The organism is Ruegeria sp. AM7 (genome assembly GCF_056535965.1).
In genome coordinates this window covers 3,165,348-3,221,665 of the sequence record NZ_JBQFJE010000003.1, presented here as the reverse complement: position 1 = coordinate 3,221,665, position 56,318 = coordinate 3,165,348, and the positions used below count along the sequence as shown (strand labels likewise).

Sequence of the window (56,318 nt, the reverse complement as noted above, 5' to 3'; positions counted from 1 at the left end):
CCGGAATCTGCACGTGGATACCCGCGCCGTCGCCGGTTTTGCCATCGGCATCCACAGCGCCCCGGTGCCAGATCGCCTTGAGCGCATCAATCCCGGCATCTACCACCTTGCGCGACGGCTTGCCGTCAACAGACACAACAAGGCCCACACCGCAGGAAGAATGCTCTTCTTCCTCGGAATAGAGACCGTTTTCGGCCATCCACTGACGTTTGGCTTCTTCGGCGCGCACCCAATCGGCATCGTATTTGGTCATTGGCTGTCTCCTTCTTCCGAGGAGGCATACATGGCCTCAACCTCGGCTTTGGTCATTTGCTTGCGTTCACCTGCGAACGCGTATCCTTCGGGCTTTTTGTCGAAGTAAAGTTCAAGTTTCAGCGTGTGGCCTGTATCCTGAAACAGGCCTGCCGCGATTTGCGTGTGTCCGTGCATTTCACCTGGAAGCGTGATCCGGTACCACAGCGCCGAGCCGCAGTCAGCGCAGAAGGCGCGCTCGGCCCAATCGGACGAGGTGAAGGTTTTCACGGGGCCTAACGCGGCATAGCCCTCTTCGGCCTCAAACGTCACAAGCATTGAGCTGGTCCAGCGGCGGCACTGGTCGCAATGGCACGCGCCCAGCGCATCGCGCGCGGGCGTTGCGGTCACGGTGACCGCGCCACACATGCATTGGCCTTGCAACTCGGGCATTCCGACGCTCCTGATTGCTGGGTTATTCGGCTGCGACCGCAGCCTTGGCGTTGAAACGGTCGATGATCGCATCGGCACAATCGCGCCCGTCGCGGATCGCCCAAACGACCAGAGAGGCCCCGCGCACGATGTCACCGATGGCGTAGACACCGTCCATCTCGGTTTCGCCGGTCTGGAAGGCGGCCTTGACGGTGCCCCAACGTGTCACGGGAAGGTCGGGCTGGCCGAACAGAGTGGGCAGGTCTTCGGGCTCAAACCCCAGCGCCTTGATCACCAGATCGGCGTCTTCGACATAATCCGCGCCTTCAATCACCTCAGGTGCCTGACGGCCTGTCGCGTCGGGCTGGCCCAAACGCATCTTCTGCACCATCACACCCTGCACCTTGTCGTCGCCGGTGAAGCCCTTGGGCGCGCTGAGCCATTCAAACACCACGCCTTCTTCTTCGGCGTTCTGAGTCTCGCGCTGCGAGCCGGGCATATTCGCGCGGTCGCGACGGTACAGGCATTTGACCGAGGTCGCACCCTGACGGATCGAGGTGCGCACGCAATCCATCGCAGTATCCCCGCCACCGATCACGACGACCTTTTTACCAGAGGCGTTCAAGCGGCCATTGTCAAAGTCTTCGACCGCATCGCCAAAGCTTTTGCGGTTCGAGGCGGTCAGGAAGTCAATCGCCTTCTCGATCCCGGCCAGACCGCTGCCCGGCATGGACAGATCGCGTGACTTGTAAACGCCAGTGGCAATGATAACCGCGTCATGCTTGCCACGAATGTCTTCGAATTTCGCGGCGTCGACGTCGCAATTCAACTCGAATGTCACGCCGCCATCGGCCAGCAATTCGTTGCGACGCTGCACGATGTCCTTTTCCAGTTTGAAGCCCGGAATACCGTACATCAACAGGCCACCCGCGCGATCATAGCGGTCATAGACTGTCACCTGAATACCCGCGCGGCGCAGCATATCCGCCGCCGCCAGTCCACCAGGGCCCGCACCGATGATACCAACGCTTTCGCTGCGCTCGGCTGTGGGGGTGGTGGGTTTGACCCAGCCTTTGTCCCACGCGGTATCGGTGATGTATTTCTCGATTGTGCCGATGGTTACTGTCCCGTGACCGGACTGTTCAATCACGCAATTGCCTTCGCACAGGCGATCTTGCGGACAGATGCGGCCACAGATCTCGGGGAACGTATTGGTCGCCTGGCTGGTCTGATAGGCCTCTTCCAAGCGACCCGTTGCGGTCAGATGCAACCAGTCAGGGATATTGTTGTGCAGCGGGCAGTGCGACTGACAATAGGGCACACCACATTGGCTGCAGCGGCTGGCTTGTTCTTGTGCTTTGGCCGAGGCGTATTCGGCATAGATCTCGTCAAAGTCTTCCTTGCGCGTGTCAGCGGCACGCTTTTCAGGCATGGCGCGATCGACTTGCACAAATTTCAGCATCGGTTGCTTGGCCACGGGTCGGACTCCATGAATTGGCTTGGTCGAGCTTCTTTAAGTGATGCAAGATCGGATGAAAAGTCAATTATGCTGACCTAATTAGTGAATTTGCGATCAAAAATCCTAGGGCCACATGAAAAAAGCAGAAATTTAGATCCGAATCGGACCTATATGCGTTCTTTCCTTTTCTTCATCACGCTTATACCCATGGATCGCAAAGAACACGTGACGATGGCACGGGCAGGTTAATGAGTCTATTTCAACTGATTCTTGCGGCGATCATTCAGGGTATCACCGAATTTCTGCCGATTTCGTCATCCGGGCACCTGATTCTGCTGCCCAACCTGACCGGTCTGGCGGATCAAGGCCTTGCCATTGATGTGGCGGTTCATGTGGGCACCCTAGGCGCGGTGGTTCTTTATTTTTGGTCTGACGTCAAATCAGCCGCAGCAGGTTTGCCAGACGCGCTGCGGGGTCAAACAGACACGCCACAGGCGCGGCTTGCGCTTGGTCTGATTATTGCGACAATTCCGACGGTTATCGTTGGGGCCATTCTTTATCAAACCGGGCTCAGCCAGTCTTTGCGCTCGATGGCGGTGATTGGATGGACCATGTTGGGATTTGGTCTGCTGCTCTATTGGATGGACCAGAAAGGACAGCAAAGAAAAAAGGCAAATGACTGGGGTCTGAAAGATGCGGCCATTATGGGTTTGTGGCAAATGCTGGCCCTGATCCCCGGCACATCCCGGTCCGGAATCACGATTACAGGCGCCCGGCACTTGGGGTACACCCGAGAAGACGGCGCGCGGATCGCGATGTTGATGTCGATCCCGACTATCTTGGCGTCGGGCATATTGCTTTCAGTCGATGTGATCAAAGAAGCCGACGCTCAACTGGCTATTGACGGAGCAATCGCCGCGCTTTTTGCCTTTGTTGCGGCCCTTCTGGCGCTGTCCTTCATGATGCGCCTGCTGCGCAGCGTCAGCTTTACGCCATACGTAATTTATCGCGTTGTTCTGGGCATAGTTCTGCTGGCCATTGCCTACAGTTGATCAGGTCCGCAGGTTGTCAGCGGATCTTTGAATCTCGTCATACTGACCCGAGGGGCGGAACTTCCAAAGATAATCCGGCAGAACCGACTCCAGCGTGGCCGGCTCGATCCCAAGATCGGCAAAGCTTTTCGCCCCATCCGACACGACGTTGTCGCGGCGCAGGTTTTTCAGCTGATCCCGCGTCAGAATGCTATTCGGGAACAGTTGGAAACTGACGTATTTAACGATGTCCAGAACCCCGGCCATGATCCGTGCGGCAAAAAACGGCATCCCGATAATCACGCGACGGCGGTGGATCACGTCAAGCATCTGCTGCATGAGCGCACGGAATGTCTTGACCTCAGGGCCGCCCAGTTCATACGTGCCGGCCGCTGCCTGCCCCAGAACGCCCTGAACAGCAGCTTTAGCCACATCATCGACATAGACAGGCTGAAACTTCGTTTCGGCCCCGACCAGCGGCAGAAACGGCCCCATCCGGGTCATCCCGGCAAAGCGGTTGAAGAATTGATCCTCGGTCCCGAAAATAACCGAGGGGCGCAGGATCACGGCATTGGGCATATGAGCAAGCACTCCGGCCTCACCCTGTGCCTTGGTTTGCGAATACTCACTGTCCGAATCCGCGTCTGCACCAATGGCAGAAATATGGACCATCCGCTTGATCCCTTGTTCAGCTGCGATCCGCGCGATCCGTTCGGCCCCGTCGGCCTGTACGGCGTCAAACGCGTTCTTGCCCAACTCGTTCAGCACACCCACGCAGTTCACCACCGCATCCGCGCCCTGCATCGCCGCCGCAACCGACGCATCGTCGCGAATGTTGCACAGGATGGGTTCAACCTGTCCGACCACGCCGTAAGGTTTGACGAACATCGCTTCATTCGGGCGCCTGACAGCGACCCGAACACGCCACCCTTCGTTCGCCATACGTCGCGCGACGTACCTGCCGACAAATCCGGATCCGCCATAAATCGTGACCAGTTTTGACATAGAAGGGCTCCTGCTTTTGGCTCCTGATCCGATCTACCGCCCAAAGAGGCGCGGAACAAGGCGCAATAACGCCGCGCGCAGGGGAAAAACCCTGCCTTTTTCGGGTGCGTTTTGGATGGGGTCAAAAAACTTTCAAAAAACTTCCCGAATCCGGTTGACCCTCCTCTCCAGTGGGCTTAAACGCCCCTCCACGACACCTGCCCAGGTGGCGGAATTGGTAGACGCGCTAGCTTCAGGTGCTAGTGTCCGTATGGACGTGGAGGTTCGAGTCCTCTCCTGGGCACCATCAATCCCTATAAAAACAATTACTTCAACGGGTTGGTATAACTTTCACTACACGAACGCTACACACCGGCGAAGTGGAGTGACTATGCGAGTCGTCATTGAAATGGACCACCTGACAACTGATCCCAAGTCCGGGCGATACAAGTACCGGCGTCGTGTACCCAAAGGTCTGGAGCCAGCACTTGGGAAACGAGAGTTCTCTGTTTCGCTGAAAACCAAGGACAAGCAGGATGCCGCACGGCGTTATTGCGACGTCCATGAGGCGGTAGAGAACGAGATTGCCGCCGCCAGATTGATTGACCCCGAAATGAAGGACTATGAAGCGCAAATAGCGGTTCTTAGGAAACACGGGTTGACGCAAGGACGGCCCAAGGCTCTCGAACCGGTCCGGTTCAACGACGACCTGAAATCATTTGACGACTTCACAAAGGCCGCGCTTGGCGCACGATCCAATGCAGAATTCGATCAAATTGTCGAAGCGAAGTACTTTGGGGTGAAGCGTCCCGACGTCCGTATTCGGCAAGTTGTCGATGCCTACCTCGAGGACAGGCGGAACCAATACAACAAAAAGAACCTCACAAACCAGACGTCACTGGTGGCATCCCTGATCGCCGAAGTCATGGGTGAGGAGAACCCCGTGGTCCGAAACATTGGCATAGAAGCCGCTTATGAGTTCAGAAACACCCTGCGTGGTAATGGTCTGAGCCATGGAACGGTCAAGCGACGCGTCGGGACAATCAAAGCGATACTGAACTATGGGTTACGCCGGTTCGAGATTGACGGGTATACGAACCCATTCAATACCCTCGAAGTCCCAAAACTGGCATCAGAACCCAACGCCAAGGATAGCAGGTTGCCGCTTTCATTGGATGAGATCAAACGGTGTAACGAATACATCCTGTCGAAGAACAAGGACATACAAGACCTTTGGTGTGTACTGGCACTTACAGGCGCTCGTCAGGGAGAAATCCTCAGCCTAGAAAGACAGGATGTGGTCTTGGACAAAAAAGTCCCCCACATCCACATACGGTTCAACTCGTTGTGGCGCGTCAAGGGCGAAGTATCTGAACGAAAAGTACCGATTGTTGGTCCCGCTCTTCGCGTCCTCGAAGAGAGGTTGGCGGATACCGAGGGGTCGAAGGACCATCCCTTGTTCCGACGCTATGCGCCGCCTAACGGACCAGACGCCGCTTCGACGCTTATGCGTAAAGCAATGGCTCAGGCTGGCGTGTGGGTAGAACTGAAGAAAGTACCCTATTCTCTCCGCCACTCCCACAAAGACTGGCTTGACCGGGTCGCACCTAGGAATTTGGTTGACCGCGTTCATGGGCATCGTGCCCCCGGATCAGCTGGAATTTATGGTGGAGACGATATGTTAGACCTGTTGCACGAAGCATTGCTCCGGGGCTGCACGGAAAGCGGAATAATAGACCTCATGAATACGCAAGGGTTTGGGGCCAAAAAACTGATCTGTAATCTGTCGAGGTAAATAGCACCACCAGCGACGGGCTGCTTCCCCCATACCCCCTTCGGAATAGGAGGTGGACGCTCAGGTCGTTTTTTGGCACCGGCCCTGTGACCTTAGAGAGGCGCAAAGCTCATCCCCGTAGGTGACCCTACCAAAACTTGTTACGCCCCTGTACGAGTCCTCACGCAACACGCCTAGACACACCAAATCCAAATCACGACCAATGCCTAGTGGTCGTAGCAACTGAAATCCTTGTCCAGGAACAAGACGAAAAAAGTTCGTCCATCTCGATAACCGACCATTGGCTTTTTGCCGTTAAACCGCAATGCAAGCAGAGTGACGTCAGGGGTCACTGAAGCTGGTATTGCTGGGTTTATGGAATTCCGTGCAATCTTTTCGGTTCCAATGCCATGGCGAGGGCTGCCATTTATGTCTCTCCAAGTTGTTTTGCTTAGGAGAAACAGCCTCTTGGCCAAGGCTACGAGGTCATCATTCTCGCAGCAATCAATGCTGTATCCATTGCCGGGCACCATTTTTTCGAACGAAAAAATTGGTGGTAGTGCATTGGTATCTTTGCTTTGCGAAACACCCGTTTTACCAGTAAACGGCTTAGTGTTGTCGCGCTTTCTTTTGGTAGTCCGCAATATAAGACTCGTCAATTTCGTCTGTAAAATATGCCGCTAACTGCTTGTTGCTAATGGTATTGTCATCCGATTCAACAGAGCTCAGCCACGGATCTTCTTCATGGGTCATGTTGCGCAGCTTCCAAGCCGAGTATTGACCGTAAAACTCATAGACATCATCCAGAATTTCCAGATCGTGCCTATCGAAAACTGAAAAATCGAAATTCTCAGGAGAAGGTATCGCAGAACTTCCGTAGCTGCTATATCGGTGGTATTGACTTGGGATAACTGGACCGTGTTGCCAAGCCTTAATTTTGTCCGCGAACAGAGGGAAACGGTTGTCCGCGCGGACGGCCGCCATTACGCCAGCAGCGTAATAGACCAACTTCTGAAGTTTTAGATTGGAGATTACGTCTCCAACATCTGGGTCTGACTTCGCCAACATAAACTCAGCGATCTGGTCTGCGGAATAAACTTTCATGGGCCTCACCTAATGCTGCGAATCATAACAGGCAATGCGGCAAATGTGAATCCTCTCATGGCAAGGTTAATTTTCAGATAAATTTTTGGCGACATTTTTACACGAGTATCAGCTTCGAATCCTCGCATTGACGCACTCACTAAGCTCACCAGAACTTCGCGCTGGGCTTGTGCTTACGGTTGCAAAACGGGATGTTGCGAGCATTCGAGCATGGTTGCAACCGAGGGAAGGTAGACGAATGGATATTCTGGCTGCGATCACGATCGCCAACGAAACGCTGAAGGCCGTGAAAACCTTGAAAGACGTGGATCGTGACCTGGATAAAGCGGAACTTAAATCCAACATGGCCGAGCTGTATTCGAACTTGGCCGAGGTCAAAATGGCTTTAACCGACGCAAAAGCTGAGATGCAGCAAAAAGACAGCGAAATAGCCGACCTGCGACAATCCATGGAATTCAAAGCGACCTTAGTTGAGGTCGAGGGTTTCAAATTCAGAGCGGACGAAAATGGAAACCCATTCGGAAATCCATTTTGCCCAGCCTGTGAGCAAAACTTCGGGAAGTTTTTTCAGATTTCATACGCTGGTAGAGTGCAGGAGTGCATTTGCCCGAACTGTCAGTTCAACTACAAAACTGAAGTTTCCAATATTATGTACACCTTAAGTAGGCAATAGGTGCAGGGCAGACACAATTTGACTTGCGCCTAAAACCCTGCGTGTATTCCTCGCATCGAAGGCAGCAAGATGGTTTTGGGAGCGGCTTCTGGGACTTGGTCGCCCAACTGAGCTCGACTTCACCCATCATAGTACGCACGTGGAGGAGTGCCAGCGGTACACACAAATAATCTCAATATGCCTACACATTCCCTTACCCTGTGACCGTAGAGAGGCGTAAAGCCCACCCCGGTAGGTGACCCTACCAAAACTTGTTGCATCGCTGTACGAGTCACCTGCGACCATGCTTAGGCGCAATTACACAGAAGGACTACCGTAGGTACGGGGTGCCCGGTCCACCTAGCGATTGCAGACACAAGCAGGGCACTACACGGCTGTGTCTTTGAAGACGGACAAAACCCGGTACACGGATGCCCGACCAATGTTGAGTTGTCTTGCAATGTCAGTGGGCCTGACACCTTTCGCCTTTAGGTCCCTGACCTCGTCAGCCTTGGCTTGTGCTGTGGGCTTACGGCCTTTGTACTTCCCTGCCGCTTTGGCTTTGGCAATCCCTTCGCGTTGACGTTCGAGCATGATCTCCCTCTCGAACTCAGCAACACTGCCCAGCAGGTTAATCATCAGCTTTCCTGTGGGTGTCGAAGTGTCGAGGTTTAAGCCCATGATCTTTAGATGTGCCCCTCGCGCTTCCAGTCGCAGTCGTACGTCCATCAGATGAGCCATAGAGCGCGCCAGACGGTCGAGTTTCGTGACGACTAGGGTGTCCCCCTCTCGGACAAAGGACAACGCTTCTTCGAGGCTTTCACGCGCCCTTACGTCCACTGAGGATACCTGTTCCTCAAATATGCGTTCGCAGCCCTCAATCTTGAGGTCCCGTAGCTGGGCTTCAAGCCCCGCAGTTTGATCCAGCGTGGATGTACGCGCATATGTGCGCAAAGATCAAAGCTTTTCGCACGGGATAAATTCACAAAGCAAAATTCGGGCCAGTCCGGGAACCGACCCGAAAAAATGATCAGGACACAGCCTGTTCAGCCACGATCTCACTAAATCGGGTGAAGAACTTGCCCGACAGCTTTTTGGCTGTCCCGGCAATCAGACGGCTGCCCAGCTGGGCGATCTTGCCGCCGACATCGACCTTGGCGGTGTAGGCCAGAATTGTCTCGGCCCCGTCTTCGGTCAGCGTGACCTCGGCACCGCCCTTGGCGAACCCGGCTGCACCGCCTTTGCCTTCACCGGTCAGGGAAAACCCGCCGGGGGCGTTGGAATTGTCCAGCGTCACTTGCCCGGCAAACTTGGCTTTGACCGGGCCGATTTTCAGAACCACCTTGGCCTCAAGATCCTCGGGCGAGTTCTGGATCAGCTCTTCGCAGCCCGGAATACATTCCTGCAGGATCTCAGGCGTATTCAACGCCTTGTAGACCAACTCGCGCGGGGCGGCGATGCGGATTTCGTCACTCAGTTCCATTTGCGTTTCCTTTATTCAACAACATCTCGGAAAAACCAAAAGGGCGGTTTCCGTCGCCTGTTCCGGTGTTTGTTTCGGGCGTGCGGGCCATAGGCGCTTAAGCAAGTTTTTCATCCTGAGAAACCTCCGTCGATTTGTCCGTGTTCCGCCACATCACGATCTCGGCCAGGATTGACAGGGCGATTTCGTGCGGATCAATGGCATGAATGTCCAGCCCGGCAGGGGATTTCAGACGCGCCGCGCGGGCCGGGTCCAGACCCTGTCCTATCAGCTTTTCCATGAGTGTTTCGGCTTTGCGATGGCTGGCCACCATCGACACCCGCGCGGCTTGCGTGTTCAGCGCGGCCCCAAGGGCTGCGCCGTCTCCTTGACCTTGCGAGGCCACGACAACAAAGTCGCGCGCCTCGATATCTAAGTCTTCGACCGTCTCGGGCGTGCTGCTCGTCACCCGAAACCCGGCAAGCGTCCCGTGTTCGCCCAGCGCCCTGGCGATCAACGAGGTGCCAAAGATCACCAGTCTTGGCGCGTGCTGATACGGTTCCACCAGCAAATCCACCGTCCCGCCCGAAGGACAGCCGCTTTTGAAGGTTTGCACGCCATCCGGGTCCGTCATGTCGACCACCTTGTCCGAGGGTTTCACGCGGATCATCTGCGGCGCACCACTGGCCAGCGCTTGTATCGCTGAACTGCGCACCGCGCGCTGCACACAGGCACCGCCCAGATGACCCAATATCCGCCCGTCGCGCGCAATAGCCGCCTTTCCCCCGGCCTTGGCCGAGGTTGCATCCGCTGTGCGCAGAACCGTGGCGACGCAGAACGGCTCACCGGTTTGGCGCAGGGTTTCGATCGTGTCGAATATGTCGAAATTTGCCATATCAGACTCCTTTCACAACTTGCGAAACTGCGGCTCAAGCGCGGCCAGCGCCTCAAGCGTGTTGGCAGGCAAATGCGCGTCCAAATGGGGTTCGGCCGCCTGCATCGCCGCTGCGATGGGTTGGTAGTCTTTCCATCCCTTCAACGGGTTCAACCAGACGATGCGCCGTGACTTGCGCCGGATGCGCGCCAAAACTGCGCCCAGCGCTTGCGGGTCGGAACTGCAATAGCCGTCCGACAGGATCAGAACGATGGTCCGCCCATTCAATGCGCGCGCGCCATAGCCGTTCAGAAAGCTTTCCAAGCTACCCGAGATGTCGGTGCCACCCCCGAACCCCTCGGCCATCAAGGACAACCGCCCAGCCGCACGGATCGAGTCGTGATCGCGCAGGGCGTCCGTCACCCGCATCAGGCGCGTGTGAAACAGATAAGCATCCGCTTCGGTCCCGCTACCGATCAGACCTTTGAGAAAGGCCAGAAACACTCGCGAATAAACAGTCATCGACCCGCTGACATCGCACAGCGCTACGATCCGCATCGGACGCGGCGGCTTGGCGCGGCGATACAAATCAATCGGCTCACCCCCTCGTGCTAGACTTGCCCGTTGTATCCTCCGCATATCCAACGTAGCGCCCCGCAACGCTTGCTTTCTGCGACGCGACCGCCGATCACGAATGGCACGTGCCAACATCAAGGCCGCCTTTTCAGCCTGCCTTAGAGCCTCGTCATCCATCAACTCGCGCAGGTCCCTGCGTGACAGGTTGACTGTGCGTGTCGCGATCAACTTGCCATCAGTCCCCTCGGCATCGCCTTCGCCCTGATCGGCAGAACCCTCTTGCTCCGCGCTTTCCGCACCCTGTTCGTCGGAATGTGTGGCATCCTGCCAAATCATGGGTTTGGCAGATTGCACCCTCACGTGGCTCGTTTGTGCGACCCCTTCGCGCTGCTTTCCAACGTTGAACCAATAGGCATCGAACAGATCATCAAAACGTCGCCAATCCTCGGCGTCGCTCGCCAGCAACACACATAGCGCCCGGCGGGCCTGATCCGCATCCGTCGCCGTGATCTGAGACAATGCAGACAACGCATCCGCGGTCTCACCCGGACCAACCCGCAGCCCGTTCGACCGCAAATGCGCGATGAACCCGGACATTCGGTCGGCAAGGCCATCGGCCCGAGAAGGAAACCGCGTGACCTGCATCACGCCACCTTGCCGATCAGCCGGTCCATCAGCTCGGGCGGAGCCGCGTCATAGTCCGCAGCCGTCTTCAACAAACACACAAGCGTCGCCTGCACGGCATCGCGCGATTGCGCCATGTCGTTAACGCCCAAACCTGACAGGGCTGCAGCCCAGTCCAACATCTCTGCAATGCCCGGCGTCTTTTCCAAATCTTCTTTGCGCAACGCCTGTACGACCCCAATGATCTGCCGCGCCAGCACGCCTTCAACCTCGGGCATCCGCGCCCGAAGGATCGCCATTTCAACCTCTTTCGAAGGGTAATCAAGGAAACTGTAAAGACACCGCCGACGTAAGGCATCCGACAAATCACGCGTCCCATTGGCGGTCAGGATCACAATGGGCCGAGTCGTCGCTTCGACCGTCCCAAGCTCGGGGATGGTGATCTGAAAGTCGGACAGTATTTCCAGCAAATAAGCTTCGAATTCCTCATCCGCCCGATCAATCTCATCAATCAACAAAACCGGAGGAATATCCTGAGAAATAGCCTCTAACAAAGGCCGTTTCAGCAAATACGCATCGGAAAACAACTGCGCCTCGCCAACCCCTCCCTGGGCCTCTGACGCCCGGATCGCCAACAGTTGCCGCTGATAATTCCACTCATAAATCGCGTGGCTGGCATCCAGCCCTTCATAGCACTGCAAGCGGATTAAACGCGCCTCACGCGACGCTGCCACAGCCTTGGCCACCTCGGTCTTACCCACACCGGCCGGACCTTCCAGCAACAAGGGCCGCCCCAAAGTCTGCGCCAGATGCAGCGCCATCGCCAACCGATCATCAGCAACATAGCCTTGCGCGGCCAATCCGTTCTGCACATCACTCAAAGTCAAAACCAGGATCCATTCTTCATCTGGCAAAAAATACCTCGGGGGAGGTTCGGAGGGGGCTGGCCCCCTCCGTTCGGTCGGATCGGCCAAGCCGATCCGAACCCATTCACCCATGCATCCCCAGCCCATTGGCAATCTTCCAGATGCGCCAGTGGTCATGCGGCATATGGCTCTGCACCAACCCAAAGGGCCGGAACGCATCATGCACCGCGTTCGAGAAACAGGGAACGCCCCCAACATTCGGGCTCTCACCCACACCCTTCGCACCAATCGGATGGTGCGGGGACGGCGTCACCGTATAGTCGGTGATATAGTTCGGCGTCTCCCACGCAGTCGGCAGGAAGAAATCCATCAGCGTGCCGGTTTTCACGTTACCGATCTCGTCATAAGCAATCTCCTGACCCATCGCGATGGCCAACGCCTCAGTCACACCGCCATGGACCTGACCCTCGATGATCATCGGGTTGATCCGGGTGCCGCAATCATCCAGCGCATAGAATTTCCGAACGTCCCATTCGCCTGTATCCACGTCGATCTCCATGACGCAGATATAGGCCCCGAAGGGATAGGTCATGTTCGGCGGATCGTAGTAGCTGACCGCCTCCAAACCGGGCTCCAGACCGGGGATTGCCTGATTATAGGCGGCGAAGGCGATTTCCTTCATCGTTTTGAACCGCTCGGGCGCGCCCTTGACAGAGAACCGATCCACATCCCATTCGACATCGTCGTCGTGGACCTCCAGCAGATAGGCCGCAATCATCTGCGCCTTGGCACGGATTTTACGCGCAGCCATTGCCGTTGCGGCACCGGCCACAGGCGTGGACCGAGACCCGTAAGTCCCAAGCCCATACGGCGCAGTGTCGGTATCGCCTTCCTCCAGCGTGATGTCATCGGCGGGCAACCCGATCTCACTGGCGATGATCTGGGCAAAGGTCGTGGCATGGCCCTGACCCTGTGAAATCGTCCCTAACCGAGCGATGGCCGAACCAGTCGGGTGAATCCGGATTTCGCAGCTATCGAACATTCCCAGCCCGAGGATATCGCAGTTCTTAACCGGTCCCGCGCCCACGATTTCCGTGAAATGCGTCAGACCAATGCCCAGCAGTTTGCGAGTCTTACCAGCCTTGAAATCCTCGACCCGCTGCGCCTGTTCAGCCCGCAGACCGTCGTAGTCGACAGCCTTCAATGCCTTGTCCCAAGCGGTATGATAGTCGCCCGAGTCATATTCCCAGCCCAGTGCGGACTGATAGGGGAACTGATCGGCCTTGATGAAGTTGATCCGGCGCAGCTCGGCCGCGTCCATGTTCAGCTTGATGGCCAGAACCTCGATCATGCGCTCGATGAAATAGGCGGCCTCGGTTACGCGGAAGGAACAGCGATAAGCCACCCCGCCCGGAGCCTTGTTGGTATAGACCCCATCCACGGCCAGATAGGCGGTTGGGATGTCGTAGGATCCGGTGCAGATGTTCATGAACCCAGCCGGGAATTTGGTCGGGTCCGCACAGGCGTCAAACCCACCGTGATCGGCCGTGGTGTGGCACCACAGCCCGGTGATCTTACCGTCCTTCGTTGCTGCGATCTTGCCCTGCATCCAGTAGTCGCGGGCAAAGGCGGTGGACATCAGGTTCTCCATCCGGTCCTCGACCCATTTCACTGGCTTACCCGTGACAATCGAGGCCACGACCGAGCAGACATAGCCCGCATAGGCCCCGACCTTGTTGCCGAACCCGCCGCCAATATCGGGGCTGATCACTCGGATATTGTGTTCGGCAATGCCCGAGATCAGCGAGACAACCGTACGGATCGCGTGCGGGGCTTGGAACGTTCCGTAGAGCGTCAGCTTGCCGGTCACCTTGTCCATGCTCGCGACCGACCCGCAGGTCTCCAGCGGGCAGGGATGGGTGCGGTGGTAATAGACCATCTCTTCAGCCACCACATCAGCCTCGGCCAGAATAGCCTCGGTCGCGTCTTTGTCGCCCTGTTCCCAGGTGAAGATGTGGTTGTGATGCTTGCGCGGCCCGTGCGCACCTTCGGTCTGACCCTCAAGGTCTTCACGCAGGACCACATCGGATTTCAGCGCCTCGAACGGGTCGGTCAGAACAGGAAGTTCCTCGTATTCAACCTCGACCAGTTCCGCCGCATCGGCTGCGATATAGCGATCCTCGGCCACAACGAAAGCGACTTCCTGCCCTTGGAACAGCACTTTGCCATCGGCAAGCACCATCTGCTTGTCGCCTGCCAGTGTCGGCATCCAATGCAGGCCCAGCGGCGACAAGTCTTCGGCGGTCAGAACAGCGATCACGCCGGGCAGCGCCAGCGCGGCCTCTTTGTTCACGCTGACAACGCGGGCATGTGCGTAGGGGGAGCGCACAAAGTCGCCGAACAGCATGCCATCCAGCTTGATGTCATCGACATAATTGCCCTTGCCTTGGGTAAAGCGCACATCCTCGACGCGTTTGCGCGAGCTGCCCATCCCTTTGAGGTTGGCTGCGCGTTCTTCGGGGGTCAGAGTTTGATCGTTCATTCCGCAGCCTCCACTTTGGTTTGTCCTACCGCTTCGCTACTTGAGGACGCTTGAGCGTTCAGCATGTCAGCCGAGGCCGAGATCGCCTTGACGATATTCTGGTAGCCGGTGCAGCGGCAGAGGTTCCCAGCCATACCGAAACGAATTTCTTCCTCGGTCGGGTTCGGGTTTTCCTGCAGCAGGCGATGCGCGCGGGTGATCATGCCCGGCGTGCAGAAACCGCATTGCAGGCCATGATGTTCGCGGAACATCTCCTGCAATACACCAAGGCTGCCATCGTCGTTGGTAAGCCCTTCGACCGTTGTGATATCGGCACCGTTCACCTGCGCCACGAAGGTGGTGCAGGATTTGACGGACTTGCCATCGATATCCACAGTGCAGGCGCCGCAATGGCTGGTTTCGCATCCGATATGAGGGCCGGTGATTTTCAGATCTTCCCGCAGGAAGTGGATCAGCAACGTGCGCGGCTCGGCCAGACCTTCGACCTCTTTGCCGTTCACGGTGAGTTTGACGTGCATTTTTGACATGGGTTCTCCTCCCCTCAACCCGCGCGGCTTTGGGCGCGGTCGATGGCGCGGCGCAGCATGACGCCTGCCACATGTTTCTTGAATTCGACGGGGCCACGATTGTCGGCAACCGGATCAATCGCATCCAACATGGCAGCAACGCAGCCATTCACATCGCCATCGGCCAGCGCAGCGCTTGCGCCTTCGGACCAGATCGGAGTGTCCGCCAGATTGGTCATCGCGACCGAGGCTGTTCCATTGCCCACCATCACAGCAGCAGCGGCCGTCGCATAATCTCCGATCTTGCGCTTTTGCTTTTCATACGCCTGCCCGACACCCGCGCCCGGTACAGGGATCGAGATACGGGTCAGAATTTCTTCGTCCTCGCGGGCGGTGAAATACGCAGCCTCGTAAAACTCACGCGCGGCGACGCTGCGATTGCCGTCGGGACCGGACAGATCAAACGTGGCGTTCAGGCATTGCATCAACCCCGGCATGTCATTGCCCGGATCCCCATTGGCCACATTGCCACCGACGGTGCCCACATAGCGCACCTGCGGATCAGCGATCTGCAATGCCGCCTCGCGGATCAGCGGAATGGCAGCGGCAAGACCATCATGAGTTATCAACTCGTGCTGCGTGACCATCGCACCCAAGGTCACGGCGTCGGAGCCGACCTCGATGCCCTTTAGTTCGTCGATGGCTTGCAGATCGACCAGATGGCCCATCTCGGCCATGCGTAGCTTCATCATCGGGATCAGGCTGTGTCCGCCCGCGATCACGCGCGCCTCGTCTCCGTGTTCTTGCAAAATGCCGATGGCCGAGGCGATATCGCCTGGCCGGTGATACTCAAAACCGGCTGGTATCATGTTTTTCCTCCCTGGGTCCGAGCAATATGCCTTGGGGGACCTTAGGTCAGGAAAGAACGCCCGCGTCATCCGTTCCAGTCAACGGGAACGGGGCGCGCAGCTTGTTTCACGAAATGCGAATAGGCTGCACGAGTTGCGATCAAAGACCCAGCGCTTCGCGAATGTCGGATAGGCGGGAACGGCTGACCGGCACCTTGGTCAACGCGTCCACACCGTCGAAATAACAAGTGCCATTGTCCTTGTGACGTTCGAAACTGGAGACATGTTTGGGATTCACCAGATAGCTGCGATGGGCGCGCAAAAACCCGTCCGGCGTCAGGCGGGTTTCAGCCTCGGTAATCGACCATGGACAGAACAGTTTCTCGGCCCCGATATAGAGCACGGTATAATGCCCTTCGGCCCGGATTGCGGCGATCTCGGTCGGGGTGGCGAAAAAGGTCTGGCCTTCGCGTTCAAACGGAATGCCCGCCCGCAAGGTCGCAGGTTCAGGGTTGGGCGCAGCAGGGGCCGCAACAGCAGCAGGCTCAAGGAAGCTGACGCCGGTCAACAGGAACGCTCCACAGATCAGGAACACAGCCACGGTGACACCCATCGCCAGCACCTGATTGTTCAGTGCCGGACCGGCCCCGCCGGTGCTGTCGCTGACGGTGAAATCGGTCAGACCGGTGGCCACGAAGTGCATTGTAAACACCGCCAATCCGAAACAGGCCGTTCCCAGCAAGATGTTACGCTGCGTGCGGTTGTCGTAAGCCACCCAGATCGCCACGACCGACAGCAGCACCGACGCAAGGGTCGAGATCACCACATCCCACACGTTATAAACCGGGCGACACAGTTCCATCCCGGCCATACCGATATAGTGCATCACAACGATGCCAAGTCCCACGATCACGCCCGCCCCCACTATGGTCTGCACCGAACGTGGCCGGAAATGCAGCAACAGCAGCGCCAAACCTACCATCAGGATCGCCACAAGGGCCGAAATCAGAGTGATCAGCGCGTCATAGTAGAACAGGATCGGAAGTTGCAGGCCCAGCATGGCGACGAAATGCATCGACCAGATGCCGCCGCCCAGAACCACCGCAGCCAGCGCCACGATGATCTTACGGCGCTGGTCGTCCAGCTTGGACGCGCCATGGGTCAGGTAAAGGCCGGTAAAGCCTGCCATCAGCGCCACAGCTAACGAGGCTGCCACAAGCCAAGCGTTATGCGAATAGTCCAGCATTTTTGGTTTAGACGCCCTCCCCGACGCGTGGACGACGTTAGCAAACGGATTTGATTGGGACAATTGGCTCTCGAACACGAATATGGTGCTCGCCTCGGACGTAACCTTTTTTCGTTTGCGACTAAGAAATTCAGCACGTTACAAGTTCGCGCTCAGATCTACTTGATGGTCTCCGCTGGCTATTGAATCACCGCATTTTCCCATGCGGAAAGAAACTTTTTACGCTTAAGGTCATCCAAAAAAGTCAGCAAAGCCGGGTTCAATCCAATCGTTTCTCTGTCAGTCACCCCTCCCGGAGACGTCAGCGGCGGGAGAGAGGACTGCGTTTCTTGCGCGGCAGATTTTTCGGCAACGAGATGGCGGATGAAAGCTTCTGCTGCGTCTGGTTCCTGAGTTGCATTTGAAACCAATGCTGTGCGCATCATAATCGTTTGAAAATCAGTCGGAAAAATAACTTCAAGCGCATCTTTACCTTCGGCTCGGACAGCGGCGTAGCTGCCCAACACGTTATATGCGACCAAAATCGTGCCATCGGCCAGATCATTGATCATTTCGCCCGAACAACAATACAGCCGCACATCAAGCCCGCCCATAACTTCCATCAAGCGCCAATAGGTTTCCGAAGCTCGCGCATCCTGCGTCGCAAAGAGGTAACCCAAACCGGACTGGCGAACATCATAAGTGCCTACCTTGCCACGGAATTCTTCAGGGCGTTTACGTAAAGCTTCGATCAACATTTGGCGCGTTACGGGAACTTGCTGGCCTTCAAATGCCGCCCTGTTGATCACAATGGCCGCCGGCTCAGTGGTGAACGAGAAAAGGCTATTGTGCCATTGTGCCCAGTGCGGTGTATCGATGTCGTCGATTGGTAGGGCATACCCATCATTGGCCAGTTTGAGTTGCAGATCCATCGCACTGGACACTACCACGTCAAATGCATCAGCAGCAGCTCGGACCCGCATGTTGATATCGGCCGTGCCCGAGACCAGATATTCGACACTAATTAAGGGGTTCTTCGCCACAAACTCCTCGATCAGTGGCGCAAATAGAACTGTGTCCGTGCTCGAGATTACCCGCAGCCTGGGACCCTCTGCGCCTTCGTTGAAAATCAACTGATCTTCCCAGTCGTCTGCCCATCCAGCGCCGGGCAGAAAAGCCAGCATCAAAGCGATAATGTAACGCATGCGCCCCCCTTGGGCCGGTTCGATAGAACCAGCATTCCCCCATGTGCAGTTGCCACATCCTTTGCAATGGTTAGTCCCAGTCCAGAGCCAATGGTTCCTACAGCGTTTTCCCCACGCTCAAATCGCCGGGTCAGTCTGTCAACTTCGCTGGGAAGAAAACCGGGCCCGGTGTCGCTGACCTTAATCTCGGGTTTCGCTGTGACCTCTATTTCTACGATGCTGTCTGCGGGGGCATATTTCAAAGCATTGTCGATCATGTTTCTGACAGCGTTTTGAATAAGAATAGGATCTCCAGAATACGGAACCGATTTATCGCCCGTCAGACAGAGCGACAGTTCCTTCATTTCAGCGATGGGCGTCAAACGCTGAACCAGTTCTTGGATCAACTCGACAAGGTCAACATTCTCGCGCTCTAGCCGGTCCGCGCGAGACGTAATCATGGCGTGATCCAAAAGTTGACCTGCCGCGCGCGAGCTTTCGTCAATCGCGCGAACCATAGCACGCAGCGCCTCGCGGTTTTCTTTTCTTTCCACACGGTGGAGCGTGGCTTCGGCGTATGATCTGACAGTGGCCAAAGGTGTCCTGACGCGGTGGGCCGCTTCGGCGATAAAGTCCTCGGATTGGCTAAGCGACTGATCCAACCGACCCATCAAGGAATTCAAGGACATGACAAGCGGCGCCATTTCTCGTGGCACTGGTTTTTTGAAAGGACTCAGATCCTGCGGCCCCCTTCGGGTTACCGAAGTCGTCAACTTGTTGAGCTGACCAATGGTTGTCGACGTGATCCAGAAAGATAAAGCTGCGGTGAGTAGAAAGAACCCCAACCCAAGAAAAGCAGCATTGCGCGAAATCTGATCAAGAGTTTCGGAAAGCGCATCTTGTGTTTGACCCAGTACGACTTCGACCTCGGTTTGTCGGTCAAATCCAACAAGAGTCCGGCTGGCGCTGACCTGTCGGATAAGTTCTTCGCGAACTTCGCCGGTTTTGAACGACCAATCGCTTTCTCCGAGCCCACCAGCAAACCGAAGGTCTTCGTAGCCTGATAGGAACTCACCGTCCTGAAAGATCGCATAGAACACTCTGTCATCTGACGGTGTACTCAGCATTGAAAATGCTGCGTACGGGATATCTACCTCGAGTGCACCATCTCTGAGCGCCGCAGCATCCAGTATTGATGTCACTGAAGCTTCAAGTATGTTGTCCTGACCTTGTTGTGCCACCTGTGCTGCGTAATTGCGAACTGTGAAAAACAGAAGAATTGCAAGAACAGCCGCACCGCCAATCAACGCGAGCACCAGCCTGTTTCGCAATGACCCTGAAACGGTCGGATTAGTTGTCATGATCCAGCCTATACCCCAGACCGCGCAGAGTAGTTATCTTGAGGTCCGACTTTTCAAGATGCCTGCGCAATCGGCCCACATAGACCTCGATGGCGTTGTCTGAAATGTTGTCATCGTAGGAAAACAGCCGATCTGCCAGCTTCTGTTTCGAGAACACATGACCGGGTGCGTTGATGAACAGCTCCATCATACGCAACTCACGATTCCGCAAAGAAACGATGTCCCCGGCGACGACCAAATGCCCCGCGACCGGATCGAAGACAATACCGCCCATCTCGATCATCGTTTTTGTGATGCCTGACTTGCGACGCAAAACGGCACGGCATCGAGCCTCGAGTTCAGCGTGATCAAATGGCTTTGTGACGTAATCGTCGGCCCCAAGATCCAAAGAACCGATTCGATCAGAAACCTGACTGCGCGCGGTCAATACAATCACGGGAGTGTCCAGTCGACTTGCCCGATGCCGTTTCAGAAAGTCTCGGCCATCCCCATCTGGGAGCATGATATCCAACAGAATCAGGTCATATTCCTCGGTTTCGACAAAGGCGGTTGCGTCTTCCAAATTCGCTGCGTGATCAATGACATGACCGTCCAGACGCATGCGCGAACTGACCGCGTTCGCGAGGTCCAGGTTGTCTTCGACAAGTAGAAATTTCATCAGGCTTTTTCAGTATTTTGCCGCGTGACAGGTTGATGTCAGGTTGGTGTGTTTTTGTTCCATCCAATCTGAGCCGCCATGCGGCCGGTTGTCAAACGGGAGGAAATCATGACAACGATTAAACTGGGCCGTCGCGCCCTAATCGCAGCTGTGGCCGCAATCGGCCTGACCGGCCCGACGTTGGCCGAAGATCAAGTTGTGGGCAGCATCCACTTTCTGATCCCCGGTGGCGCCGGTGGCGGTTGGGACGGAACTGCCCGCGGCACGGGTGAAGCCCTTACGAATGCGGGTCTTGTTGGCACTGCATCCTATGAGAACATGTCAGGTGGCGGCGGCGGTAAGGCCATCGGCTTTCTGATTGAAAACGCTGACAGCAATCACGGTACTTTGATGGTGAACTCAACCCCCATCGTGATCCGTTCGCTAACCGGTGTTTTCCCGCATAACTTCCGCGACCTGACTCTGGTTTCAGGCACCATCGGTGACTATGCGGCGATCGTCGTAGGCAAAGACAGCCCGATCAACTCGATGGACGATCTGTTGGCAGCTTTTGACGCTGACCCTTCGGCCACAGCAATTGGTGGTGGCTCGGTACCGGGCGGCATGGATCACTTGGTTGCAGCCATGGTCATGGAAGCCGCTGGCAAAGACGCTCTGGGCGTAAAGTACATTCCGTATGACGCAGGCGGCAAAGCCATGGCGGCGCTTCTGTCTGGTGAAATCGCGGCCCTGTCGACCGGTTTCTCAGAGGCTGTTGACCTGTCGAATGCGGGCGAAGTCAAAATCATCGGTGTCACATCGGAAGAACGCGTTGACGCTGCTCCTGATGCGATGACCATGAAGGAACAGGGTATCGATACCACCTTCGTCAACTGGCGCGGATTCTTCGCAGCACCTGGCCTGCCGGAAGACAAGCTGGCGGCATATCAAGATGCAATCGCCAAGATGTACGACACTCCTGAATGGGAAGAAGTTCGGGCGCGCAACGGTTGGGTCGACATCCACAACTCGGGCGCTGACTTCCAGACGTTCCTTGAGCAGCAGGAACAACAGATCGGTGATCTGATGAAGAAACTGGGCTTTCTCTAACTGAAAATCGGCAGAGCGGACCGCCGCTCTGCCTTCCCCAAAGACAACAAAAAAGGAGGGGGCATCATGGCGTTGGATCGCTGGATCGCGCTCGTTCTGCTGGGTGTTTGTTTAACATATGGCTACGCCGCCTGGTTCACGATGGACGGTAGCCTTCCCCCCTTCATGCAAAGAAATCCCATCTGGCCAAGCACCTTCCCCAAAGTGCTGTCCATTCTGGGTATCGTCACGACGACAATTATCCTGCTGGGCTTTGAAAAGTCCGAGATCAAGGAAGCCGACATCGATTATCGCCGGCTGGGTGATTACCATCTGGATCAGGCGCTGATGCTGCTGGCTTTGATCGTGATCTACGCTTTGTGCCTGCGTCCTGTCGGTTTCCTGATTTCCACATCGGCATTCCTGATCCTTGGCTCTTTCATTCTGGGTGAGCGCAAGTGGCACATCATGCTGCCTGTTGCCTTCATCGCTACTGGGGCCGTCTGGTATCTGGTTCAGGAAGTTCTTGGCATTTACATGCGCCCCCTGCCGGGCATTTTCGGAGGCTGACATGCTTGAAGGACTTCTGATCGGCCTGCAAACGGCATTCTCAATCCAAAACCTTCTGATGGTCATCGCTGGGTGTCTGATCGGCACGTTCATCGGGATGTTGCCCGGTCTTGGACCGATGTCGATCATCGCCATCATGATCCCGGTTGCGATCTCGATGGGCGACCCATCCGCCGCTCTGATCCTTTTGGCTGGGGTATATTACGGAGCGATCTTCGGAGGATCGACATCCTCCATTCTGTTGAACGCGCCGGGTGTCGCGGGCACGGTAGCTTCCAGCTTCGATGGTTACCCGATGGCGCGACAAGGCAAAGCGGGCAAAGCGCTGACAATCGCCGCGATCGCCAGCTTTGCCGGCGGCACGCTGGGTGCTGTGCTTCTAATGGTGTTTGCCCCTGCCCTGTCATCAGTCGCGCTGTTGTTCCATTCGGCCGAGTATTTCGCGCTTATGGTTGTCGGTCTTTCAGCCATCGCAGCCTTTGCTGGAAGCGGGCAAGTCGCCAAGGCCGTCATCATGACAGTCCTAGGGCTGATCATGGCAACTGTCGGCGAAGGCGCGTTGTTCAACCTGCCTCGGTTCACCATGGGAATCATGGACCTGCAATCCGGCTTTGGCTTCATCACGCTGGCCATGGCCATGTTTGCCTTGCCCGAAGCGCTGTTTCTGGTCCTGAAGCCAAAAGATCTGAAAGGTGATGATGGTGAGATCAAGGACCTGCGCATCACCAAAGAAGAAGCCAAAGCAATTGCGCCAGTTGTGGGACGGCAATCCGTGCAAGGTTTCTTCATCGGCGTTCTTCCCGGCGCCGGTGCGACAATCGCCAGCTTCCTCGGCTACGCCGTTGAACGCAACATCGCTCCGAAAGAGGAACAGGAAGAATTTGGCAAAGGCTCGATCAAGGGTCTGGCGGCCCCGGAAACAGCGAACAACGCGGCCTGCACAGGATCATTCGTTCCACTGCTGACTTTGGGTATTCCAGGTTCCGGCACCACGGCGATCCTGCTGGGCGCGCTGATTGCTCTGAACGTGACACCCGGTCCGCGTCTGATGCTGGATGAGCCTCAGATCTTCTGGGCTGTGATCATGTCCATGTTTATCGGAAACCTTGTCCTGTTGATCCTGAACCTGCCGCTGATCCCTTACATCGCAAAGGTACTCTCGGTCCCGCGCAACTACTTGATCCCGTTCATTCTGTTCTTCACCCTGATGGGCGCATATATCGGGCAGAACAATGCAACGGAGCTGTTGATCCTTGTGGGCTTCGGCGTCTGTGCCACGGCTTTGAAATTTGCTGACTATCCGCTGGCCCCGCTTCTGATCGGGTTCATCCTTGGCGGAATGATGGAAGACAACTTTGCAAGGTCCATGCAACTCTATGACGGGATCGGGTTTATCTGGGAACGCCCCATGACGCTGGGCCTGCTGGTCATCGCCGCGCTGCTGGTGCTGCTGCCCAGCTATCGCGCGCGCCGCGCACGGGCACGGGCTGCCGGTATCGCCGATGGCGACTGAGCCTTTGGCAGGAATACGGGTTCTTGACCTGACGAATGTTCTGGCGGGCCCGTATTGCTGCTATCAGCTTGCCTTAATGGGGGCCGAGGTGATCAAGGTCGAACGGCCAAAGGGCGGCGACCTTGCTCGGGTGTTGGGCGCAGACCCAGACCGCAACAAGGCCGGGATGGGCATCAGTTTTCTCGCCCAGAACGCGGATAAGAAATCCGTCACGCTGGATATGAAGCCCGCAAAGGGCAAAGACTTGCTGAAGAAGCTGGTTCAAACCGCCGACGTGCTGGTCGAAAATTTCCGGCCCGGTGTAATGGACCGGCTTGGCCTTGGCTATGACGTTCTGCGCGCTGAAAATGCCAACCTGATCTATTGCGCAATCAGCGGTTTTGGGCAGGACGGTCCTCGCAAAAAAGACCCGGCCTACGACCAAATCGTCCAAGGTATCAGCGGTGTCATGTCGATCACCGGAGCAGCCGATACAGCGCCCTATCGCGTCGGCTACCCGCTGGCCGATACCGTCGGAGGGCTAACGGCCGCTTTTGCGATCAGTGCGGCCCTGAACGCCAGACCACGCGGCACGTTTCTGGATATCGCAATGTCCGAGGCGGTGATCTCCACCATGGGCTGGGTGGTGTCGAACTACCTGATCGGGGATGTCACACCGGCAGCGCATGGCAACGAAAACACCACATCCGCCCCGTCAGGAACCTTTGCCACTGCGGATAACCCGATCAACATCGCGGCCAATCGTAACGAACAATGGCAGGCGCTTGCTCGACACCTTGGACAGGAAGATTTGCTGGGCAACCCTGACTATGCCTCGCGTGAAGATCGCAAGAGGAACCGCCATACCCTAAGAGACGATCTTGAAGCCACGTTGCGCACCCGACCCTCCCGGGAATGGGTTCGCGAGTTGAACGCGATTGGCGTTCCGACCGGGCAGGTGATGACCGTGCCCGAAGCGCTGGCTGACGAACAGCTTACAGGCCGCGGATTGATTGGATCTTTGCCGTCCCACAGCGAGGAGCTGAAATTAACCGGCAGCCCTGTTGTGATGGATGGTCAACGCAGAATGCCCCGGACCGCCCCGCCGGACTTAGGGGCAGATAATGCTGTGATCTGGTCTGAGCTTGGTCTGAGCCACGACGAAATAAATGCGTTGACGAAGGAGGGGATCATATGAGCGATGTCGCTGACTGGTGGTCAACATCCATCATCGACATGGAACCAGGACGAATAGACCTGCGGGGCACACCTATTCAGGACCTTATTGGCAACCTTGGTTTCGCGGAAATGATCTGGTTCATGGTGCGCGGAGACAGGCCATCCGCCGCACAGTTGAAATTGTTCGAAGCCGCCTTGGTTGCTGCCGTGGATCACGGGCCACAAGCCCCTTCTATCGCTACGGCCCGTATGGCAGTGACGTGCGGACTGCCTCTCAACAATGCCATGGCAAGCGCGGTGAATATGCTAGGGGACATACACGGCGGTGCTGGCGAGCAAGCGGTGACCCTGTATCAGTTCGTCAACGCTCACCCATCCGCCGTTGGCCCGGCGGTAGATGACTGGATTGCGGCGCAAGGGAAAATTCTGCCCGGGTTCGGCCACCGCTTTCACACCCCAACGGATCCACGCGCACCACGTTTAATGAGCCTTGTGGATGAAGCGATTGAGGCAGGTGCCTGTGACGGGCGCTTCAAGTCTGTCGCGATCGACATCGAAGGCGAATTGGCGCAGCGCAAAGGCAAACCCGTTCCGATGAATATCGACGGAGCCACAGCGGTGATCTATGCCGAGCTTGGTTTTGACGCGCCATTGGCGCGTGGCCTGTTTTGCCTGTCCCGGTCTGTCGGCATTCTTGCACATGCGTGGGAACAATCTCAGCAAGGTGGCCGAAACAAAGGCCCTACCCCGCCAAAGTATCGTTGGACGTACTTGCCCAGCGACAGGTGAACGGCGTCCTCAGACCTTTTCTTCGACTGCAGGCTCAACATCGGGGCGCACCGGTTCGGCCTTCATTTCGATAACGTCAGACGCAATTTCTTCTTCCGGCTCTTCAACCTCCGGCTCGGCCTTTTCCTCAAGCGCACCCACGATCAGGGGCAGCATGTGAACACCGGTCGCCGAGGCGATCTCGGGCGTTTGCGGGGTTTGCCAGCTAAGCGTGTCAAAGCTGCCGCAGTTCTGGCAGACCGGAGCCCATTCGGGCTGGATATCATGGCAGTTGTCGCAGACCCATTGCGGCCCGCGCGGCGCGTTCAACGCTTTGGCCAGCCATCCCTGCACAACTGCATCCGATGACCCCTCGCCACGTTCAATCGCTGCCATCAGCGTATAGGCGCGGGCATCGGCCTGTTTTTCCACCACATCGCCTAGCGCACGGCGAGCTTCGGGGAAATCCTCGGCCACGATGTTCAACTCGGCCAGGATCAGGCGTGTTTCAGGGTTTTCCGGGTGTATGCGGGTCAGGGCGGTGAACCGCTTGATCCGCGCATCTGGCGTTTCATCCGGCGCGATTTCCGCAAAGGCATGGGCCAGATCGGGATGCGGCTGCACTTCCCACGCTTTTTTCAGGATCTTGGTCGCAGCGCGGGGCTTGCCCTTTTCGATATAGGCCCGCGCGGCCATGGCAGCAGCGGGGACCAGATCGGGCGAAAGGCGGTTGGCCTCAATCGCGTGTTCGCGTTGTTCGACTGTCGCGCTTTCGTCCAGAATGCCCTTGGCCTCGGACAGGGCCAGCACCGCATCGCGGCGCTTGAACACGTCACGCGGTAGGTGACCGGCCTTCAGCTTGGCTGTCAGTGTCGAACGCGCGCCGGTCCAATCCTGCGACTTGGTTTGCAGCCCCAACAGAATGTCTTGTGTTTCGGCGTGGCGCGGCTTGATCGCCAACGCCTTTTCGGCCAGCTTCCGGGCAGTATCGTCATCACCCTCGGCCAGTTTCTGCTTCAAGATACCACGCACGCCCACAAACCGGGTGGCGTTGTTCGTCACCAGTTTCTTATAGGTGTCCGAGGCTTTCTTGGTGTCACCATTCATCTCGGCCGCCTGCGCCACCAGCAAGTTGGTCAATTCCGGCTTGTTCAACAATTTCTCGGCCTTGGTGGCCTTGGACATGGCAATGCGCCCCTCGCCCGAAGCCAGTGCCATCAGCCCATCAGCCAGCGCCTGATAGCCGCGCTGTTCACGGCTGCGGTCGAAATAGCGCGACAGGGCGGTTTCATCGCCATTTAGGAATTTCAGCGTGGCGATCAGCAGGGTCAGCAGTTTGAAGAACACCCAGATCGCAAAGACCAACACGCCCAGCGCAATAACCGATTGCAAAGGCCCCAGAGTGTATTCCGTGCCACCCGCCGTGATCTGAATACCGCCGCTGGTTTCCATCAGGAACCCGGCACCAATAGCCAGAAGGCCAACAATGGCAACAAATACAAGGATTTTTATCAGTGACCACAGCATGGCAGGTCCTTCAGTTCGAGTTCGCGCCAGAAGCAAGCGCATCTGCGGCATCCACGGCAGATACCCGTGTCTGCGCCGCTTGTTCCCATTCAGCCAGCGCAGCACGGGCCGCCTCGGGCAGAGATTTCAGTTCGTTTAAAGCCCCGGCTACATCGCCGGTGGACAACGCCGCTTGCGCACGAGACAAGATCGCATCCGGGTCATCACCCTCTTGCGGTGTTACCGAACGCGCACCGGTCTGGCGCTGGAGGAACGCGACGATCCCTGTGCCTTTCTCCGACTCTCGGGCGTCGGCAAGAGCAGCGCGGGCGGCTGGCGCAAAATCCTCACGCAGGGCCGAAACCGTCGCGACTCCATTGTCGGCCGCCGCGGACAGCGCACTCGGGATTTCGACCCCGCCAGCTGACAGCTCGGAAAGAAGGTCGGAATAGGGTTGCCCAGCATCCAACTGCCCGTGGAGCTTAGACAGTATCGCTGCATTGGTCGCGGCCAAAGCCTCATCCGAAGCTTTTGCTTCCAGAGCCTGAGCTTCCGCAACCATCTTTTCAACCTCGGCGCGTTGGGCAGCCAGCGAGTCCTGCAGTTTTTTCAGCTCGGCTTCAAACGCGGCTGTGGTTTCGGGGGTGGCTCCTTGAGTCAGCGCGCCGCTTTCCAGTGCGGTCAAGCGATCAGCCAGAGGCTGGATCTGTTCTGACAAACCATCAAGGCCGGATTGGACGGCGTCCAGATCCGAAGTGATCGGAGCCAACTGTTCTGTCAAAGAAGCAATCTTGCTTTCCAAGTCCGAGCCATCGGACAGAGATTTCGAGAGCGCGTCGATTTGGTTGGCTTGATCGGTCAGCTTTGCCTCGAGCGTGGTCAACGCGTCCGAGCTGCCGGAGTCGAACAAACCAGCGCTGCCCGCCGCGAACCCGATTGCGGCTGCAATCGCACCGCCGATCAACGCCGGAACAAAGCCACCTTTCTTTTCCGACTGACGTTCGGACAGATTCTCCTTGAAACGTTCAAGATTGGCTTCGGCTTCGGCTTCGGCTTCGGCTTCGGCTTCGGCTTCGGCTTCGGCTTCGGCTTCGGCTTCGGCTTCGGCTTCGGCTTCGGCTTCGGCTTCGGCTTCGGCTTCGGCTTCGGCTTCGGCTTCGGCTTCGGCTTCGGCTTCGGAAAGGGTCTCTTCTAACGCTGTTGCATCGTCAATAGTCGGTTCCTCAGATGCGGAAACAGCTTCAACCGACTCATCTGTCTTAGGATCATCCACCGGTTTTTGATCGGAGTTCTTCTTATCAGCCACCGCAATATTCCCCTTATCGAATCCGAAATGCTTGGAACAACAGACCCTGCCAAGTTAGTCGGTGGCCACGTCGCCCTCAACCCGCAACGCATGTTTCACAAGTTTTTTAACGGCCTTACGCATTTTCTTGGGTGTCGGCGCTTTCGCGACCTTCAACCGCGCATAGGGCAAAGAATAAAGGGGTTCGGCCGTGGCCTGGCTGATGGCAGCTACCCAAAGCGGGGCAGAACCGTGCCAGATGTCGGCAAAATGTCGCGCCGTTCTGGGTGAAAATATTGGAACCAAAACAGCGGATTTGCCGCTTGCGGCGGCAGTCGCTTCGGGTGTCAGCGGTAACAGGTTTTGCTGGTAAACGGGCTGTTCGCGCACGGTCAGGCCGGATTCGGTCAGCCGCTCGGCAATATTGCCCCGGCTGTGCTCGCCGCGCAGGTGCAGTAGCGGACTGAGCGGTCGGGTTTGCAAAAGGGCTGCGATTAACTCCTCGGCGGTCTGGCCCATCATTTGCGCGTCCCACCCAGCACCTTTTGCCGTACCTGTTGTTGCAGGACCCACGCAGAAGGCAGGTAGAGACCGCTCAACCCCAGCCGAGGCCGCCGCGTTCACCGCATTGGCTGAAGTGAAAATCAGCCCACGCGTATCAATCGTATCCACATGAACCGGCAGGGGTTTGATTTCCAGAATCGGGGAATAGATGACCTGCACCCGAGACCTGACGCGGGTCGGAAGCTGCGCAACGAACCTTTCAGAGGCCGCGCGCGGGCGGGTCATCAACAAATACAACGGTCGGCGCCTTGGGCCTTGGGATTGTTTGCATCCGCACAGGGTGATACCCCGCTTGGCAACCAAGGTGTAACGGATCAGGCCAATGGTGCAAACACTTACTGTCCTCGGGTTGGAAAGCAGCTGTGACGACACAGCCGCTGCCGTTGTGCGCCATGGCGAAAACGGGGCCGAGGTTTTGTCCTCGATCGTTCATGGCCAAAACGACCTGCACAGTGCCTTTGGCGGCGTTGTCCCCGAGATTGCTGCCCGCGCTCATGCCGAGAAGCTGGACATTTGCGTCATGCAGGCGCTTGAAGAGGCTGGGTTGGCTCTGTCAGACATGGACGCCATCGCCGTGACTGCGGGGCCGGGTTTGATCGGCGGCGTCATGTCCGGCGTGATGTGCGCCAAGGGGATCAGTGCCGCGACCGGATTGCCCTTGATCGGGGTAAACCACCTGGCAGGCCACGCGCTGACGCCGCGCCTGACCGACGGGATCGCGTTTCCTTACCTGATGCTGTTGGTCTCGGGTGGGCATTGCCAATATCTGATCGCCCACGGGCCGGACCAGTTCACCCGTCTGGGCGGCACCATCGACGACGCGCCGGGTGAGGCATTCGACAAAACCGCCCGCCTATTGGGCCTGCCGCAACCCGGCGGCCCTTCGGTCGAGGCCGAGGCCCGCGCAGGCGATCCCAAACGGTTCCGCTTTCCGCGGCCTTTGTTGGACCGCCCCGGATGTGATCTGTCTTTTTCAGGCCTTAAGACTGCACTGATGCGGATGCGCGATCAGGTCGTGGCCGAGAAAGGCGGGCTGACCCGTCAGGACCGCGCCGATCTGTGCGCCGGATTCCAACAGGCCGTTGTCGATACACTGGCCGAGAAAACCCGCCGAGCGATGGATCTGTATTTAAACGAAAACCCCGCGGAGCCGGTGATTGCAGTGGCCGGAGGCGTCGCGGCAAATTCGGCCATTCGTTCAGCATTAGAGACTGTTTGCGCAGAGAATGGCTCGCGTTTCACCGCACCGCCACTCGCCCTTTGCACCGACAACGCCGCCATGATCGCCTATGCCGGGATCGAGCGGTTCCGCACCGGCGCGCGCGACGGGCTGGACTTGACCGCGCGACCCCGCTGGCCTCTGGACCAGACCAGCCCCGCCATGCTGGGCAGCGGCAAGAAAGGGGCCAAGGCATGAGCATTTCCGTACTGGGCTCGGGCGCGTTTGGCACAGCGCTGGCAATTTCGCTGGCCGGAAACGGACCGGTGACGCTGTGGGCGCGAGATGCGGAACGGGCACGGGTGATGCACAGCACGCGTGAAAACGCGGCGCGGCTGCCGGGTGTGACCTTGCCGGATGCGATCTCCGTAACGGCGGACATTACGCAGGCAACGCGCAGTGAAACCTTACTGGTCTCGGTCCCGATGCAAAAACTGCGCGGTGTGCTGACGGATCACGGTTTGGTTCTGGCTGGGAAAACGCTGGTGGCCTGCTGCAAAGGTATCGAGCTATCCACCGGGCTTGGTCCGATCTCGGTCATCCGCCAGACCATTCCCGACGCGCGCCCTGCCCTGCTGACCGGCCCGAGCTTTGCCGATGATATCGCACGCGGATTGCCGACCGCGCTGACGCTGGCCTGTGCCGAGGGTGCGCATGGCCTGCAGCATGACCTGACCACGGCAAACCTGCGCCTATACCGCACCACCGATCTGATCGGCGCGGAACTGGGCGGCGCGTTGAAAAACGTCATGGCCATCGCCTGCGGTGCCGCCATCGGGGCCGGTTTGGGTGACAGCGCCCGCGCCGCTTTGATGACGCGCGGATTTGCTGAGATGCAGCGCTTTGCCCTGATGCGCGGCGCGCGGCCCGAAACCCTTATGGGCCTGTCGGGACTGGGCGATCTGGTGCTGACCTGCTCGTCCGAGTTATCCAGAAACTATCGTTTTGGCCTGTGTTTGGGTCGAAATCAGCCCTTTAACACCACCACCACGGTCGAGGGCGTCGCCACCGCCCGCGCCATGTCCGACATTGCCCGGGCCGAGGGGCTGGACATGCCTATCAGCGCTACTGTCGCCGACCTGAGCCAAGGCACATATAGTGTGGCGCAGGCCATTGATACTCTGCTCAACCGACCCCTGAAGGAGGAATAACATGCTCATCGCTCTGATCGCCCGTGACAAGGACGGCGCATTGCAAACCCGGCTGGACAATCGCGCCGACCACCTGGCTTACATCGAAGAAACCGGTGTCGTTGCACAGGCTGGACCCCTGTTGGATGGCGACGCAATGATCGGATCGCTTATCATCCTTGAGGTGGAAGACATGGCCGCCGCCCAAAGCTGGGCTGACAATGATCCCTATGCTAAGGCCGGGTTGTTCCAGTCCGTCGACCTGATCGCGTGGAAAAAGGTCATCGGCTGATGGCATATTGGCTGTTCAAATCCGAACCCTCGACCTGGAGCTGGGACCAACAGGTTGCCAAAGGGGACGCAGGCGAGGAATGGGACGGCGTGCGCAACTATCAGGCGCGCAATTTCATGCGCCAGATGGCGGTGGGCGACCGGGGGTTCTTTTACCACTCGCAAAAGGAGAAGGCGATCGTGGGCATCGTCGAGGTCTGCGCCGCCGCCCATCCTGACAGCACCACCGATGATGACCGCTGGGAATGTGTGGATATCAAGGCCGTACGGCCCTTAAAAACACCGGTCACGCTGGACCAGATCAAGACCGATGGACGGCTGGACGAGATGGTGCTGGTGAAAAACTCGCGCCTGTCAGTGCAGCCGGTTACGGATGCCGAATGGCAGGTGATCTGCGATCTGGGGCAGACTCAGGCGGAATAAAAAAGGGAAGGTTCCGACGGATGCAGAACCTTCCCTACCCCGCGTGCTCCCGACTCACCACACGCGTATAGAAATTCTTCGGTTCTGACCGTCCTGGCCACAAGATGACACTAGCCGAAACAGCGGCGCCGATACAAACACCAAGTACTTAAAATTGGAAACGCCCGCCGCTGCGACGGGCGCTATTGGATCAGCCGTAGACCGATTCCTTGCCGAAGTGTTTGGTCAGCATGTAATAGACCACAGCGCGGTATTTGTTGCGCTCTGACATGCCATAAGTGCCAAGCACCGATTGGATCGCCTCATCTAACGCAGGACCATCGGACAGGCCCAGTTTCTTGATCAGGAAATTGTTTTTGACGGTCTCAATCTCGCCCTCTTGCGAGGCCGCCACGGTCGATGCGTCGGCATCGTAGATCGCCGGACCGCAACCGATCGTGACCTTGGTCAGCAAGTCCATATCGGGATCCATCCCGCATTTATTCTTCAGATCTTCCCCGTATTTTGCAATCAAGTCGTCGCGTTTTCCCATGACTGGCTCTCCCGTAAAGCAGCGTCTTGCTGCGAAGTCACAAAAGGTTGAAACAAGTGCGGGAAATCTATTCAGCTGAGGGTAGGTCACAACGGGAAAAACTGGTTTATTTCCCCCCAAGGAAACACGTAAACTCACTGAAAGGCGCGATTGGCCAAATCCGAGAAAGCGCGCACCTTTCGCCCAGGGGTTGCGTTCCCTGCATGCACGAATGAGATCGGAGCGTCAGGCGACCGCAAAACACCAGGCATGACCTCAACCAGTGCCCCGCTTTCCAACTCGCGCTGAACAGCTAAGCGGGATTTGACCGCTAGCCCCAACCCCTGTACCGCCGCTTCGGTCAACATATCCGAGTTCGATACTGCAATCCCGCGCGGGATCGAAAACTGCGCAGCACCGTGCCCATCCGTGATGTCGAGCCGAGTTTGCCACGGCAGACAGGCCCAGCGCATTAGGCGTAAGTCTTCAGCCGTGGCCGGCAGTCCATATGTTTCGCAAAACACCGGTGAAGCACAGATGATCCTGTCATTATCGCTTAGTTTACGGGCCTTTAGTGTGCTGTCGGCCATCTGTCCCACCCGGATCGCGCAGTCGATACCCTCATCCACCAACGCGACATAGCGATCAACGGCCAGAAACTCGACCGTCAGGTCCGGATGCTCGGCCTGAAACGTGCTCATGACCGGCATGATGAAACGCGACAAGATCCAGGGTGACAGCGTCACGCGCAAATGTCCGCGCAATGCGCCACTGCCACTGCCGGCCTCAAGCTCGGCGTCGCGCAAATCAGCCAACACAGGTTCGATCCGGTCCAGAAAGATCAAACCTTCTTCGGTCAGTTGCACCTTGCGGCTGTTGCGGTGGAAGAGTTTGAGGTTCAAAACCTCCTCAAGCTTCGTAATGCGATGGCTGACCGTCGCCGCCGAGATCCCCTGCGCCTTGGCCGCGGACCCTACGCCGCCGGTTTTCGCGACCGAGACAAAGGTCAGCAGGTCATTCACATGGTACATTCGAAAATTCCTAACGCTGGTTTCAAGATTGAGCCAGTTATCGCGGAAAATTTCAAATGGTATCTGCTGAATCACGACCAGAGGAGGACCTGATGAAATCACTTTACGCAGCCACATGCGCGCTTGCGCTGGCCCTGCCCGCCGCAGCAGCCGAGTTGGAAACTTATCTTGAGTTTGAAAAGGCCATGCCCCCGGGCAATCTGGCCATTGGCCCGGATGGGCGCATGTTCATGTCGGTGCATGAATTCTACGGTCCCGAATTGCGTGTGGTCGAGGTAATGCCGGACGGCTCCACCAAGCCCTACCCGACCGAAGACTGGGCCCGCGCCCCGAACGATGATGCGGACGGGTTGAACGGCGTGTTGGGCCTGCGGGCGGACCGCGATGGAATCCTGTGGATGCTGGATGGTCAGGGTGAAAACCAGACCGGGCGCGTCGTCGGCTGGGACACCAAGACCGAAACGCTGCACGCGATCCATTATATTGGTGCGCCAGTAGCGCGGCCCACGTCGTTCCTAAACGATCTGGCTGTGGATCGCGATCATGGGGCCATCTACATCTCGGATACCGGCGACGGGCAGAACTCGGCCATCATCGTGGTTGATCTGGACACTGGACGCGCGCGGCGGGTTCTGGAGGGATCCAAATTCACGATCCCCGAGGACACACCGATGGTGATCGACGGGCGCGAAATCACGTTGGGCGGCAATCCGGCCAAGATCGGCATCAACCCGATCACCGTCGATCCGACCAATACATGGGTCTATTTCGCCCCAATGACGGCAAGTGCGATGTACCGCATCCCCACTGCCGCGCTGCTGGATGAAAGCTTGTCAGATACCGATCTTGAGGCCAAGGTCGAACGCTATGGCGACAAGCCGATTTCGGATGGCTCGACCGTAGATACCGGCGGCAATGTTTACATCACTGCGATGACCGACAATGCGCTGGGCGTCACCAAACCGGATGGCAGCTATGAAGTGCTGTTCCAGTCGGATGATGAATTGCCGTGGCCAGACGGGTTTTCGATCGGTGCGGATGGGTATGTCTATGCCACGATTAACGAGTTGCACCGCTCTCCCGTTTTGAACAATGGCGAAGATGCCTCGAAGGGTATCTACAAGATCGTCCGGTTCAAATCGCTGGCTGATGCGGTCAGCGGACGCTAAGCCAAGCTCCGGCCCCGTTTTGCGGGGCCGGATTATCTGCAATAGCCCCAGCCGGGCCCCTGCAAATGGAAGTGGTCCGCGTGCAGCTTGTTGAAATTGGGGCTCAGCACCACGCGGAACCAATCACAAGCGCCCTGCCCGATCTGGCGTAGGAATTCGGATTCGGGCCCTTGGGTCGGCCAATCCCGCAACAGGTTCACCGTGCGGCCATCGGCCAGATCGACCCCTATGATATCAATAGAATCCGCAGTTGCATGACTGCTCCATCGGCTGTCCTGCCCCTGCGCGGTCCGCATCCGGCGGCAGTTATAGCTGCCCAGATGCCGCAAAGCACGCGCCTCAGTACCCAAAATGTCCCGCGCAGCAGGCTGAACCACGTGATGTTCCCACATGGCAAGACGCAGAGCTGTGGTACAGCGCGTTTCGACCCCTCGGACATCTGCGGTAACAAGGCGCGACAGAAGGCCCCGTCCGCTGATACCGCAATTCTGATCGACGACCAAATCCTCCATCTCAGCAAACGCCACTTCGTCCGCAGACAGTACCGCCTTGCATTGCGCCTCATCCGCCAGAGCACGGTTCAACTGAAACCGCGTTACCAGAGTAACCGGGGCCGTAATCGACAGATCGCGCAGTGGGTTCCAATGGTCAGGCAAGGGTGACTTCGGGTGTGTCACCAGAAGGAATCCAGCAGAGCCAACAAGAAATAGAAATACGATGATGGAAAAGAAAGACGCCGCCAGTTGTATGAACCGGCGGCGTCCCGTGCGTTTCGTCACACCCGATCCGCGATCAGTAGCGGTAATGCTCGGGCTTATAGGGACCTTCGGGTTTCACGCCGATATAGGCCGCTTGTTCCGAGTCCATCTGAGTCAGCTTCACGCCGATACGGTCCAGATGCAGGCGGGCGACTTTCTCATCCAGATGCTTGGGCAGGATGTAAACGTCGTTTTTGTACTCATCACCCTTGGTGAACAGCTCAATCTGCGCCAGAACCTGGTTGGTGAACGAGGCCGACATCACGAAAGAAGGATGCCCGGTGGCGTTGCCGAGGTTCAGTAGCCGACCTTCGGACAGCAGGATGATGCGGTTGCCCGAGGGCATCTCGATCATGTCCACCTGTTCCTTGATGTTGGTCCATTTGTGGTTTTTCAGGCTGGCCACCTGAATCTCGTTGTCGAAGTGGCCGATGTTGCCGACGATGGCCATGTCCTTCATCGCGCGCATGTGCTCGATGCGGATCACGTCCTTGTTGCCGGTGGTGGTGATGAACACATCAGCGTTGGCAACTTCGTCTTCCAGCAGAGTGACTTCGAACCCGTCCATTGCGGCCTGCAGCGCGCAGATCGGGTCAACTTCGGTCACTTTCACTCGGGCACCGGCACCGGCCAGCGACGCGGCCGAGCCTTTGCCCACATCGCCATAGCCGCAGACCACGGCAACCTTACCGGCCAGCATGGTGTCGGTGGCACGGCGGATGCCGTCGACCAGCGATTCCTTACAGCCGTATTTGTTGTCAAACTTCGACTTGGTGACGCTGTCATTCACGTTGATCGCTGGGAAAGGAAGGTGGCCTTCTTTCACCAGCTGATACAGACGGTTCACGCCGGTGGTGGTTTCCTCGGACACACCTTTGATCTGGTCGCGCATCTTGGTGAACCAGCCTGGGCTTGCAGCCATACGCTTGGCGATCTGCTTCTTGATCACCTCTTCCTCTTCCGAACCCGGAACAGGGATGATGTCTTCACCGGCTTCGGCACGTGCGCCCAGCAGGATGTACAACGTCGCGTCGCCGCCATCATCCAGGATCATGTTCGGGCCGTCATCGAACATAAAGGACTTGTCCAGATAATCCCAATGCTCTTCCAGCGTCTGGCCTTTGATGGCGAAGACGGGAATGCCAGCCTCGGCGATTGCCGCTGCCGCGTGGTCCTGTGTCGAGAAGATGTTGCACGACGCCCAGCGCACATCTGCACCCAGCGCGACCAGCGTTTCGATCAGAACGGCTGTTTGGATGGTCATGTGCAGCGAGCCAACGATGCGCGCGCCGCTCAGCGGTTTGCTGCCGCCGTATTCCGCACGCAGGGACATCAGGCCCGGCATCTCGGTTTCGGCAATATCCAGCTCTTTGCGGCCGAACCCGGCCAATGAAATGTCTTTGACGATATAGTCCCCGGCCATCAGGTACTCCATTCCGGTAAATACTGTTCCGGGTTGCCCCTAACATCCCTTTATGGGCGTGGCAACGCAGATGGCCGGAAACGGGATTTTTGTCGCTAAAATCAGCTTGGCGTGCCGTCTACCTTGATCTTGGGGATCGCTTCGAAAAAATCGGTGCCAACGGCGACGATACAACTCAGGCCGTTCGCATGGGTCACCAAAACGGTATAGCTTCCCGTTTCCTCAGAGGTCCAAACCTCCATCACCGATTGCCCGCCGCGCGATTTCTGCAATCCGCCAAAGGCCAGCTGTTCCGAATAGCTGTCCTGTAGCTTGGCGATTACGTGATCACGCTGCGCACAAGTGTTCTGCTGAGCAAAAGCCGGGGGCGCAGTCGCGGCCATTCCAAAAGCCAGGGCAATTCCAAATAAACGCTTGAACATAACAAGCTCCTTTCGATTCTGGTTTCAATCGAGAGGGACACACCGGGAGAAGCATGCGCCCCCCTCGGTACTTGATGTCGGTATCACCGCGCACTTGTTCAAAGCACGAATGCTCAAGAAAAAGTTGGCAGCTGGTGATCTTGACAGGTAAACCATACCATAAAATTGGGGCGCAATCGCGGCTGTACGGACGAGGCATGGCATAATGGCAACACAACCCCGCGCGTGGCAGAGGATGCTGTCGGGCCGCAGGCTGGACCTGCTGGACCCCACCCCTGTGGATATCGAGATCGAAGATATCGCGCATGGACTGGCCTTTGTGGCGCGCTGGAACGGTCAAACCAAAGGGGATTTCGCCTATTCCGTAGCCGAACATTCCCTGCTGGTAGAAGAACTGTTTGGCCGTATCGCCCCCACAGCGCCGGTCAAATGGCGGCTGGCGGCCTTGTTACATGACGCCCCCGAATATGTGATCGGAGATATGATCTCGCCGGTCAAATCCGCCGTCGGTCCCGACTATGGCGCACTGGATGACCGTCTGGCGGCGGCGATCCACATCCGGTTTGGCCTACCCGCCGCCGTGCCGAAAACGGTGAAGCGTCAGATCAAAAAGGCCGATAAGATCAGCGCCTGGATGGAGGCGACGCAAATTGCAGGCTTTTCCGAAACCGAGGCGTCCAAGTTCTTTGGCCGCCCGGATAAGACCGTAATGGAGGGGCTGAACATCGTCCTGCGCCCTCCGGTCGAGGTGCGGCGCGCCTATACTGACCGGCACGCCGCCCTGTTGGCACAGCTTTAGCCGAAGACGTAGAAACAGATCTTGTTGTTGTCCGCATCACGGACATAGGCCCCGTAGAACACATCCGGCACGCGCTGGCCGGGCTCGCCTTCGTCAGTGGCACCAAGACTGATCGCCTTGTCGTACATCGCCTGCGCGTGCTCTTTCGAATCCGCTGCAAAAGCCACCATGGTGCCGTTGCCCGGCGCACAATCATCACCGTCATAGGGTTCGCACACAGCCAGCATCGGCGCACCGGGCTGGTTGCCGATAAAGGCGATGCGTCCCACATCCAGCGTCACCTTGGCACCGCGATCCGAGAGCAGCTCGGTATAGAATTTCTTTGCGCGCTCCATGTCTGACACGCCGATTGTCACGTAACCGATCATTTGAGAGGTTCCTGTCTTGTTAAGTGTTTTCCCGAGCGAACACTTGGCCTCAGGTCGTAGAGGTGCAAGTCACGAAGTCGTGACAAAGGTAATCAAAAGAATGTTCTTGTTCGGAGCAGGTTTCGTGTCCCTTGCTATTGCGCAAAAACTGGCGTTGTCGGGACTAACACGATGTGATCGTACTGTTCGAAAACTTCTCCCCCGATGACAGATAGGTCGAGAAATTCATAGCTCCGCCGATCTCGAAGAAACGACGAGTATTGGGATCACTACAAAGGTTCTTTTTCGCAGAAATCGTCAATTCTTCTGATGGTGTTCGACCACCCGTCGTCGGAACGTTTTTTATGCGGTCAGGTACATAGAATGCTAAATCGACAATTTTTCCATCGGTCTCAGCGCTCTTTACGGATATACCTTGGCCAAGAGATTTACCCACTAACTTGCCATATTCTTCAGCAATCAAAGTTGCAAAAGAACAAAGCTCATTTCCATCGCATCCTTCAATGGTATTCCAGATCTCATCCCTGCTGGGTCCTTGAGATGCGCACGCACCAACTGTGGCCAACAATGAAAGTGTGGTTATTGCTCGAACAATCATCAAATTTCTCGTGAATTTCCGCATGGTCTTTAGTCTAATCCATACGCACAACTTTTAGTTACTCAATTTATAGTCCGCAAGCATCCGCAAGCGTTTGACCAAACTTATAACTATTACCGCGGGCTGCGCTTCGCCAAAATCCGCTGCAACGTCCGACGGTGCATGTTCAGGCGGCGCGCAGTCTCGGACACGTTCCGGTCGCACAGCTCATAGACCCGTTGAATATGTTCCCAGCGCACGCGGTCCGCGCTCATGGGGTTTTCCGGGGGCGGGGGCAGTTCGTCGCCCTTGGCCAGCAGCGCGTTGGTGATGTCAGTGGCGTCGGCGGGTTTCGACAGATAATCGGTCGCACCGATCTTGACGGCGGCCACGGCGGTCGCGATCGCGCCATATCCAGTCAGAACCACAACCCGACTGTCGGGGCGCTTTTCGCGCAGAACTTCGACCACGTCGAGGCCGTTTCCGTCCTCAAGCCGCAAATCCACGACCGCATAGGCAGGTGGGCGGGCTGTGGATATGGCACGGCCTGCGGCGACCGAACCTGCGGTTTCGACCTCGAAGCCGCGCTTTTCCATGGCTTTGGCCAGACGTCTCAGAAAAGGCTCGTCATCATCCACCAGAAGCAGGGATTTGTCCGGGCCGATATCCAGATCAGAGCTGTCTGCCATATTCTATTCTTTCCGCTATTTCACGCCGTTGGCTTAGCTATGAGTAATAGCAGCGCCATTGCAAAGGTCAAACGGATCACAGTTTGTCCAGAAAACACCCGACCTTGTCGGCCATCTGTTCAGCCGAGTCATTGCGGTTGAAGAATTCAAGGAATCCGGTCTCGGGCGTCATCAGGTAGGTAAAGGTGGAATGGTCGACCAGATAGTATTCGTCACTTTTGTCATGAGCCTTGTAATAGGTCTTGTAAGCCTGGCTGGCGGCTTTGACCTGTTCGGGCGTGCCGGTCAGCGCAATGGTTTTACCACCCATGTTAAAGGCATAGTCGGCCACCACTTCGGGCGTGTCCCGGTCTGGGTCGATTGAGATGAACAGAGGCGTGACCGACTGGCCTCGCTCGGCCAGTATATCCACAGCCTCGGCATTGCGCGACATGTCGAACGGGCAGACATCGGGACAGAACGTATAGCCAAAATAAACCAGTGTCGGCTCGGTGATAACGTCAGTGTCAGTGACAGTCTGACCCTCTCCGTTGATCAATTCGAATGGGCCGCCAATGGCTGCGGTGCCGCCGGCGATTTGGCTGGACCGGCATTGCGCGAACTGATCATCCGATCCGGCACCTCGGGTCAGCAGCCACATGGCCCCCAGACCAATGGCAAGAACAACGGTGGCAAGAACGGCATAAAGACGGACCATGACTTCAATCCTAATGATCAGAGGGGTTGTTGATCGTTTCGGCCCGGACACCTATCAAGATGATCAGCCGATGCAACAGGACATAGTGAACCCATGGCCAATTCCAACATCACATTATGGCGTGGACAGGAACGCAGCAGCTGGATCAGGCTGCGCACGCTGATCCTGCTGCGCTGGGTTGCCATCATCGGCCAGATCACAGCCATCACCGTCGCCCAACAAACCTATCACGTCGAGCTGGATGTGATGCTGTGCTATCTGGCCATCGGGGTCTCGATCCTGGGCAACCTGACTGCGATCCTGATCTTCCCAAGAAACAAGCGCTTGTCAGAGTTCGAGAACTTCCTGATGGTTCTGTTCGACCTGCTGCAATTGACCGTTCTGCTGTACCTGACCGGAGGGCTGAACAATCCGTTTGCCTTGCTGCTTGTGGGGCCAGTGACGATCTCGGCCAATGTCATGAGCACCCGATCGACGTTGATCGTTGGCGTGGTTGCAATTGTTCTGACCACTCTGCTGGCCGAATTCCATGTGCCCTTGCGCACGGATGTCGGAATGGATCTTGAAATACCGGATATCCTGTTGTTCGGAAACTGGGCCGCGATCGTCATCGCGATCGTCTTTTTGGGTGCCTATTCACATCGTGTCAGTTCCGAAGTTCAATCCATGTCCGAGGCTCTGGCCGCCACGCATATGGCCCTGGCGAGAGAACAGAAGCTGACTGACTTGGGTGGGGTTGTTGCTGCGGCCGCGCATGAACTGGGCACGCCGCTGGCCACAATCAAATTGACCAGCTCGGAGTTGATCGAAGAACTGGATGACCGACCCGAACTGAAAGAGGATGCCGCGCTGATCCGGGAACAGGCCAACCGGTGCCGGGACATATTGCGCGACATGGGCAGGGCTGGAAAGGATGATCTGCATCTGCGACAGGCCCCTCTTTCAACCGTGGTGAACGAGGCTGCAGAACCACACATTCACCGGGGCAAAACCGTCCATTTTACCGAAGGCCCTGCGGATGACGGGGATGTTCAACAACCCTCGATCCTGCGCAAACCCGAAATCATTCACGGGTTGCGGAACCTGATCCAGAATGCGGTGGATTTTGCCCGCGCGAACGTTTGGGTTGAGGCGGAATGGAGCTCTGATCAGATCATTGTCAGCATCATGGATGACGGGCGCGGATATCCGTCTCAGATGATCGGGCGGATTGGCGACCCGTTCATGCGCCGCCGTCGCGCCGAAACCGATCAACGCGCACGCCCGGAATACGAAGGCATGGGTTTGGGCCTGTTCATCGCCAAAACCCTGCTGGAGCGCAGCGGAGCGGAACTGGATTTTGCCAACGGTTCAGACCCCTATCAGACCTTATCCGAGAACCCCGAACGTCGGGGAGCTATCGTAAAGGTCACTTGGCCGAGAAATCTGGTTGATGCGCAACAAGGAGACACCCCGGTCCCGTCTGGCGCAAACCAACGGATTCAGGTCTGAGTTAAGACCCCGTTAACCATTGGTAACCATAATCCGGTTTCGTAATTTCAGTTGCGGGGCGTTCATGGTCGACTGGTTCATTCTGGCTGTCATCAGCTTGGTCTCTGCCGGCCTTGCGGTGCAATGGCTGCTGCCGCGCCGTCGGCACAGGGGTGACAATTTCGGCCTATCCTCGCCCACGTCCTTGTTTGACGCGGTGTTTTTGTTCGACGATCAACGTCTGATCAGCCACTCGGATATCGCGCTAGAAGGGTTTGAAGAAGTCCGGTCGTGGCATGACCTGCGCCGTTTACTGCAGCGTGACTTTCCGACGTTTCCCGAAACTCCGGACTGCATTCGACAGGGGGGTAATTTGATCATCCCCGCCATAGACTGCACCGTTGAGCGTGACGTCATGTGCGAATGGATCGACGGCATAGTCAGGGTTCAGTTGCGTGAAAACAGCATCTGCCCTGCAACCATCCACCGTGAGGCGAACGATCCAATCCGCCTGGCAATGGAACGCGCGCCGTATCCCGTCTGGTTACTGGATGAACACGACACAGTTCGTTGGTGCAACGCAGCCTATATTTCGTTAGTGCGTAAAGTGCGAGGTCAGGATACAGATCTGACCGCGCCGTTGTTTCCCGGATCCGAAGAAGATGCCCGACTGGGTGGAAAGACGCGGGTTTCGATTTCGTCGGACGGCAGCGAAATCAAGCTTTGGTTCGATCTGACACGAGTCCACCATCCAGAGGGGCACTTATGTTACGCCGTCGACATCAACGCGATTGTCGACGCCGAAACCGCCCAGCGTAAATTTGTTCAGACGATGACCAAGACCTTTGCCCAACTGTCAATTGGCTTGGCGATTTTCGACCGCAACCGACAACTGGCCCTGTTCAACCCGGCCCTAATTGACCTGACCACCCTGCCCCCGGACTTCCTCAGCTGCCGGCCAAGCCTGTCCAGTTTCTTCGATAGGCTAAGGGATCAACACATGATGCCCGAACCCAAGAACTACCGAAGCTGGCGCAGTCAGATGAATGACCTGCTTGAGGCTGCCGAGGACGGGAATTATCAGGAAACGTGGTCGCTGCCCTCAGGGTCGGTTTATTCGGTTAGCGGCCGCCCCCATCCCGACGGTGCCGTCGCCTTTTTGTTCGAAGACATCACGGCCGAGATCACTCTGACCCGGAGGTTCCGTTCAGAAATGGACCTGATGCAATCGGTTCTGGACAAACTGGCGGATGCGGTCGCCGTTTTTGGCGATGACGGAACCCTGGCCTTTACCAATTACGCCTATCAAAATCTGTGGGGCGATAGCGGAGACTCGGGGTTTGATGCCGATTCAGTTCTGGATGTCACACGCAATTGGCAGGAACTTTGTACTGCATCCCCTGTTTTCGGTGAGATTCGAGAGTTTGTAGGGATGCGCGACAACCGGGCAGAATGGTCGGCAGAGTTGCGTATGCGCAATGGTGCTTCGCTTGAATGCACAATCTGCCCGATGCAAAACGGAGCGACAATTATCCGGTTTGCAACCGAAGATAAAACAGTTCTTCAACCTAAGTTACATCAGATCAGCGCCTGAACCGGGTTGCAGGCAAACCGGTGCGACGTCATTGTGGCGCCATGACGACCGCGCCCTTTGCAATCACCTTCAATTCGCCTTGTGAGACGGCAGATTTTGCCGCTCGGTTGGGCCGGATTCTACGTCCGGGCGATACTCTCTTGCTCGAAGGCGAAATTGGTAGCGGAAAAACCCACTTCTCCCGCAGTCTTATTCAATCGGTAATGAGCATCCCCGAAGACGTTCCTTCGCCAACATTCACGTTGGTTCAGGTTTACGACACCGAAATCGGAGAAATCTGGCACTGTGATCTTTACCGCCTTGGCGCAGTGGATGAGGTCGATGAGCTTGGCCTGACCGAGGCATTTGAAACAGCGATTTGCCTTGTGGAATGGCCTGACAAACTCGGGTCGATGCAACCTGAAAATGCCTTGACACTTTCGTTTGATACAGACCCTAACACTGTGGAAAAACGCCTTGTAACCCTTTCGTGGGTAAATACCGAATGGGCCAGCAGACTGGAGGCCGCGCAATGACAAACCGAGCTGTGCTGGCCGAAGCGCTGATCGCTCAGACCCCGTGGGCAAATGCGCAGCGTGCGCCTTTGGCCGGGGACGCCTCGAACCGCCGTTATGAGCGTCTGACCGATCCGGATACCGGCAAGACAGCGGTTTTGATGGACTCGCCACCGGGTCAGGCTGAACCCGTCGAAGCATTTGTCCGAATGGCAAACCATTTGCGATCCATCGACCTTAGCGCGCCCGAAGTTTATGCCGAAGATACCGAATATGGCTTTTTGTTGCTTGAGGATTTGGGCGACGATCTGTTTGCGCGCGTGCTGAGGCGATCTCCGACGTTGGAACGTGAATTCTACGAGGCAGCCACAGACGTTTTGATCACGCTGCACAGGGCACCGACGCTTTCACTGCCATCCTATGGCCCATCCTTGATGACGGAACTGGCCGCACTGTCGTTCACCAAATACGCCCAGTCGATTCAAGGATCGCATGACAAGGACGCACGGGATCGGTTCGAACACCGGTTTGCAGATATCCTGCACCGGGAAACTGCGGGAACAAAGGTTGTTGTCCAAAGGGATTATCACGCCGAAAACCTGATTTGGTTGCCTGAACGCGACGGCGTTGCCCGCGTCGGGTTGCTGGACTTTCAGACAGCTATGCTGGGCCATCCCGCTTATGATCTGGTCTCGCTTCTGCAAGATGTACGCCGGGATGTAGCACCTGGAACCGAAATGCGGATGGTTAACAGGTATATTCAGACAACCGGAGTGAACGACCACGATTTCCGCACCGCATATGCCGTTCTGGGAGCGCAACGAAACCTGCGTATTCTCGGTGTATTTGCCCGATTGGCGACGGAATATGGAAAACCGCAATATGTCGACCTGATCCCCGCGACATGGACGCATTTAATGCGCGATCTGGAACATCCCGCGTTGGTCACCGTGTCCGATCTGTTACGTGATGAGCTACCTTCACCGACACCGGAAAACCTTGCAAAGCTCAGACAATCATGACCGACAAGCCTGATGCCATCATGCTGTTTGCTGCCGGGTTCGGAACTCGTATGGGTGCGCTGACCAAGAATCGGCCGAAACCTCTGGTGGAATGCGCAGGCCGCCCGCTGATTGACCACGCGCTTGATATGGTCAACGACCTTGATCCAATTCGTAAGGTCGCCAACCTGCATTACCTGCCAGATCAGCTTGAGGCTCATCTTGCCCCCAAGGGCGTTTTGCTGTCCCATGAACAACCCGAAATTCTTGAAACAGGGGGAGGATTGCGCGCTGCATCACCTTTGTTAGGGTCTAATACTGTTTTCACCCTGAATTCAGATGCGATCTGGTCGGGGCCAAATCCACTTAGGATGCTTCGGGAAGCTTGGGATCCCAAAAAGATGGATGCGCTATTGATGTGCATACCCACAGACCAAGCCGTCGGACATGCGGGTCAGGGTGATTTCACCGCAGACTACGACGGTCGCATAACGCGCGGCCCGGGGCTGATTTATGGTGGCGCGCAGATCATGAAAACCAATGGATTGGCCGATATCCCGGACAAGGCGTTTTCGTTGAATGTTTTGTGGGACCGAATGCATCAGAACAGTCGGCTGTTTGGCCTGACATATCCCGGGCGCTGGTGCGATGTGGGCCGTCCCGAAGGGATCGCTTTGGCTGAAAGGATGTTGGCGGATGTTTGACCCCAGCGGTCTGCCCCGTGTATTTGCCGTTCCCCCCGGCACGGATTTTCCGGCCGCTTTGGTGAAAGGGTTGCGTCACCGCAGCAAGGACTGTCCGCCCGAGGAATTGGCCAAGGTGCAGCTGGTGGTAAACACAAGGCGAATGGCCAGACGTGTGCGCGAGTTGTTCGACCAAGGACCAGCCTGCCTTCTGCCGCGTTTGTCCTTGGTCACGGACTTGGGCGAAAGCGTTGACCTGGCTAGCGTTCCACCAGCTATTCCGGCACTACGCAGACGGTTGGAGCTGACACAGCTGGTCTCAAAACTGCTAGACCAACAACCTGATCTGGCGGCGCGATCTTCGCTGTTCGATTTGTCCGACAGTCTGGCCGCATTGATCGACGAAATGCAGGGCGAGGGCGTGTCGCCCGAGGCAATCGGGCAGCTGGATGTCAGCGACTTGTCTGGCCATTGGGCACGCGCGCAGGCCTTTATTGGGATCGCAGATCAATTCATCGACGCAGGACCCGATGCGCTGGACGCGCAGGCCCGACAGCGCATCGTCGTCGAAAACCTTATTGCGCGGTGGCAGGACGCACCCCCGCAACATCCGGTCATTCTGGCGGGATCTACCGGATCACGCGGCACCACACTGATGCTGATGGAGGCGGTGGCGCGCCTTCCACAGGGTGCTTTGATCCTGCCGGGGTACGACTTCGATCAGCCTGATCACGTCTGGCGGGGGTTGGACGATGCCCTGACCTCGGAAGATCACCCGCAATACCGATTTCACAAATTGATAACTCAGCTTGATCTGAGGCCCGATCAAGTCACGCCGTGGACACCTGATACACCTCCGTCACCCGCGCGTAACCGGTTGGTTTCCCTAGCATTACGCCCAGCACCAATCACGGATGCCTGGATGTCCGAAGGGCCCAAGCTGACAGATTTGGACGGCGCGACGAAAGACCTGACCCTGGTCGAGGCACAATCGCCGCGGGACGAGGCGCTGGCCATTGCCCTGCGCTTGCGGCAAGCGGCCGAGACAGGTCAAACCGCTGCTCTGATCACCCCGGACCGGATGCTGACACGGCAAGTCAGTGCTGCTTTGGATCGATGGAACATTCTGCCAGATGACAGCGCAGGTCTGCCGCTGCAACTTTCACCACCGGGGCGATTCCTGCGCCATGTGGCCGGATTGTTTACGCGACGGCTGGATGGCGAGGCCCTGCTGACGCTGCTAAAACACCCCCTCTGCCACGATGGTGGCGATCGCGGTACGCATCTGCTGCACACACGCGATCTGGAGCTTGACCTGCGGCGGCATGGGCCTCCGTTCCCGGACAGCCGCAGCCTGACCGGGTTTGCGATCCGCAAAGAGGTGCCGGATGATTGGGTGCGTTGGGTGTCGCATCACTTTTGCGACCAACAGGTGACTACAGATCTGCCACTATCGGACTGGGTCATCCGGTTGCGCGATCTGGCCGAAGCGATTTCAGCCGGAAATACCGGGGGTTCCGGTACGCTTTGGGACAAGAACGCAGGACAAAAGGCTTTGTCGGTTCTGACCGCACTTACGGAAGAAGCTGGTCATGGTGGTCCGATGACGGCGCATGACTTTGCGGATTTGCTGGGTGCATTGCTGTCAGGCGAAGAGGTCCGGGACCGCGACGCACCGCATCCCCATATCATGATCTGGGGAACACTCGAGGCACGAGTACAGGGTGCAGATCTACTTATCCTTGGTGGCTTGAACGAAGGCAGTTGGCCCGAGGCCCCAAGCCCTGATCCCTGGCTGAACCGCCAGATGCGCGCCAAGGCAGGATTGTTGTTGCCCGAACGGCGGATTGGTCTGTCGGCGCATGATTTCCAACAGGCCATCGGCGCGCCCGAGGTCTGGCTGACCCGGGCCACCCGATCCGATGATGCCGAAACCGTGCCGTCGCGCTGGTTGAACCGTTTGACGAACCTGTTGCAGGGCCTGCCGGAACAGGGCGGTCGAGCCGCCCTTTCGGCCATGCGCGGGCGCGGGCAGAAATGGCTGAACTGGTCGGAACAACTTGAAATCGCGCCCGAAATTCCGGCGGCCTCGCGCCCGTCTCCGCGCCCTCCGGTCACGTCGCGCCCGCGTCGCCTGAGCGTGACCGAGATCAAGCGCCTGATACGGGACCCCTATGCGATTTACGCCAAACATGTGCTGCGGCTGCGGCCTCTGGACCCGTTGGTGCAGGCCCCCGATGCATTGTTGCGTGGCATCGTGATCCACGAGATTCTGGAACATTTCGTCAAGGACAGCGTACTGGATACCGCACTGCTGACCCGCGAAACCTTTCTGAAACGCGCCGAAACCCTGCTGGATCAACATGTGGCTTGGCCCACCGCCCGCAAATTGTGGCTGGCACGACTGGAGCGGATCGCCGATGATTTCTTAATCGCCGAAACCGCCCGGCGCGGCGATGGTGGGCCGGTGGCGTTTGAGGCCGCGATGAAGCTGGTGCTAGAGCCGCTGAATTTTACCATCGCAGGCCGCGCCGACCGGATCGACCTGAACAGCCGCGGCGCGCTGCGGTTGGTGGATTACAAAACCGGTGCGCCTCCGACCGAAAGCCAGCAGTCCAAGTTTGACAAGCAACTGCTGATCGAAGCCGCCATGGCCGAGCAGGGCGGGATCGAGGGTTTTGACCCTCTGCCCGTGGCCGAGGCGGTGTTTATCGGCATGGGCGGCAGCTACAAAGAGGTACCCGCACCCTTGGCCAAGGAACCGACCGACAAGGTTCTGGCCGAGTTGAAAGAGCTAATTTCAGCCTATTTAGAGCCTGATCAAGGCTTCTCATCCCGCCGGATGCTGCACAAGGACACCGACATTGGGGATTACGATCACCTAGCCCGGTTCGGCGAATGGGACCGCACCGCAGAAACCAAGCCAGAGGATCTGACATGAGCGCCCGCAACGACGCGACCGAGCGACAGGTGCAGGCCGCGCGGCCCGATGCCTCGACCTGGCTGGCAGCGAATGCGGGCTCGGGCAAGACGCGGGTTCTGACCGACCGGGTGGCGCGGCTTTTGCTGGATGGCGTGCAGCCGCAGCACATCCTGTGCTTAACTTACACCAAGGCCGCCGCCAGTGAGATGCAGAACCGGCTGTTTAAACGGCTGGGCGAATGGGCGATGCTGGGTGACGAAGCGCTGCTGGCGCAACTGACCGATCTGGGCGTCCCGGGCCGGATTGATCCCGACCGTCTGGCACAGGCCCGCACGCTCTTTGCCCGCGCGATTGAAACGCCGGGCGGGCTGAAAATCCAAACGATCCACTCCTTCTGCGCGTCACTTCTGCGGCGATTCCCGCTGGAGGCCGGGGTCAGCCCGCAGTTTTCCGAGATGGAAGACCGCGCCGCCGCCCTGCTGCGCGAAGAAATCGTCGAGGACTTTGCCGAAGGCCCGCAGGCCGCTCTGATCGAGGATGTGGCGCGGTTTGTCACCGATACCGGGTTCGACAATCTGACCGCCGCGATCACCCACAAGCGCAACCTGTTTGCGCAGCCCTTGGGCTGGGCCGATCTGCTGGACCGGTTCGACCTGCCCGACAGATTCGACGAAGACGCGCTGAAAGCGCGCGTGTTTCTGGGCGGTGAGGTCGACTTGATCCGCGCGATCCTGCCTGCGCTAACGGAAAGCGGCGGCAATAACGCCAAGGCAGCGGCAAAACTGGCCGCGTTCACCGATCCCCGGATCAGCAGTCTGCCCATCTTGGAAAGCGTGTTTCTGACCGGAAAGGCCGCCAAAGAACCCTTTACCGCCAAGATCAACGCGTTCCCGACCAAAGCCCTGCGCGAAGGCGCATTGGCCGGGCAGATGCCGCAGCTTGAGGCGCTGATGCTGCGCATCGAGGCTGCGCGGGAACAACGGCTGGCGCTGGTGGCGGCGCGCAAGACCCATGTGCTGCACCGGTTCGCCTCTGCCTTTCTGCCAGAATATGAGCGCCGCAAGCAGCTGCGTGGCTGGCTGGATTTCGACGACTTGATACTGCGCGCGCGGCAAGTGCTGAACGACCCGGCGGTTGCCGAATGGGTGCTGTACCGGCTGGATGGCGGCATCGACCACATTCTGGTGGACGAGGCGCAGGACACCAGCCCCGACCAATGGGATGTGGTCGAGAAACTGGCGCAGGAATTCACCAGCGGCGAGGGGGCAAGATCGGGGGTTGAGCGCACGATCTTTGTGGTCGGCGACAAGAAACAGTCGATCTATTCCTTTCAGGGCGCGGACCCTGCAACCTTTGACCAGATGCAGCAGGAATTCGGGCGGCGATTGATCAATTCAGGCTCTAAACTTGAGAGTTTGGAGCTGGAATATTCCTTCCGCTCGTCCAGCGCGATCCTGTCCTTGGTCAATATCCTGTTCGAAGGCCACGCCGAGGCCGGGTTTCAGGACAAAGCCTTGCACCGCGCGTTCAAAACCAGCCTGCCGGGGCGGGTCGATCTGTGGCCGGTGGTCGAAAAGGTCGAGGATGAAGAAGACAGCGACTGGACCGATCCCGTCGATCGCCCCGGCGCGCGACATCACACGGTCATTCTGGCCGAAAAGGTGGCACACTCGATCAAAGAGATGATCGACCGGGGTGAAACGATCCCCGAGGATGGCGACTCCCCCGGCGCATTCGTGCGGCGCAAGTTGCAGCCGGGCGATTTCCTGATCCTTGTGCAGCGCCGGTCCGATCTGTTTGCCGAGATCATCCGCGCCTGCAAGGCCCTGCGCCTGCCCATCGCCGGGGCCGACCGGCTGAAGGTCGGGGCGGAGCTGGCGGTGAAAGATCTGGCCGCGCTGCTCAGCTTTCTGGCCACGCCCGAAGACAGCCTGTCGCTGGCCACTGTGCTGAAATCACCGTTATTCGGGTGGAACGAGCAGCAGCTTTTCGATCTGGCACACCGACGGTCCGAGCAGTTCCTATGGGCCGCCCTGCGCCACCGGGCCGAGGATTTCCCCGAAACGCTTGAGATTCTGAATGACCTGCGCGGCCAGATCGACTTTCTGCGCCCCTATGACCTGATCGAACGCATCCTGACCCGCCATGACGGACGGCGCAAATTGCTGGGCCGTCTGGGGGCCGAGGCCGAAGACGGCATCAATGCTCTGCTGTCGCAGGCGCTGGCTTATGAGCGCACGGATATTCCCAGCCTGACCGGCTTTCTGGTCTGGATGCAAACCGACGATCTGGAAATCAAACGGCAGATGAGCGGTGTCGGAAACATGATCCGGGTGATGACAGTGCATGGATCGAAGGGGCTGGAGGCTCCGATCGTAATCCTGCCCGATACCGGAAAACGGCAGGCCCCCCGCGATGCCGAGATCATGGTAGGCGAGGGGGTGCCTTTGTGGAAAGTGCCCGCGGATGCCTCACCCGCGTTGATTGCTCAAGCCCGGTCTGAGGCCCGCGCGCGGGAAGAGAATGAGCGCCTGAGATTGCTCTATGTGGCTCTGACACGGGCAGAAAAGTGGCTGATCGTCGGGGCTGCGGGCGACGTCGGCAAGGATGGCACCAGCTGGTATCAGATGGTCGCGGGGGCAATGGCGCGGGCAGGGGCCACGCAACTGCCAGGCTCGGAAACTCTGCGCCTGTCGCATGGGAAATGGGACGCGCTGCCGCTTGTCGAAGAGGAACAGGCCGAAACCACGCAGACTGATCTGCCCGCAATGTTTGAATCCCCCGCCACGTCGCCTTTGCCGCAGTCCGAGACGCTCAGCCCCTCGAATCTGGGTGGAGCCAAGGCGCTGCCGGGTGATGCGGGGCAGGATGAAGAGGCCGCCAAACTCAGGGGCACTCGCCTGCATCTGTTGCTGGAACACCTGCCCAGCGCACCACATCAGGACTGGCCGCAGCTTTGCGCCAGAATACTTCCCGATATGCAAGACATCGAACCCAACGATCTGCTGGCGGAGGCAAAGGCCGTTCTGACCTCGGACCACTTGCGGCCTGTCTTTGCGGAAAACACGCTGGCCGAAGTTCCTGTTAGCGCAGATCTGGGCGGTCAACGAATGCATGGGGTGATTGACCGACTGATCGTAACCGAAACTGAAGTGCAGGTGATTGATTTTAAATCAAACGCCACCGTTCCAAAGGTCCCGACTGCGTGCCCCGAGGGTCTTTTGCGGCAGATGGGAGCTTATGCGCAAGCGATGGCCCAAATCTATCCCGACCGAAATGTGAAAACCGCCATCCTATGGACCCGTACCGCGCAGTTGATGTGGTTGCCACACGAACTTGTGACCCAAGCACTGACCCGCGCCCAGATACCTTGACCTCAGGATACCCCGTGCCTAGGTTCTGAAGCCAAGCATTCCCCATTCAGGAGACAGAATATGTCGACCGTAGCCGTAACCGACGATACCTTTGACGCCGAAGTCAAGAATTCCGACATCCCTGTTGTTGTCGATTTCTGGGCCGAATGGTGTGGCCCCTGTAAGCAAATCGGCCCCGCTCTGGAAGAGCTGGCGACCGAGTATGGCGGCAAGGTGAAAATTGCCAAGGTAGACGTGGACAGCAACCCGAACGCCGCTGCAGCGATGGGTGTACGCGGTATTCCCGCGCTGTTCATCTTCAAGGACGGTCAGGTTGTTTCGAACCGCGCAGGCGCAGCACCCAAAGCCGCGCTGCAAAGCTGGATCGAAGAGTCCATCTGATCTATTGGATCAACCGAAATAAAAGGCGTCCCACTAGGGGCGCCTTTTTTGTGACCGAGGATCAAATGGCTAAAACACGTGTTCTTGTTGAATTTGGCATGGGAACGTCCTTGCGCCGCCAAGACTATACCGAGGCTGCGCTGCGCGCGATCAAGGATGCCTTGTGGCACAACTCGGTCAATATGGCAGAGCTGTTCGGCTTTCCGAAAGAGGCCATGATCATTGATGCCGAAATCGGCGTAGCCCAACCGGATAAGGTAGATGTCGAGGCGTTAAAGGCCGTTTTTCCCTATGGGAGACCTTCGATCCAGGTCAATCAAGGGGGATTGGATATAGAAAAGCCTGATGCGCAAGGTCACACCGTTATCGCCAATGCCGCAATCATAGTCTCGTTTGATATGGAGGCCGTTTGATGGGCGAGAAACGAATTATCCTTGAGATGGGCACTGGAAATGACCTGTACGGGCAGGATTACACAAAGGCCGCAAGACGCGCAGTGCAGGATGCGCTGCACCATTCCTCGATCACGCTTTTTTCCAAGCTTGGTGTGGATCACACAGCGATGCGGGTTCAGGTGACGATCGGGGTACAACAGCCGTCAGCTGTGGACTGTGATCAGGTGGCTGCTGATTTGCCACGCGGTCGGGCGCAGGTTCGTGCGGTTCAAGGTGGGCTTGATGTCGTTGACCCGGACGGGGGGCGTCATGTCGTGGCCACCGCTTCGATCGAGGCATTTCTGCCTGACATGGACGGCCAATACAAACTGTCCTGAAAAAGAAAAAGCCGCTCGACTTCGAGCGGCTTGTCTAAGCGGGTATCCTGATTGCGGATCAGAATTTTTCGATATCCGCACGGCACAGACCGACATCGTCCAGCTGGGTGTCGGAGAGTTCCCACAACAGCTTGCGTGTCTTGCGGGATTCATTCCACGCCAGTGCCTTTTCATAGGTTCCGAAGAACGCGTCCACTACATGCAGGATGGTAGCTGCTCCGAGCGGCGCATGGATATTTGCGGTGGTTGCCATTTGCGCATTCCTTGTAACTGAAACAGCCGACCCTTCGTCGGTTGTGAGGCTCATGTAGGATCAAAGCCCGAGTCTCACAATTGCTAGTCCGGTAACCCCGAATTGCACTCAATGCATATCTTTTGAGCAGTTTGTGAACTGTTGCGCTGAACGCACGCCCGGCCCATATAGGATGCCAGCGAATTACGGAGGCCCCAATGGCAGACAGCGATTTTCCCGGTTGGCACGGCACGACAATTATTGGCGTCAAGAAAGGCGGCCAAGTGGTGATTGCCGGGGATGGGCAGGTCAGTCTGGGCCAGACCGTGATCAAAGGCACCGCCCGCAAGGTACGCCGCCTGTCGCCCGGCGGGTTCGAGGTTGTGGCTGGTTTCGCCGGATCAACAGCCGATGCGTTCACTTTGCTGGAACGGTTGGAAGCCAAGCTTGAGGCAACGCCGGGCCAATTGGCCCGCGCCTCGGTCGAGCTGGCGAAAGACTGGCGCACCGACAAATACCTTCAAAAGCTTGAGGCGATGCTCATCGTCACCGACGGCAAAGACCTTTTGGTGATCACCGGGGCAGGGGACGTGCTAGAGCCTGAACACAACGTCGCCGCCATCGGGTCGGGTGGCAATTTTGCATTGGCCGCCGCCCGCGCGATGATGGACAGTGACAAAAACGCCGAAACCGTGGCGCGCGAGGCAATGGCCATTGCCGCCGATATTTGCGTCTACACCAACGGCAATCTGACGGTCGAGGAAATCTAAGACGTTCTGCGTTTAATTCGGTGAAATGCATCTAAATGCGCGTTCGACCGCAGGGAGAGGCAGCGTATTTCGATTCAAATCAAACGCAAAACTGTCTCAGGCCAATAGCGCCTTGATCTCTTTCCCTTTCCAGCGGCGGTGCATGCCGATCAGGCCCAGTATCGCCGCGACGATGACGATATAGTAGGGCACGCGAATGTCGATGCTCATCAATCCGCCGCCAATCAGAGACATGATCCCTCCAGCCAGGCAGAAGACGGCTGTCGTCACGCCCATGACCCAGCCCTGATCGGTTTCGCTGACACTTGCTGAAAACAAACCCAGTAAAGTCGGATAAGACACCCCGAAGAAGAAATAGAAAAAGAACACCGGCACGTAACTGAGAACACCGCTGGGGCTAAAGGCGAAACCAAAGCCACAAATCACCATTGTGATCAGCGAGACATAAATGATCTGATGCTTGCTGAACCTTTGTTGTGCTGGTTTCACCAGAAAGGTGCTGGAAAAGGCCAGGGCAAAGCCGATGACGACCATGGCCATGCTCCCTCCGATGACGCCATAGCCAAAACGACTGGTCAGATAATTGTCGACGAACACATAGAAGGTGACGTTGGCGATCATGAAGAAGGAATAGACTGGCAGGATCTTCAGGACCATCGGATGCCCGCGCACCGCAATCAGGCTGTCGGTGATATCGCGGGGGCGAAACACGAAAGCAGTCCGCTCGGTCCTTGTGTCTTTGAAAAAGGTCATCACCATAAAGATGGCGATCAGCACCAGAACAAACGCGCCGTAGAACGGCATCTTGAGCGTGGCATAGCTGCCCAGCAAAGTGGCGTCGGACAGAACGGCGCCGATGATGGGCCCTCCGACCAGGCCAAAGCTGACGCCAGTAACGATGTACCCCATGTTACGATCCCGGTCGGCGGCATCCGTGCTGCCATCAATCATCGCCGCCTGCGCGATGGGTTGGTTTCCGGCCGTGAACCCCGTGATTGAACGCCCGATGATCAACAGCAGCAGGCTGTTGAGATAAAGTGAGGCGATCGTCAGCGCATAGCCCACAAGCGCCCCACCCAGACAGACCAGCAGCGCGTTCTTGCGCCCGATGGAATCCGAGACCTTGGACACATAAACCACCCCAAGAAACCACGACAGAAAGAAGCACCCGATCACCAGACCGTAGTAGAAATGCCGCCGTCCCATCGGCGTACTTTCGGGCAGAAAACTGGACGACGTCTCCATGATCAGCGAGTTGATGATCGGAAAGACCAGACCCTGACCCAGCAGGTCCACAAACACCACAAACAACAGGGTGATCTTGGCAATTTTCGTCATTTTCAAGCTCCTGACCTTCAGGCCACCGTAACAGAATGGGCGCTTTTCACCTATGGAAAGCAATTGCAAACACGATAGGGCGTTGCTAACCAACGCTGCCGCTGTTGTTTTCACCTGTGCGGTGACTACGTAAGCCAAACCGCTGATCGAAAGGACTGCACCCGTGACCGACCTGACCCCGCGCGAGATTGTCTCGGAACTGGACCGTTTCATTATCGGTCAGAAGGATGCCAAACGCGCGGTCGCCGTGGCGCTACGCAACCGCTGGCGGCGCAAACAACTGGCCGATGACATCCGGGACGAGGTTTATCCCAAGAACATCCTGATGATCGGACCCACCGGCGTCGGCAAAACCGAGATCAGCCGCCGTCTGGCGAAGCTGGCTCGCGCCCCCTTTATCAAGGTTGAGGCCACAAAGTTCACCGAAGTGGGTTACGTCGGCCGCGACGTCGAACAGATCATCCGCGATCTGGCCGATGCGGCGATCATCCAGACCCGCGAGTATATGCGCGAGGATGTGAAAGCGCGCGCCTATCAAGCCGCCGAAGACCGGGTGATCGAAGCCATCGCTGGGGAAGACGCCCGTGAAGGCACGCGCGAGATGTTCCGCAAAAAACTTAAAGCCGGCGAGCTGGATGACACGGTGATCGAACTGGAGCTGGCCGACAGTTCAAACCCGATGCCGATGTTTGACCTGCCCGGTCAGCCCGGCAGCCAGATGGGGATGATGAATCTGGGCGATATCTTCGGTAAAGCGTTCGGCGGGCGCACCGTCAAAAAACGTATGACCGTGGCCGAAAGCTATGACGCGCTGATCGGGGAAGAGGCCGACAAGCTGCTGGACGATGAAACCGTCAACCGTGTGGCCTTGGAGTCAGTCGAACAGAACGGCATCGTCTTTCTGGATGAGATCGACAAGGTCTGCGCCCGGTCCGATGCGCGCGGTGGCGATGT

General features: G+C 57.5%; 57 protein-coding genes and 1 tRNA gene (2 of these 58 cut by a window edge). 27 read left to right on the top strand and 31 right to left on the bottom strand.

Features of this window, described 5'->3' with window-relative positions; genetic code table 11:
• The 3 genes in view from gltB to ACR3EG_RS20050 are tightly spaced (at most 22 nt apart) and all read right to left on the bottom strand, a layout consistent with a single transcriptional unit that may run on beyond the window.
• On the bottom strand, positions 1–253 hold the 5' end (the start) of the coding sequence (gene gltB / locus ACR3EG_RS20060; RefSeq protein ID WP_480498438.1) for a glutamate synthase large subunit. The gene continues 4,280 nt to the left of window position 1, outside the view; only the first 253 of its 4,533 coding nucleotides appear in the window; the start codon lies at positions 251–253; the stop codon falls past the left edge of the window.
• The gene (locus tag ACR3EG_RS20055) at positions 250–684 is read right to left on the bottom strand and encodes a GFA family protein (RefSeq protein WP_170355552.1); all 435 of its coding nucleotides are present in this window, start codon (positions 682–684) and stop codon (positions 250–252) included. Before ACR3EG_RS20055 ends, gltB begins: the two co-directional genes overlap by 4 nt.
• A 22-nt stretch (positions 685–706) precedes the next feature.
• Positions 707–2,140 carry an NAD(P)-dependent oxidoreductase gene (locus tag ACR3EG_RS20050; protein WP_480498441.1) on the bottom strand — a complete coding sequence of 478 codons (1,434 nt, stop codon included), beginning with the start codon at positions 2,138–2,140 and terminating at the stop codon, positions 707–709.
• Between the two features lie 230 nt (positions 2,141–2,370).
• Between ACR3EG_RS20050 and ACR3EG_RS20045 the strand changes: the two genes are divergently transcribed.
• Positions 2,371–3,174: an undecaprenyl-diphosphate phosphatase gene (locus ACR3EG_RS20045; RefSeq protein WP_480498443.1), complete on the top strand. Its 804-nt coding sequence runs from the start codon at positions 2,371–2,373 to the stop codon at positions 3,172–3,174.
• Here the strand turns inward: ACR3EG_RS20045 and ACR3EG_RS20040 are convergent, their stop codons facing one another.
• Positions 3,175–4,158 (bottom strand): complex I NDUFA9 subunit family protein, encoded by a 984-nt coding sequence (locus ACR3EG_RS20040; RefSeq protein WP_480498445.1) that lies wholly within the window; start codon positions 4,156–4,158, stop codon positions 3,175–3,177.
• A gap of 199 nt (positions 4,159–4,357) precedes the next feature.
• Between ACR3EG_RS20040 and ACR3EG_RS20035 the strand changes: the two genes are divergently transcribed.
• A tRNA-Leu gene (locus ACR3EG_RS20035) sits at positions 4,358–4,444 on the top strand.
• An 84-nt stretch (positions 4,445–4,528) separates the two neighbouring features.
• Positions 4,529–5,932: a DUF6538 domain-containing protein gene (locus ACR3EG_RS20030; RefSeq protein WP_480498447.1), complete on the top strand. Its 1,404-nt coding sequence runs from the start codon at positions 4,529–4,531 to the stop codon at positions 5,930–5,932.
• A gap of 588 nt (positions 5,933–6,520) precedes the next feature.
• Here the strand turns inward: ACR3EG_RS20030 and ACR3EG_RS20025 are convergent.
• Positions 6,521–7,015, bottom strand: coding sequence for a Panacea domain-containing protein (locus ACR3EG_RS20025; protein WP_480498449.1), 495 nt, complete (start codon positions 7,013–7,015; stop codon positions 6,521–6,523).
• Positions 7,016–7,253: 238 nt separating this feature from the next.
• Here ACR3EG_RS20025 and ACR3EG_RS20020 point away from each other — a divergent pair, with 238 nt between their 5' ends.
• Positions 7,254–7,688: a hypothetical protein gene (locus ACR3EG_RS20020; RefSeq protein ID WP_480498451.1), complete on the top strand. Its 435-nt coding sequence runs from the start codon at positions 7,254–7,256 to the stop codon at positions 7,686–7,688.
• Positions 7,689–8,054: 366 nt separating this feature from the next.
• Here the strand turns inward: ACR3EG_RS20020 and ACR3EG_RS20015 are convergent, their stop codons facing one another.
• The 12 genes from ACR3EG_RS20015 to ACR3EG_RS19960 form a co-directional block, all read right to left on the bottom strand.
• On the bottom strand, positions 8,055–8,621 hold the full coding sequence (locus ACR3EG_RS20015; RefSeq protein WP_480498453.1) for a recombinase family protein: 567 nt from the start codon (positions 8,619–8,621) through the stop codon (positions 8,055–8,057).
• Between the two features lie 76 nt (positions 8,622–8,697).
• Positions 8,698–9,150: an SRPBCC family protein gene (locus tag ACR3EG_RS20010; protein WP_480498455.1), complete on the bottom strand. Its 453-nt coding sequence runs from the start codon at positions 9,148–9,150 to the stop codon at positions 8,698–8,700.
• Positions 9,151–9,247: 97 nt separating this feature from the next.
• Positions 9,248–10,024, bottom strand: coding sequence for an XdhC family protein (locus ACR3EG_RS20005; protein ID WP_480498457.1), 777 nt, complete (start codon positions 10,022–10,024; stop codon positions 9,248–9,250).
• Positions 10,025–10,036: 12 nt separating this feature from the next.
• On the bottom strand, positions 10,037–11,224 hold the full coding sequence (locus tag ACR3EG_RS20000; protein ID WP_480498459.1) for a vWA domain-containing protein: 1,188 nt from the start codon (positions 11,222–11,224) through the stop codon (positions 10,037–10,039).
• Positions 11,224–12,090 carry an AAA family ATPase gene (locus tag ACR3EG_RS19995; RefSeq protein ID WP_480498461.1) on the bottom strand — a complete coding sequence of 289 codons (867 nt, stop codon included), beginning with the start codon at positions 12,088–12,090 and terminating at the stop codon, positions 11,224–11,226. Before ACR3EG_RS19995 ends, ACR3EG_RS20000 begins: the two co-directional genes overlap by 1 nt.
• A 103-nt stretch (positions 12,091–12,193) precedes the next feature.
• A complete protein-coding gene (locus ACR3EG_RS19990) occupies positions 12,194–14,611 on the bottom strand; it encodes an aerobic carbon-monoxide dehydrogenase large subunit (RefSeq protein WP_480498463.1) in 2,418 nt (805 codons plus the stop codon).
• Positions 14,608–15,138: a (2Fe-2S)-binding protein gene (locus ACR3EG_RS19985; RefSeq protein WP_480498465.1), complete on the bottom strand. Its 531-nt coding sequence runs from the start codon at positions 15,136–15,138 to the stop codon at positions 14,608–14,610. The genes ACR3EG_RS19990 and ACR3EG_RS19985 overlap by 4 nt, the downstream gene beginning before the upstream one ends.
• Before the next feature lie 14 nt (positions 15,139–15,152).
• Positions 15,153–15,986 carry an FAD binding domain-containing protein gene (locus ACR3EG_RS19980; protein ID WP_480498466.1) on the bottom strand — a complete coding sequence of 278 codons (834 nt, stop codon included), beginning with the start codon at positions 15,984–15,986 and terminating at the stop codon, positions 15,153–15,155.
• 139 nt (positions 15,987–16,125) lie between these two features.
• Positions 16,126–17,211 carry an MHYT domain-containing protein gene (locus tag ACR3EG_RS19975; protein WP_480498468.1) on the bottom strand — a complete coding sequence of 362 codons (1,086 nt, stop codon included), beginning with the start codon at positions 17,209–17,211 and terminating at the stop codon, positions 16,126–16,128.
• A 179-nt stretch (positions 17,212–17,390) separates the two neighbouring features.
• On the bottom strand, positions 17,391–18,395 hold the full coding sequence (locus ACR3EG_RS19970; RefSeq protein WP_480498470.1) for an ABC transporter substrate-binding protein: 1,005 nt from the start codon (positions 18,393–18,395) through the stop codon (positions 17,391–17,393).
• Positions 18,374–19,735: a sensor histidine kinase gene (locus tag ACR3EG_RS19965; RefSeq protein ID WP_480498472.1), complete on the bottom strand. Its 1,362-nt coding sequence runs from the start codon at positions 19,733–19,735 to the stop codon at positions 18,374–18,376. The genes ACR3EG_RS19970 and ACR3EG_RS19965 overlap by 22 nt, the downstream gene beginning before the upstream one ends.
• Positions 19,725–20,393, bottom strand: a complete 669-nt coding sequence (locus tag ACR3EG_RS19960; protein WP_480498474.1) for a response regulator transcription factor — start codon at positions 20,391–20,393, stop codon at positions 19,725–19,727. Before ACR3EG_RS19960 ends, ACR3EG_RS19965 begins: the two co-directional genes overlap by 11 nt.
• Before the next feature lie 108 nt (positions 20,394–20,501).
• Here ACR3EG_RS19960 and ACR3EG_RS19955 point away from each other — a divergent pair, with 108 nt between their 5' ends.
• The 5 genes from ACR3EG_RS19955 to ACR3EG_RS19935 all read left to right on the top strand — a co-directional run bounded on the left by ACR3EG_RS19955 (position 20,502) and on the right by ACR3EG_RS19935 (position 25,491).
• Entirely contained in the window at positions 20,502–21,482 is a 981-nt protein-coding gene (locus tag ACR3EG_RS19955) for a Bug family tripartite tricarboxylate transporter substrate binding protein (protein WP_480498476.1), read from the top strand.
• A gap of 66 nt (positions 21,483–21,548) precedes the next feature.
• Positions 21,549–22,031: a tripartite tricarboxylate transporter TctB family protein gene (locus ACR3EG_RS19950; protein WP_480498478.1), complete on the top strand. Its 483-nt coding sequence runs from the start codon at positions 21,549–21,551 to the stop codon at positions 22,029–22,031.
• 1 nt (position 22,032) lies between these two features.
• The gene (locus tag ACR3EG_RS19945; RefSeq protein WP_170355570.1) at positions 22,033–23,544 is read left to right on the top strand and encodes a tripartite tricarboxylate transporter permease; all 1,512 of its coding nucleotides are present in this window, start codon (positions 22,033–22,035) and stop codon (positions 23,542–23,544) included.
• On the top strand, positions 23,534–24,721 hold the full coding sequence (locus ACR3EG_RS19940) for a CaiB/BaiF CoA transferase family protein (protein ID WP_480498480.1): 1,188 nt from the start codon (positions 23,534–23,536) through the stop codon (positions 24,719–24,721). Before ACR3EG_RS19945 ends, ACR3EG_RS19940 begins: the two co-directional genes overlap by 11 nt.
• Positions 24,718–25,491 carry a citryl-CoA lyase gene (locus tag ACR3EG_RS19935; protein ID WP_480498482.1) on the top strand — a complete coding sequence of 258 codons (774 nt, stop codon included), beginning with the start codon at positions 24,718–24,720 and terminating at the stop codon, positions 25,489–25,491. Before ACR3EG_RS19940 ends, ACR3EG_RS19935 begins: the two co-directional genes overlap by 4 nt.
• A 9-nt stretch (positions 25,492–25,500) precedes the next feature.
• Here ACR3EG_RS19935 and ACR3EG_RS19930 read toward each other — a convergent pair whose 3' ends face one another.
• From ACR3EG_RS19930 to ACR3EG_RS19920, 3 genes are read right to left on the bottom strand one after another with little or no spacing between them, the layout of a single operon-like run.
• Entirely contained in the window at positions 25,501–26,997 is a 1,497-nt protein-coding gene (locus ACR3EG_RS19930) for a heme biosynthesis HemY N-terminal domain-containing protein (protein WP_480498484.1), read from the bottom strand.
• Between the two features lie 10 nt (positions 26,998–27,007).
• Positions 27,008–28,282 (bottom strand): COG4223 family protein, encoded by a 1,275-nt coding sequence (locus tag ACR3EG_RS19925; RefSeq protein WP_480947522.1) that lies wholly within the window; start codon positions 28,280–28,282, stop codon positions 27,008–27,010.
• 54 nt (positions 28,283–28,336) lie between these two features.
• On the bottom strand, positions 28,337–29,050 hold the full coding sequence (locus ACR3EG_RS19920; protein WP_480498015.1) for a uroporphyrinogen-III synthase: 714 nt from the start codon (positions 29,048–29,050) through the stop codon (positions 28,337–28,339).
• A gap of 97 nt (positions 29,051–29,147) precedes the next feature.
• On the opposite strand from ACR3EG_RS19920, the gene tsaD reads away from it, so the two are divergent.
• The 4 genes from tsaD to ACR3EG_RS19900 are packed head-to-tail and all read left to right on the top strand — an operon-like array spanning position 29,148 to position 31,888.
• The gene (gene tsaD / locus ACR3EG_RS19915) at positions 29,148–30,242 is read left to right on the top strand and encodes a tRNA (adenosine(37)-N6)-threonylcarbamoyltransferase complex transferase subunit TsaD (RefSeq protein ID WP_480498017.1); all 1,095 of its coding nucleotides are present in this window, start codon (positions 29,148–29,150) and stop codon (positions 30,240–30,242) included.
• Positions 30,239–31,195, top strand: coding sequence for an NAD(P)H-dependent glycerol-3-phosphate dehydrogenase (locus ACR3EG_RS19910; protein ID WP_480498019.1), 957 nt, complete (start codon positions 30,239–30,241; stop codon positions 31,193–31,195). Before tsaD ends, ACR3EG_RS19910 begins: the two co-directional genes overlap by 4 nt.
• A gap of 1 nt (position 31,196) precedes the next feature.
• Positions 31,197–31,466 carry a YciI family protein gene (locus tag ACR3EG_RS19905; RefSeq protein ID WP_170355578.1) on the top strand — a complete coding sequence of 90 codons (270 nt, stop codon included), beginning with the start codon at positions 31,197–31,199 and terminating at the stop codon, positions 31,464–31,466.
• Positions 31,466–31,888 (top strand): EVE domain-containing protein, encoded by a 423-nt coding sequence (locus ACR3EG_RS19900; RefSeq protein WP_480498020.1) that lies wholly within the window; start codon positions 31,466–31,468, stop codon positions 31,886–31,888. The genes ACR3EG_RS19905 and ACR3EG_RS19900 overlap by 1 nt, the downstream gene beginning before the upstream one ends.
• A 190-nt stretch (positions 31,889–32,078) precedes the next feature.
• Here the strand turns inward: ACR3EG_RS19900 and ACR3EG_RS19895 are convergent, their stop codons facing one another.
• Both ACR3EG_RS19895 and ACR3EG_RS19890 read right to left on the bottom strand, forming a co-directional pair.
• Positions 32,079–32,420, bottom strand: a complete 342-nt coding sequence (locus ACR3EG_RS19895) for a DUF2853 family protein (RefSeq protein WP_480498022.1) — start codon at positions 32,418–32,420, stop codon at positions 32,079–32,081.
• Positions 32,421–32,554: 134 nt separating this feature from the next.
• Positions 32,555–33,421, bottom strand: coding sequence for a LysR family transcriptional regulator (locus ACR3EG_RS19890; protein ID WP_480947520.1), 867 nt, complete (start codon positions 33,419–33,421; stop codon positions 32,555–32,557).
• A gap of 101 nt (positions 33,422–33,522) precedes the next feature.
• On the opposite strand from ACR3EG_RS19890, the gene ACR3EG_RS19885 reads away from it, so the two are divergent.
• Positions 33,523–34,599, top strand: coding sequence for an L-dopachrome tautomerase-related protein (locus tag ACR3EG_RS19885; RefSeq protein ID WP_480498026.1), 1,077 nt, complete (start codon positions 33,523–33,525; stop codon positions 34,597–34,599).
• 32 nt (positions 34,600–34,631) lie between these two features.
• Here ACR3EG_RS19885 and ACR3EG_RS19880 read toward each other — a convergent pair whose 3' ends face one another.
• From ACR3EG_RS19880 to ACR3EG_RS19870, 3 genes are all read right to left on the bottom strand, one after another.
• A complete protein-coding gene (locus ACR3EG_RS19880; RefSeq protein ID WP_480498028.1) occupies positions 34,632–35,378 on the bottom strand; it encodes an extensin-like domain-containing protein in 747 nt (248 codons plus the stop codon).
• Between the two features lie 13 nt (positions 35,379–35,391).
• Entirely contained in the window at positions 35,392–36,780 is a 1,389-nt protein-coding gene (gene ahcY, locus ACR3EG_RS19875) for an adenosylhomocysteinase (protein WP_480498216.1), read from the bottom strand.
• Positions 36,781–36,881: 101 nt separating this feature from the next.
• A complete protein-coding gene (locus ACR3EG_RS19870) occupies positions 36,882–37,202 on the bottom strand; it encodes a hypothetical protein (protein ID WP_209196025.1) in 321 nt (106 codons plus the stop codon).
• Between the two features lie 205 nt (positions 37,203–37,407).
• On the opposite strand from ACR3EG_RS19870, the gene ACR3EG_RS19865 reads away from it, so the two are divergent.
• Positions 37,408–38,001, top strand: coding sequence for an HD domain-containing protein (locus ACR3EG_RS19865; RefSeq protein ID WP_480498030.1), 594 nt, complete (start codon positions 37,408–37,410; stop codon positions 37,999–38,001).
• Here the strand turns inward: ACR3EG_RS19865 and ACR3EG_RS19860 are convergent.
• The 4 genes from ACR3EG_RS19860 to ACR3EG_RS19845 all read right to left on the bottom strand — a co-directional run bounded on the left by ACR3EG_RS19860 (position 37,998) and on the right by ACR3EG_RS19845 (position 40,332).
• The gene (locus ACR3EG_RS19860) at positions 37,998–38,369 is read right to left on the bottom strand and encodes a VOC family protein (protein ID WP_480498032.1); all 372 of its coding nucleotides are present in this window, start codon (positions 38,367–38,369) and stop codon (positions 37,998–38,000) included. The genes ACR3EG_RS19865 and ACR3EG_RS19860 overlap by 4 nt on opposite strands.
• A 163-nt stretch (positions 38,370–38,532) precedes the next feature.
• Complete coding sequence (locus ACR3EG_RS19855) at positions 38,533–38,967, bottom strand: hypothetical protein (protein ID WP_480498033.1); 435 nt, start codon at positions 38,965–38,967, stop codon at positions 38,533–38,535.
• 113 nt (positions 38,968–39,080) lie between these two features.
• Positions 39,081–39,635 (bottom strand): ActR/PrrA/RegA family redox response regulator transcription factor, encoded by a 555-nt coding sequence (locus ACR3EG_RS19850; protein ID WP_142637470.1) that lies wholly within the window; start codon positions 39,633–39,635, stop codon positions 39,081–39,083.
• Positions 39,636–39,711: 76 nt separating this feature from the next.
• Complete coding sequence (locus tag ACR3EG_RS19845; protein WP_480498035.1) at positions 39,712–40,332, bottom strand: SCO family protein; 621 nt, start codon at positions 40,330–40,332, stop codon at positions 39,712–39,714.
• 93 nt (positions 40,333–40,425) lie between these two features.
• On the opposite strand from ACR3EG_RS19845, the gene regB reads away from it, so the two are divergent.
• The 10 genes from regB (at position 40,426) to ACR3EG_RS19795 (ending at position 53,024) form a co-directional block, all read left to right on the top strand.
• Positions 40,426–41,823 carry a sensor histidine kinase RegB gene (gene regB / locus ACR3EG_RS19840; RefSeq protein WP_209196020.1) on the top strand — a complete coding sequence of 466 codons (1,398 nt, stop codon included), beginning with the start codon at positions 40,426–40,428 and terminating at the stop codon, positions 41,821–41,823.
• A gap of 64 nt (positions 41,824–41,887) precedes the next feature.
• Positions 41,888–43,396, top strand: a complete 1,509-nt coding sequence (locus ACR3EG_RS19835) for a PAS-domain containing protein (protein ID WP_480498038.1) — start codon at positions 41,888–41,890, stop codon at positions 43,394–43,396.
• 41 nt (positions 43,397–43,437) lie between these two features.
• Entirely contained in the window at positions 43,438–43,911 is a 474-nt protein-coding gene (gene tsaE, locus ACR3EG_RS19830) for a tRNA (adenosine(37)-N6)-threonylcarbamoyltransferase complex ATPase subunit type 1 TsaE (RefSeq protein WP_480498039.1), read from the top strand.
• Complete coding sequence (locus ACR3EG_RS19825) at positions 43,908–44,912, top strand: aminoglycoside phosphotransferase family protein (protein ID WP_480498041.1); 1,005 nt, start codon at positions 43,908–43,910, stop codon at positions 44,910–44,912. Before tsaE ends, ACR3EG_RS19825 begins: the two co-directional genes overlap by 4 nt.
• Entirely contained in the window at positions 44,909–45,595 is a 687-nt protein-coding gene (locus ACR3EG_RS19820) for a nucleotidyltransferase family protein (protein ID WP_480498043.1), read from the top strand. Before ACR3EG_RS19825 ends, ACR3EG_RS19820 begins: the two co-directional genes overlap by 4 nt.
• Positions 45,588–48,515, top strand: coding sequence for a double-strand break repair protein AddB (gene addB / locus ACR3EG_RS19815; protein ID WP_480498045.1), 2,928 nt, complete (start codon positions 45,588–45,590; stop codon positions 48,513–48,515). The genes ACR3EG_RS19820 and addB overlap by 8 nt, the downstream gene beginning before the upstream one ends.
• Positions 48,512–51,871, top strand: coding sequence for a double-strand break repair helicase AddA (gene addA, locus ACR3EG_RS19810; protein ID WP_480498047.1), 3,360 nt, complete (start codon positions 48,512–48,514; stop codon positions 51,869–51,871). Before addB ends, addA begins: the two co-directional genes overlap by 4 nt.
• Before the next feature lie 60 nt (positions 51,872–51,931).
• Positions 51,932–52,252 (top strand): thioredoxin, encoded by a 321-nt coding sequence (gene trxA, locus ACR3EG_RS19805; protein ID WP_170355595.1) that lies wholly within the window; start codon positions 51,932–51,934, stop codon positions 52,250–52,252.
• Between the two features lie 65 nt (positions 52,253–52,317).
• A complete protein-coding gene (locus ACR3EG_RS19800; RefSeq protein WP_480498049.1) occupies positions 52,318–52,665 on the top strand; it encodes a Lin0512 family protein in 348 nt (115 codons plus the stop codon).
• Positions 52,665–53,024: a Lin0512 family protein gene (locus ACR3EG_RS19795; protein WP_480498051.1), complete on the top strand. Its 360-nt coding sequence runs from the start codon at positions 52,665–52,667 to the stop codon at positions 53,022–53,024. The genes ACR3EG_RS19800 and ACR3EG_RS19795 overlap by 1 nt, the downstream gene beginning before the upstream one ends.
• Positions 53,025–53,082: 58 nt before the next feature.
• On the opposite strand, the gene ACR3EG_RS19790 is transcribed toward ACR3EG_RS19795, so the two are convergent.
• On the bottom strand, positions 53,083–53,277 hold the full coding sequence (locus ACR3EG_RS19790; RefSeq protein ID WP_170355739.1) for a DUF1127 domain-containing protein: 195 nt from the start codon (positions 53,275–53,277) through the stop codon (positions 53,083–53,085).
• 197 nt (positions 53,278–53,474) lie between these two features.
• Here ACR3EG_RS19790 and hslV point away from each other — a divergent pair, with 197 nt between their 5' ends.
• The gene (gene hslV / locus ACR3EG_RS19785; protein WP_170755528.1) at positions 53,475–54,026 is read left to right on the top strand and encodes an ATP-dependent protease subunit HslV; all 552 of its coding nucleotides are present in this window, start codon (positions 53,475–53,477) and stop codon (positions 54,024–54,026) included.
• 96 nt (positions 54,027–54,122) lie between these two features.
• Here the strand turns inward: hslV and ACR3EG_RS19780 are convergent, their stop codons facing one another.
• Entirely contained in the window at positions 54,123–55,364 is a 1,242-nt protein-coding gene (locus tag ACR3EG_RS19780; RefSeq protein WP_209196012.1) for an MFS transporter, read from the bottom strand.
• A 163-nt stretch (positions 55,365–55,527) separates the two neighbouring features.
• Between ACR3EG_RS19780 and hslU the strand changes: the two genes are divergently transcribed.
• Positions 55,528–56,318, top strand: partial view of an ATP-dependent protease ATPase subunit HslU gene (gene hslU / locus ACR3EG_RS19775; RefSeq protein ID WP_170755526.1) — the 5' portion only. The gene runs 517 nt beyond the window's last position; 791 of the gene's 1,308 nt are visible here — the first part of the coding sequence; its start codon is at positions 55,528–55,530; its stop codon lies off the right edge, out of view.

Bases quoted from the DNA above. Each gene is read 5' to 3' on its own strand.
- ACR3EG_RS20055 (WP_170355552.1), bottom strand. From the start codon at position 684: ATGCCCGAGTTGCAAGGCCAATGCATGTGTGGCGCGGTCACCGTGACC.
- ACR3EG_RS20045 (WP_480498443.1), top strand. From the start codon at position 2,371: ATGAGTCTATTTCAACTGATTCTTGCGGCGATCATTCAGGGTATCACC.
- ACR3EG_RS20040 (WP_480498445.1), bottom strand. From the start codon at position 4,158: ATGTCAAAACTGGTCACGATTTATGGCGGATCCGGATTTGTCGGCAGG.
- ACR3EG_RS20030 (WP_480498447.1), top strand. From the start codon at position 4,529: ATGCGAGTCGTCATTGAAATGGACCACCTGACAACTGATCCCAAGTCC.
- ACR3EG_RS20025 (WP_480498449.1), bottom strand. From the start codon at position 7,015: ATGAAAGTTTATTCCGCAGACCAGATCGCTGAGTTTATGTTGGCGAAG.
- ACR3EG_RS20020 (WP_480498451.1), top strand. From the start codon at position 7,254: ATGGATATTCTGGCTGCGATCACGATCGCCAACGAAACGCTGAAGGCC.
- ACR3EG_RS20010 (WP_480498455.1), bottom strand. From the start codon at position 9,150: ATGGAACTGAGTGACGAAATCCGCATCGCCGCCCCGCGCGAGTTGGTC.
- ACR3EG_RS20005 (WP_480498457.1), bottom strand. From the start codon at position 10,024: ATGGCAAATTTCGACATATTCGACACGATCGAAACCCTGCGCCAAACC.
- ACR3EG_RS20000 (WP_480498459.1), bottom strand. From the start codon at position 11,224: ATGCAGGTCACGCGGTTTCCTTCTCGGGCCGATGGCCTTGCCGACCGA.
- ACR3EG_RS19990 (WP_480498463.1), bottom strand. From the start codon at position 14,611: ATGAACGATCAAACTCTGACCCCCGAAGAACGCGCAGCCAACCTCAAA.
- ACR3EG_RS19985 (WP_480498465.1), bottom strand. From the start codon at position 15,138: ATGTCAAAAATGCACGTCAAACTCACCGTGAACGGCAAAGAGGTCGAA.
- ACR3EG_RS19980 (WP_480498466.1), bottom strand. From the start codon at position 15,986: ATGATACCAGCCGGTTTTGAGTATCACCGGCCAGGCGATATCGCCTCG.
- ACR3EG_RS19975 (WP_480498468.1), bottom strand. From the start codon at position 17,211: ATGCTGGACTATTCGCATAACGCTTGGCTTGTGGCAGCCTCGTTAGCT.
- ACR3EG_RS19970 (WP_480498470.1), bottom strand. From the start codon at position 18,395: ATGCGTTACATTATCGCTTTGATGCTGGCTTTTCTGCCCGGCGCTGGA.
- ACR3EG_RS19965 (WP_480498472.1), bottom strand. From the start codon at position 19,735: ATGACAACTAATCCGACCGTTTCAGGGTCATTGCGAAACAGGCTGGTG.
- ACR3EG_RS19960 (WP_480498474.1), bottom strand. From the start codon at position 20,393: ATGAAATTTCTACTTGTCGAAGACAACCTGGACCTCGCGAACGCGGTC.
- ACR3EG_RS19955 (WP_480498476.1), top strand. From the start codon at position 20,502: ATGACAACGATTAAACTGGGCCGTCGCGCCCTAATCGCAGCTGTGGCC.
- ACR3EG_RS19950 (WP_480498478.1), top strand. From the start codon at position 21,549: ATGGCGTTGGATCGCTGGATCGCGCTCGTTCTGCTGGGTGTTTGTTTA.
- ACR3EG_RS19945 (WP_170355570.1), top strand. From the start codon at position 22,033: ATGCTTGAAGGACTTCTGATCGGCCTGCAAACGGCATTCTCAATCCAA.
- ACR3EG_RS19940 (WP_480498480.1), top strand. From the start codon at position 23,534: ATGGCGACTGAGCCTTTGGCAGGAATACGGGTTCTTGACCTGACGAAT.
- ACR3EG_RS19935 (WP_480498482.1), top strand. From the start codon at position 24,718: ATGAGCGATGTCGCTGACTGGTGGTCAACATCCATCATCGACATGGAA.
- ACR3EG_RS19930 (WP_480498484.1), bottom strand. From the start codon at position 26,997: ATGCTGTGGTCACTGATAAAAATCCTTGTATTTGTTGCCATTGTTGGC.
- ACR3EG_RS19920 (WP_480498015.1), bottom strand. From the start codon at position 29,050: ATGACCCGCCCGCGCGCGGCCTCTGAAAGGTTCGTTGCGCAGCTTCCG.
- tsaD (WP_480498017.1), top strand. From the start codon at position 29,148: ATGGTGCAAACACTTACTGTCCTCGGGTTGGAAAGCAGCTGTGACGAC.
- ACR3EG_RS19910 (WP_480498019.1), top strand. From the start codon at position 30,239: ATGAGCATTTCCGTACTGGGCTCGGGCGCGTTTGGCACAGCGCTGGCA.
- ACR3EG_RS19905 (WP_170355578.1), top strand. From the start codon at position 31,197: ATGCTCATCGCTCTGATCGCCCGTGACAAGGACGGCGCATTGCAAACC.
- ACR3EG_RS19900 (WP_480498020.1), top strand. From the start codon at position 31,466: ATGGCATATTGGCTGTTCAAATCCGAACCCTCGACCTGGAGCTGGGAC.
- ACR3EG_RS19895 (WP_480498022.1), bottom strand. From the start codon at position 32,420: ATGGGAAAACGCGACGACTTGATTGCAAAATACGGGGAAGATCTGAAG.
- ACR3EG_RS19885 (WP_480498026.1), top strand. From the start codon at position 33,523: ATGAAATCACTTTACGCAGCCACATGCGCGCTTGCGCTGGCCCTGCCC.
- ahcY (WP_480498216.1), bottom strand. From the start codon at position 36,780: ATGGCCGGGGACTATATCGTCAAAGACATTTCATTGGCCGGGTTCGGC.
- ACR3EG_RS19870 (WP_209196025.1), bottom strand. From the start codon at position 37,202: ATGTTCAAGCGTTTATTTGGAATTGCCCTGGCTTTTGGAATGGCCGCG.
- ACR3EG_RS19865 (WP_480498030.1), top strand. From the start codon at position 37,408: ATGGCAACACAACCCCGCGCGTGGCAGAGGATGCTGTCGGGCCGCAGG.
- ACR3EG_RS19860 (WP_480498032.1), bottom strand. From the start codon at position 38,369: ATGATCGGTTACGTGACAATCGGCGTGTCAGACATGGAGCGCGCAAAG.
- ACR3EG_RS19855 (WP_480498033.1), bottom strand. From the start codon at position 38,967: ATGATTGTTCGAGCAATAACCACACTTTCATTGTTGGCCACAGTTGGT.
- ACR3EG_RS19850 (WP_142637470.1), bottom strand. From the start codon at position 39,635: ATGGCAGACAGCTCTGATCTGGATATCGGCCCGGACAAATCCCTGCTT.
- ACR3EG_RS19845 (WP_480498035.1), bottom strand. From the start codon at position 40,332: ATGGTCCGTCTTTATGCCGTTCTTGCCACCGTTGTTCTTGCCATTGGT.
- regB (WP_209196020.1), top strand. From the start codon at position 40,426: ATGGCCAATTCCAACATCACATTATGGCGTGGACAGGAACGCAGCAGC.
- ACR3EG_RS19835 (WP_480498038.1), top strand. From the start codon at position 41,888: ATGGTCGACTGGTTCATTCTGGCTGTCATCAGCTTGGTCTCTGCCGGC.
- tsaE (WP_480498039.1), top strand. From the start codon at position 43,438: ATGACGACCGCGCCCTTTGCAATCACCTTCAATTCGCCTTGTGAGACG.
- ACR3EG_RS19825 (WP_480498041.1), top strand. From the start codon at position 43,908: ATGACAAACCGAGCTGTGCTGGCCGAAGCGCTGATCGCTCAGACCCCG.
- ACR3EG_RS19820 (WP_480498043.1), top strand. From the start codon at position 44,909: ATGACCGACAAGCCTGATGCCATCATGCTGTTTGCTGCCGGGTTCGGA.
- addB (WP_480498045.1), top strand. From the start codon at position 45,588: ATGTTTGACCCCAGCGGTCTGCCCCGTGTATTTGCCGTTCCCCCCGGC.
- addA (WP_480498047.1), top strand. From the start codon at position 48,512: ATGAGCGCCCGCAACGACGCGACCGAGCGACAGGTGCAGGCCGCGCGG.
- trxA (WP_170355595.1), top strand. From the start codon at position 51,932: ATGTCGACCGTAGCCGTAACCGACGATACCTTTGACGCCGAAGTCAAG.
- ACR3EG_RS19800 (WP_480498049.1), top strand. From the start codon at position 52,318: ATGGCTAAAACACGTGTTCTTGTTGAATTTGGCATGGGAACGTCCTTG.
- ACR3EG_RS19795 (WP_480498051.1), top strand. From the start codon at position 52,665: ATGGGCGAGAAACGAATTATCCTTGAGATGGGCACTGGAAATGACCTG.
- ACR3EG_RS19790 (WP_170355739.1), bottom strand. From the start codon at position 53,277: ATGGCAACCACCGCAAATATCCATGCGCCGCTCGGAGCAGCTACCATC.
- hslV (WP_170755528.1), top strand. From the start codon at position 53,475: ATGGCAGACAGCGATTTTCCCGGTTGGCACGGCACGACAATTATTGGC.
- ACR3EG_RS19780 (WP_209196012.1), bottom strand. From the start codon at position 55,364: ATGACGAAAATTGCCAAGATCACCCTGTTGTTTGTGGTGTTTGTGGAC.